47 protein-coding genes and 1 tRNA gene (1 of these 48 running past the window's edge) are annotated in these 57671 nt (G+C 40.8%); 30 read left to right on the top strand and 18 right to left on the bottom strand.

The genetic code is table 11. The features are described 5' to 3' along the window. Window positions 1-186: 186 nt before the first annotated feature. The gene (locus V7K79_RS22790) at window positions 187-2109 is read right to left on the bottom strand and encodes an Hsp70 family protein (protein ID WP_335050680.1); all 1923 of its coding nucleotides are present in this window, start codon (window positions 2107-2109) and stop codon (window positions 187-189) included. 14 nt (window positions 2110-2123) lie between these two features. Beyond that, entirely contained in the window at window positions 2124-3032 is a 909-nt protein-coding gene (locus V7K79_RS22795; protein ID WP_335050682.1) for a hypothetical protein, read from the bottom strand. 155 nt (window positions 3033-3187) lie between these two features. Between V7K79_RS22795 and V7K79_RS22800 the strand changes: the two genes are divergently transcribed. The 3 genes from V7K79_RS22800 to V7K79_RS22810 all read left to right on the top strand — a co-directional run bounded on the left by V7K79_RS22800 (window position 3188) and on the right by V7K79_RS22810 (window position 9302). After that, on the top strand, window positions 3188-3979 hold the full coding sequence (locus tag V7K79_RS22800) for an SAM hydrolase/SAM-dependent halogenase family protein (RefSeq protein WP_335050684.1): 792 nt from the start codon (window positions 3188-3190) through the stop codon (window positions 3977-3979). Between the two features lie 941 nt (window positions 3980-4920). Next, a complete protein-coding gene (locus V7K79_RS22805; RefSeq protein ID WP_335050686.1) occupies window positions 4921-7926 on the top strand; it encodes a sensor domain-containing diguanylate cyclase in 3006 nt (1001 codons plus the stop codon). A 653-nt stretch (window positions 7927-8579) separates the two neighbouring features. Further along, on the top strand, window positions 8580-9302 hold the full coding sequence (locus V7K79_RS22810) for a carbonic anhydrase (RefSeq protein ID WP_335050688.1): 723 nt from the start codon (window positions 8580-8582) through the stop codon (window positions 9300-9302). Window positions 9303-9713: 411 nt separating this feature from the next. On the opposite strand, the gene mreD is transcribed toward V7K79_RS22810, so the two are convergent. The 3 genes from mreD to V7K79_RS22825 all read right to left on the bottom strand — a co-directional run bounded on the left by mreD (window position 9714) and on the right by V7K79_RS22825 (window position 12260). After that, window positions 9714-10331 (bottom strand): rod shape-determining protein MreD, encoded by a 618-nt coding sequence (mreD, locus tag V7K79_RS22815; RefSeq protein ID WP_335050690.1) that lies wholly within the window; start codon window positions 10329-10331, stop codon window positions 9714-9716. A 25-nt stretch (window positions 10332-10356) separates the two neighbouring features. Next, window positions 10357-11151, bottom strand: coding sequence for a rod shape-determining protein MreC (gene mreC / locus V7K79_RS22820; RefSeq protein ID WP_335050691.1), 795 nt, complete (start codon window positions 11149-11151; stop codon window positions 10357-10359). 101 nt (window positions 11152-11252) lie between these two features. Beyond that, window positions 11253-12260, bottom strand: coding sequence for a rod shape-determining protein (locus V7K79_RS22825; RefSeq protein ID WP_335050898.1), 1008 nt, complete (start codon window positions 12258-12260; stop codon window positions 11253-11255). Window positions 12261-12634: 374 nt separating this feature from the next. Here V7K79_RS22825 and V7K79_RS22830 point away from each other — a divergent pair, with 374 nt between their 5' ends. Continuing rightward, entirely contained in the window at window positions 12635-12997 is a 363-nt protein-coding gene (locus V7K79_RS22830; protein WP_335050693.1) for a single-stranded DNA-binding protein, read from the top strand. Window positions 12998-13077: 80 nt separating this feature from the next. On the opposite strand, the gene V7K79_RS22835 is transcribed toward V7K79_RS22830, so the two are convergent. Continuing rightward, window positions 13078-13821 (bottom strand): SIMPL domain-containing protein, encoded by a 744-nt coding sequence (locus V7K79_RS22835; protein WP_335050695.1) that lies wholly within the window; start codon window positions 13819-13821, stop codon window positions 13078-13080. A gap of 62 nt (window positions 13822-13883) precedes the next feature. Between V7K79_RS22835 and V7K79_RS22840 the strand changes: the two genes are divergently transcribed. From V7K79_RS22840 to V7K79_RS22870, 7 genes are all read left to right on the top strand, one after another. Further along, window positions 13884-14024: a hypothetical protein gene (locus V7K79_RS22840; RefSeq protein ID WP_335050697.1), complete on the top strand. Its 141-nt coding sequence runs from the start codon at window positions 13884-13886 to the stop codon at window positions 14022-14024. A 139-nt stretch (window positions 14025-14163) separates the two neighbouring features. Then, entirely contained in the window at window positions 14164-15642 is a 1479-nt protein-coding gene (locus tag V7K79_RS22845) for a cation:proton antiporter (RefSeq protein ID WP_335050699.1), read from the top strand. A 640-nt stretch (window positions 15643-16282) separates the two neighbouring features. Beyond that, window positions 16283-18160, top strand: coding sequence for an N-acetylmuramoyl-L-alanine amidase (locus V7K79_RS22850; RefSeq protein ID WP_335050701.1), 1878 nt, complete (start codon window positions 16283-16285; stop codon window positions 18158-18160). Between the two features lie 606 nt (window positions 18161-18766). Further along, on the top strand, window positions 18767-20668 hold the full coding sequence (locus V7K79_RS22855) for an N-acetylmuramoyl-L-alanine amidase (protein ID WP_335050703.1): 1902 nt from the start codon (window positions 18767-18769) through the stop codon (window positions 20666-20668). Window positions 20669-20797: 129 nt separating this feature from the next. Continuing rightward, a complete protein-coding gene (gene murI / locus V7K79_RS22860) occupies window positions 20798-21664 on the top strand; it encodes a glutamate racemase (RefSeq protein WP_335050704.1) in 867 nt (288 codons plus the stop codon). Between the two features lie 227 nt (window positions 21665-21891). Beyond that, entirely contained in the window at window positions 21892-23073 is a 1182-nt protein-coding gene (locus V7K79_RS22865) for a DNA methyltransferase (RefSeq protein WP_335050706.1), read from the top strand. Window positions 23074-23127: 54 nt separating this feature from the next. Next, on the top strand, window positions 23128-24039 hold the full coding sequence (locus V7K79_RS22870; protein WP_335050708.1) for a Bpu10I family restriction endonuclease: 912 nt from the start codon (window positions 23128-23130) through the stop codon (window positions 24037-24039). Window positions 24040-24138: 99 nt separating this feature from the next. Here the strand turns inward: V7K79_RS22870 and V7K79_RS22875 are convergent, their stop codons facing one another. Next, window positions 24139-24291, bottom strand: a complete 153-nt coding sequence (locus tag V7K79_RS22875; RefSeq protein WP_335050907.1) for a hypothetical protein — start codon at window positions 24289-24291, stop codon at window positions 24139-24141. 965 nt (window positions 24292-25256) lie between these two features. Here V7K79_RS22875 and sds point away from each other — a divergent pair. After that, window positions 25257-26228: a solanesyl diphosphate synthase gene (sds, locus tag V7K79_RS22880; RefSeq protein WP_335050710.1), complete on the top strand. Its 972-nt coding sequence runs from the start codon at window positions 25257-25259 to the stop codon at window positions 26226-26228. A 552-nt stretch (window positions 26229-26780) separates the two neighbouring features. Here sds and V7K79_RS22885 read toward each other — a convergent pair. Further along, window positions 26781-27254 carry a hypothetical protein gene (locus V7K79_RS22885; RefSeq protein WP_322682951.1) on the bottom strand — a complete coding sequence of 158 codons (474 nt, stop codon included), beginning with the start codon at window positions 27252-27254 and terminating at the stop codon, window positions 26781-26783. Window positions 27255-27458: 204 nt separating this feature from the next. Between V7K79_RS22885 and hetZ the strand changes: the two genes are divergently transcribed. The 4 genes from hetZ (at window position 27459) to V7K79_RS22905 (ending at window position 32912) form a co-directional block, all read left to right on the top strand. Continuing rightward, a complete protein-coding gene (gene hetZ / locus V7K79_RS22890; RefSeq protein ID WP_292861722.1) occupies window positions 27459-28664 on the top strand; it encodes a heterocyst differentiation protein HetZ in 1206 nt (401 codons plus the stop codon). Then, window positions 28657-29634, top strand: coding sequence for a PatU (locus V7K79_RS22895; protein WP_335050712.1), 978 nt, complete (start codon window positions 28657-28659; stop codon window positions 29632-29634). Before hetZ ends, V7K79_RS22895 begins: the two co-directional genes overlap by 8 nt. 346 nt (window positions 29635-29980) lie before the next feature. Further along, entirely contained in the window at window positions 29981-32293 is a 2313-nt protein-coding gene (locus tag V7K79_RS22900) for a transglutaminase TgpA family protein (RefSeq protein ID WP_335050714.1), read from the top strand. A 199-nt stretch (window positions 32294-32492) separates the two neighbouring features. Then, entirely contained in the window at window positions 32493-32912 is a 420-nt protein-coding gene (locus V7K79_RS22905) for a hypothetical protein (protein ID WP_335050716.1), read from the top strand. On the opposite strand, the gene V7K79_RS22910 is transcribed toward V7K79_RS22905, so the two are convergent. Continuing rightward, entirely contained in the window at window positions 32887-36036 is a 3150-nt protein-coding gene (locus V7K79_RS22910) for an N-6 DNA methylase (protein ID WP_335050718.1), read from the bottom strand. The genes V7K79_RS22905 and V7K79_RS22910 overlap by 26 nt on opposite strands. A 238-nt stretch (window positions 36037-36274) precedes the next feature. On the opposite strand from V7K79_RS22910, the gene V7K79_RS22915 reads away from it, so the two are divergent. From V7K79_RS22915 to V7K79_RS22925, 3 genes are all read left to right on the top strand, one after another. Continuing rightward, a complete protein-coding gene (locus V7K79_RS22915; RefSeq protein ID WP_335050720.1) occupies window positions 36275-36514 on the top strand; it encodes a helix-turn-helix domain-containing protein in 240 nt (79 codons plus the stop codon). 93 nt (window positions 36515-36607) lie between these two features. Continuing rightward, window positions 36608-36814, top strand: a complete 207-nt coding sequence (locus V7K79_RS22920; protein ID WP_335050722.1) for a hypothetical protein — start codon at window positions 36608-36610, stop codon at window positions 36812-36814. Between the two features lie 107 nt (window positions 36815-36921). After that, entirely contained in the window at window positions 36922-38256 is a 1335-nt protein-coding gene (locus tag V7K79_RS22925; protein WP_335050723.1) for a hypothetical protein, read from the top strand. Window positions 38257-38536: 280 nt separating this feature from the next. Here V7K79_RS22925 and V7K79_RS22930 read toward each other — a convergent pair whose 3' ends face one another. From V7K79_RS22930 to V7K79_RS22945, 4 genes are all read right to left on the bottom strand, one after another. Next, window positions 38537-38974: a response regulator gene (locus tag V7K79_RS22930; protein ID WP_335050725.1), complete on the bottom strand. Its 438-nt coding sequence runs from the start codon at window positions 38972-38974 to the stop codon at window positions 38537-38539. A 102-nt stretch (window positions 38975-39076) separates the two neighbouring features. Next, the gene (locus tag V7K79_RS22935) at window positions 39077-39511 is read right to left on the bottom strand and encodes a response regulator (protein ID WP_335050726.1); all 435 of its coding nucleotides are present in this window, start codon (window positions 39509-39511) and stop codon (window positions 39077-39079) included. A gap of 625 nt (window positions 39512-40136) precedes the next feature. Further along, window positions 40137-41525 carry a DUF3370 domain-containing protein gene (locus tag V7K79_RS22940; RefSeq protein ID WP_335050727.1) on the bottom strand — a complete coding sequence of 463 codons (1389 nt, stop codon included), beginning with the start codon at window positions 41523-41525 and terminating at the stop codon, window positions 40137-40139. Between the two features lie 31 nt (window positions 41526-41556). Continuing rightward, window positions 41557-42078, bottom strand: coding sequence for a pyroglutamyl-peptidase I family protein (locus V7K79_RS22945; protein ID WP_335050728.1), 522 nt, complete (start codon window positions 42076-42078; stop codon window positions 41557-41559). A gap of 58 nt (window positions 42079-42136) precedes the next feature. On the opposite strand from V7K79_RS22945, the gene hisH reads away from it, so the two are divergent. After that, window positions 42137-42772 carry an imidazole glycerol phosphate synthase subunit HisH gene (gene hisH, locus V7K79_RS22950; protein WP_335050729.1) on the top strand — a complete coding sequence of 212 codons (636 nt, stop codon included), beginning with the start codon at window positions 42137-42139 and terminating at the stop codon, window positions 42770-42772. 115 nt (window positions 42773-42887) lie between these two features. Then, the gene (gene rsmD, locus V7K79_RS22955; RefSeq protein ID WP_335050732.1) at window positions 42888-43433 is read left to right on the top strand and encodes a 16S rRNA (guanine(966)-N(2))-methyltransferase RsmD; all 546 of its coding nucleotides are present in this window, start codon (window positions 42888-42890) and stop codon (window positions 43431-43433) included. 103 nt (window positions 43434-43536) lie between these two features. Here the strand turns inward: rsmD and petG are convergent, their stop codons facing one another. After that, the gene (petG, locus tag V7K79_RS22960; protein WP_335050734.1) at window positions 43537-43650 is read right to left on the bottom strand and encodes a cytochrome b6-f complex subunit V; all 114 of its coding nucleotides are present in this window, start codon (window positions 43648-43650) and stop codon (window positions 43537-43539) included. Between the two features lie 210 nt (window positions 43651-43860). Here petG and V7K79_RS22965 point away from each other — a divergent pair, with 210 nt between their 5' ends. From V7K79_RS22965 to V7K79_RS22995, 7 genes are all read left to right on the top strand, one after another. Then, a complete protein-coding gene (locus V7K79_RS22965; RefSeq protein WP_335050736.1) occupies window positions 43861-44235 on the top strand; it encodes a cytochrome c in 375 nt (124 codons plus the stop codon). An 876-nt stretch (window positions 44236-45111) separates the two neighbouring features. Continuing rightward, window positions 45112-45876 carry a peptidylprolyl isomerase gene (locus V7K79_RS22970; RefSeq protein ID WP_335050738.1) on the top strand — a complete coding sequence of 255 codons (765 nt, stop codon included), beginning with the start codon at window positions 45112-45114 and terminating at the stop codon, window positions 45874-45876. A 562-nt stretch (window positions 45877-46438) separates the two neighbouring features. After that, the gene (gene rsmA / locus V7K79_RS22975) at window positions 46439-47281 is read left to right on the top strand and encodes a 16S rRNA (adenine(1518)-N(6)/adenine(1519)-N(6))-dimethyltransferase RsmA (RefSeq protein WP_335050740.1); all 843 of its coding nucleotides are present in this window, start codon (window positions 46439-46441) and stop codon (window positions 47279-47281) included. A gap of 104 nt (window positions 47282-47385) precedes the next feature. Beyond that, window positions 47386-48339 (top strand): 4-(cytidine 5'-diphospho)-2-C-methyl-D-erythritol kinase, encoded by a 954-nt coding sequence (ispE, locus tag V7K79_RS22980; protein ID WP_335050742.1) that lies wholly within the window; start codon window positions 47386-47388, stop codon window positions 48337-48339. A 150-nt stretch (window positions 48340-48489) separates the two neighbouring features. Continuing rightward, window positions 48490-48819 (top strand): DUF3082 domain-containing protein, encoded by a 330-nt coding sequence (locus tag V7K79_RS22985; RefSeq protein ID WP_335050745.1) that lies wholly within the window; start codon window positions 48490-48492, stop codon window positions 48817-48819. Window positions 48820-49219: 400 nt separating this feature from the next. Further along, window positions 49220-49825 carry a sporulation/spore germination protein gene (locus V7K79_RS22990; protein WP_335050748.1) on the top strand — a complete coding sequence of 202 codons (606 nt, stop codon included), beginning with the start codon at window positions 49220-49222 and terminating at the stop codon, window positions 49823-49825. A gap of 170 nt (window positions 49826-49995) precedes the next feature. Further along, a tRNA-Gly gene (locus tag V7K79_RS22995) sits at window positions 49996-50067 on the top strand. A 263-nt stretch (window positions 50068-50330) separates the two neighbouring features. Here the strand turns inward: V7K79_RS22995 and V7K79_RS23000 are convergent. Then, complete coding sequence (locus V7K79_RS23000; protein WP_335050750.1) at window positions 50331-52076, bottom strand: hypothetical protein; 1746 nt, start codon at window positions 52074-52076, stop codon at window positions 50331-50333. 648 nt (window positions 52077-52724) lie between these two features. On the opposite strand from V7K79_RS23000, the gene V7K79_RS23005 reads away from it, so the two are divergent. Beyond that, window positions 52725-53951, top strand: a complete 1227-nt coding sequence (locus tag V7K79_RS23005) for a succinate--CoA ligase subunit beta (protein WP_335050751.1) — start codon at window positions 52725-52727, stop codon at window positions 53949-53951. A gap of 295 nt (window positions 53952-54246) precedes the next feature. Next, a complete protein-coding gene (locus V7K79_RS23010) occupies window positions 54247-55143 on the top strand; it encodes a succinate--CoA ligase subunit alpha (protein WP_335050753.1) in 897 nt (298 codons plus the stop codon). 283 nt (window positions 55144-55426) lie between these two features. Here the strand turns inward: V7K79_RS23010 and V7K79_RS23015 are convergent, their stop codons facing one another. From V7K79_RS23015 to V7K79_RS23025, 3 genes are all read right to left on the bottom strand, one after another. Then, entirely contained in the window at window positions 55427-56515 is a 1089-nt protein-coding gene (locus V7K79_RS23015; protein ID WP_335050755.1) for a sensor histidine kinase, read from the bottom strand. A gap of 5 nt (window positions 56516-56520) precedes the next feature. Then, window positions 56521-57231: a response regulator transcription factor gene (locus tag V7K79_RS23020; protein WP_335050757.1), complete on the bottom strand. Its 711-nt coding sequence runs from the start codon at window positions 57229-57231 to the stop codon at window positions 56521-56523. 212 nt (window positions 57232-57443) lie between these two features. Next, window positions 57444-57671, bottom strand: partial view of a LabA-like NYN domain-containing protein gene (locus V7K79_RS23025; RefSeq protein ID WP_335050759.1) — the 3' end only. Its footprint extends 471 nt past the window's final position; the window shows 228 of its 699 coding nt (coding positions 472-699); its start codon lies beyond the right edge, outside the window; the stop codon is at window positions 57444-57446.

The following is a 57671-nucleotide window of genomic DNA, read 5'->3' on the forward strand; positions in this document are numbered from 1 at the left end:
AGTTGGCAGTATACCTGGAAATAAGGGTGGAAACGTTTCTTTGATTGGTGCTTTAAGCCTTGATGGACTGGTTGCAGCGATGACTGTACCAGGAATGCTAGCACTCTGACTATCACCACCATTTTAAAATACTTAGGCGATGCAATAATAATTTCTAAAAACTATATTTCCTAACACACATTTTTGCTATTGGATCAGAATTATGCAAGATTGAACCTTGGTAGAAAGGCTTGTTTTAAGCCCTTGCTCAACTTTGCTAATCAGTTTGTCAAAAGCTTCTTGATCTGCTGTCAATTGTTCTTGAATAACTTTCTCTAACTCAGGCTTTATTTGAGTACATATATCCTCAATTTTTCTGTCATTCAAAAAACTAGAACGCATCCAACTAGGTACATCCACATTTGTCTTAATTACTTCTTGAACACTTTTGCGATTTAGCTCCATTCCTGCCGCCATCACTGAAGCGCCATACACTAGTGCAATCGGCCAGGTTAAATGTCCAGTTAGTATGAGAGTAATAATACTAGCCACAGCGCCTCCACCAATTACTACATTGACGATAAACGCCACTGTCTCAGCCAAGATAGCATCTCCAATTCGTAGCTCTGGGTTAACAAAATTTGGGTCAATACTATCCTCGAACCTTAAGCTGCTTCTAGGTATCTGAAACTTTCGACATATTGGATCGGTTTGTGCGGCTAAATCAGGTTGGATTTTATTGCTAAACCAAGAAGCGCATTGATGATTAATTATCTGCACAGCGCGATCGCTTTTGAGCCACTGTTCTGCTCGACCGATCAAAGCTGTTTCCAAATCGGCTAAAGTCCGTATTTTGTTTTTTTGCCAATCTTTTAAAGATGGTTTAACTGCGTTGACAATCAAGCTATCCGCTAAAGGTTTAGTTAGTGATTCGATTAACTCCGGGATATGCCTTTCAATCAAACCTTTAAGCTTGTTTGAGGTAAATAGTTTGTTAACTTCTTCTTTAAAAGCAGCAGCACGCAAATCCCATCGTCCGACTCGTGCTAAACCCATTGCAATGCACCGTTCTGGTTCTGGATCGGGGCGAAGCAGCGTTTCTGGTTCGGGAAACATTTCCTGACAAAGAACGTGCGTGAACTTCATGCGAGATGCACCACCAGTCATCAGCATAAGTTTCGGCATGATTCCAAGTTCTTTCAACTTTTGTTTTGCCTCGGTTAAAGAGTCACGAAATGATTTAATCCAACTATTAAGCTCTAATTCAGGTAAGGGTTGGTTTAAGATTTCCTCCATCAGCAATTTATTGACTTGAGGAATAAAAAAAATCTGTTCGTTGATTGACTCGAAGCCACGTGCAAAGGATTCAGGATCGCTGTATAGCTGTTCATTAGAAAAGTAATCTTCTTTAGCTTTGCGACAAGCAAGTTCACAACGAGCTTGGTGATGCGGATATTCTTTAAATACTTTTTCCAGTAATACTTTTTGTTCGTGGTTAGCGAGAGTCCGGGCAAAAATAGCCTTGTCAATCAAAGATGCACCCAAAGTATTACTCCCGAAATCTATTGGGATCTCTTCTAAGCTCTTAACCAGAGTAAAATCTGTGGTTGAAGAACCAATATCGACAATTAGCACCGAGCCAACAAGTTTGTCATACTCCAGCTTCCCGGCTTCTTTGGCTTGCATGAAAGCAGCCCGCGATTCCGGTACAACATTGAGTCGGGAAATACCAGCTTCTTGAAGTAGCTTTTGGTATTCTAAGCGATCGCTAAGTGACCATCCTGAAGGACAACCAATGTAAAAATAGCTACCTTCTTTGCCTTCAACTTGTTTACTTTCTTGCAAAAGGCGGTAGTAGGTTGCCACAAAAGTGCTAATTGTTTCCCGATATTTGGGATCGTTGTTGGGTTTTTGCTTGAAAGAAATTGTCAGTTGAGTAACGCCAGCTTGAATTAATGCTTGTTCGCCGACAAGATAACCGAGTTTGGGATGCCAACCAAGAGCTGTAATTTGGTTCTTCTTATTGTTAACCTCCAACATCTGGGGAGGTTCGATGCTTTCCACTACAGCTTTAGCTACAGCCGTTTCACCGTGTCCCAAATCAAAACCGATTGTTTCTAAAATTTCCATATCCTTATTATCTATTATTCTCTAGCAGAGGAATATGCTGGCTCAATTACCCTACCGCGTCTAATCAAGCGATCGCCTTTCAACAAAGCCGGAGTTAGAGTTACATGATCTTTGGTATCGGGGTCGATACTTGGTTCAAAGTCAAAAAACTCGCGATCGCTGTGCGGGTCATTTGGTCGGTAAATTTGAGTGTTAATTCCCTGAGACATTAAAATTTGTGGCAGAAGTTTCGCCAGTTCATGAGCCATTTGCGGTTTATCAAGTTTTGATGCGCCCATTAGCCTTTGCAGAAAACTTAATAGCTCTGGCAATTCTTCTATTGCTAGGTCGCCTTCATGTTTATTTGATTCTTCTACTCTAGCTACTGCTAGGTCGATAGTGTTGAGAGCATCGCTAAGGCAATCTAGAAATACATTGCTATCAACTCGGAGAATCGGTTGAGGTAATTCCAATAGCCCTTCAGATATAGAATTATTTTGCTGGTTGTTTAATTCCAGTTGAAGTACAATTTCTAGTCCTATAAGTAGAGAAGTTAATAAGATAGCCATCCAAGCACCTGGGGTAGTTTTAGTTAAAGAAAATAAGGAGCTTAAGATGCCGATATAAACTAGCCCCTGTAGTAGTTTCAGGATTAATTTGCTCGAAAAAAGTTTTGTACTTGGGTTAGTAATTTGTCTTTGCTCTGTTGGAGCCGCTTGAAGATAATTAGCTGCTGCCAGAGTGGCGATAGACTGCCGCAGCGTATCCAGGAAAAAGGAAGCCAGACGAACTTGAGCCAAATTAAGCTTTTCAATATAAATTCTTTCGAGATTGTCGAGTCGGTTTTGCACCAGTTTAACTATTTGCTCAATGCCGATTGTATTATCAATATCTGTCTGGAGTTGGTTGCGTTCTTCGCTAAAAAGTGAGGTGATTGTTTTCATTGCGTTGATTAAGACTTTAAGGTTATTAATTAGGAGTGAAATCAATATTCATTTTTTCATTTCACCCTGTAATCAGATAATGACGGAATAATTCATAATTACTAATTATGAATTAGGTTGATTGCAAATTACTACTCATCAAAAGGAGGAGCAGAATGTTTATCTCCGTCATTGCAGACTACGGTACAGGAGATCCGGCATTTACTGAAGTCACACAACGTCTGCTGATAACTTTTCCCCATGCCCAAATTCATTTGCTTTCGGTTCCAGCATTCAGTACCTTGGCAACGGGATTCTGGATTGCCCAACTGGGACTCAACCCAGGGCCTAGCGATCGCCTAATTTATCACAACTGTGCGCCTCGTCAGGACGATCCTGAAGCTCGTCGAGACAATGAAGGTGAAGGATTAACTTATGCCCTTTTATCTAATGGTGTAAAAGTAGTGGGTGTGAATGCAGGCTATACCCTCTCCTTTATCAAAGATTATACAAAGGAGTTACGAGCAATCAACGTTTCTCGTGGTGGATCGCAGTTTCGCTCACGGGATGTGTTTCCTCCAGCTGCGGCTGCCATTGTAAATGAAGATTTTAGCATTCTGGGAGATAGCTTGAAGAGTGAGCAAATCCCAGATGTTCCACCAGATCGCATTGCCTGGATTGATGGTTACGGCAACATCAAAACAACTATCGCGGCCCATACACTTAATTTGGAGCCTCAAAGCAAGATCGTGATCCGGATTGGAGATGTGGTCAGCGATGCAGTGTATTCTGATGGTAGTTTCAAAGTATCTGAAGGAACTTTGGCCTTTGCTCCTGGTAGTTCCGGTTGGTCAAGAGGCGATTCTGGAGAACCATTGCGCTTCCTAGAGCTATTTCTGCGAGGAGGGAGTGCTTGGGAGCGCTTTGGTCGTCCCCGTGTGAATCAGCAAGTAACTCAAATTGCCTAAAATTACTTATACCAATTTGAAAAAAGAATGCGACAGATACTACAAATGAGATATTAGCTATTTTGAGCGGCATTAATCCCAGCTTGATTGCAGAGAGTGATCTTATACCAGTTATCTAAAATCCCCATCTTCATGTTACCGCATCATTATTTTGGAATAGAGTCTATGAGTTTACCTCCAGAAATTTTAGAGGAAAAATCATAAACTCTTAAATCAAATCCACTTTCTCACCCCTTACCTACGGTGTATACACAAGTCTTAAAAACCTAGCTTGATAAAACTTTTTTAGTTTTCGTTCCCAGTCTCAGACTGGGAATGCATTTATTGAGTCTCTAATATCAAGTCCGGCCAATTAGTTATGATTCCCGAATCTATGCAGAAACCGGAAAACCTTCTTTCCCCCTGCAAGAACTGCGGTCTTAATGATAAGTCTTTCACCGGACACGATATAACTGGAGGCAGCAGCACCTAATAGCCATTCCCATGCAGAGTACAGGAATGAGATAAACGACAGAACAATGGAAAATCAAACTTTTTTTGACTTGTGTGTACATTGTAGGTTAGAAATACGTGCTTTTGGCAATTTGGCATCCAAAGTTTTTCTGTTGCAGTTTTAATTTATATATCAACAGGGTTACAGGAACATTGAGAAAATTCTACAAGGGATCAATTCCCGTCTCAAAATCCTACCCAATAGCCAGTTGTTGATGTTCACGCTCTCCGAACCACCTTGAGGTGGATGCAGCGCAAGCGTCACCGCTTCACCACAACTGGCTAGAAATCAAACAGAAAATATATAGTATAAATGCACTGACACAGATTTAAGTCGAGGATGGCAGTATTTGAGTCATATTGAGCTGGAAATGTTAATATCATTCAAGACATTCATACTCCAACTCTTGACCCTTGTTACAAAAAGCTATTAACGAACTTGCAGAGCATTGCTAAAGAATATATCAGTTGCAGACTTGATTGCATTTGACCGATTACAAACTCCAATTTGGATTTATGATATTCAAAACTTGCAGATGTGGTGGGCGAATCAATCCGCACTGCATATTTGGAATGCTCCAAATCGAGAAGAATTGCTTAATCGCGACTTCAGTGATATTTCCCAGTTTACTCACACTCGAATCCAAAGTTATTTGCAAGAATTTCAGCAAGAGAAAACCATCACTGAAAACTGGACATTTTACCCACAAGGAAAACCTGTTTCTCTTCGCTGCATCTTTTCTGGAATTCAAATTGAACAAGGGCGAATGGCGATGCTGGTTGAAGGCTCAACACAAGTCATCAATCAGATCGATCAAGAAACACTCAGATCAATTGAAGCCCTACGTCATACCACAGCGATCGTCTCACTTTACACGATGGATGGTGTGCCTTTGATGCAAAACCCGGCAGCCCTTCGCTGTTATCGAGATACCCTACATCCTAACTCGTCAGCTGAGAATATTTTCCTAAGTCACTTTGTCGACAAGAGTGTAGGGCAACAGGCTATGGAAGCGATTAATTTAGGTGAGATATTCAATATAGAGGCTCAGGTGTTCACCACTGAGGGAATTCAATGGCATGAGATAGATATACGATGCACCCGCGATCCTGTAACAGGTAACTCTATTATCCTTGTCAACGAAAAGGATATTACCAAGCAACAAGCAGCGCTACAGGAACACCAGCGTGCAGAGTCAGAATTGCGCAGGCGGGAAACTTTGCTGCGTTCCATGACTGACACTTCTTTGCTGGGATTCTTTGTTGTTGACAATCACACCGACGAAATCCTTTATTTCAATCACCACTTCTGTAAAATTTGGGGCATCGAACATTTAGAAGACCAAATGCGTCTGGGTGCTTTAAAAAATAATGAGATTATTCCTGAGTGTATATCTTCAATTGTTGATGTATGGGCATTTACTGAATCCTTTAAACTGTTGCAGTCTGAAGAAAATCGTAGCACGATTGAAGATGAAATTTTATTTGTTGATGGGCGAACGATTCGCCGCTTTTCCAGTCAAATTCGGGATATTCAGGATCGATACTTTGGGCGGTTATACATTTTTGAAGACATCACCTCACGCAAACAAATCGAAGCCGCACTCAAAACCAGTGAAGAAAGATGGCAGTATGCCTTGGAAGGAAATGGGGACGGAGTTTGGGATTTGAATGCTGAAACTAACGAAGTTTTTTTCTCCCGGCGATGGAAAGAAATGTTAGGGTTTGCAGAGCATGAAATTGGAAATACCCTCAGTGAATGGGAAGAACGGGTGTACATAGATGATAAAGCGAGGGTTATCGAAGAGATTATCAAGCATTTGTACGGTGAAACCCAGCAATATGTCAGTGAATATCGGATTAAGTGCAAAGATGGAACCTACAAGTGGATTTTAGATCGGGGGCAAATTTCGAGTCGCGCAGCCAATGGTTTTCCCCTACGGATGCTAGGAACTCATACTGATATTACTGAACGCAAGCGTATAGAAGAAGCACTGCGAGAAAGTGAACAACGCTATCGTTCTGTAATTACAGTGATGGCAGAAGGTATTGTCCTACAGCAATCAGATGGGCGGATTACCGCCTGTAATGACAGTGCCGAAAGAATTTTAGGGTTAACAGTCGATCAAATGATCGGGCGAACTTTCATTGATCCGCGATGGCGAGCGATTCATGAAGATGGTACTTCTTTTCCAGAGGAAACTCACCCTGCCTTTGTCACCTTACGCACCGGACAACCCCAATTTCATATAATTATGGGAGTTCACAAACCTGATAGCAGCTTGACTTGGATTTCAATCAATTCTCAGCCACTGTTTGAATCCGATGAATCCAAACCATCTGCGGTGGTGACATCATTTACAGATATCACAGACCGCAAACAGGCACAAATTGCCCTGCAACAGCAAACAGAACGGGAACGCATGGTCTATGCGATCGCTCAACATATCCGCAAGTCTTTGGACTTGGATGAAATATTGAACACAACTGTTACTGAAGTTCGACGTTTTCTGCAAACTGATCGTGTGATTATCTACCGCTTTAACCCTGATTGGAGTGGTGTGGTTGTTACTGAGTCTGTAGCAGAAGGTTGGCGAACGATTTTGAATATGGAAATTACAGACAGCTATTTTGTCAAAACACAGGGACAGTCTTATCAACAAAGTACGCTCAAAGTTACTCCAGACATCTACACTGCCGGATTGGACCCTTGTCATGTAGAGTTATTGGAAAAATTGCAAGTTAGAGCCAAGCTAGTTGTACCAATTTTACAAGGCGATCGCCTTTGGGGACTTTTGGTTGCTCATGATTGTAGCGCCCCGTGTGAGTGGCAACTTTGGGAGAGCGAACTGCTTGAGCAATTGGCAACACAGGTAGCGATCGCTATTCAACAATCAGAACTTTATCAACAATTGCAGCGTGCCAACCAGCAACTTGAAAATATGGTGATGGTAGATGAATTAACTCAAATCGCCAATCGTCGATGTTTTGATAATCGGCTTAATTCTGTCTGGCAATATCTTTTACGAGAACAAGGTTTTGTCTCACTACTTTTATGCGACATTGATTATTTTAAACAATATAACGATACTTATGGTCATGCCACCGGAGATGATTGTTTGCGCTTTATTGCCAGAGCTTTCAAACAAAGTGTCAAACGTTCTAGAGATTTAGTTGCTCGTTATGGCGGAGAAGAGTTTGTTGTCATCTTGCCTAATACTGCTATTGATGGGGCTTTTCACGTTGCCCAAGAAATTCATAAAGCTTTAGAACAGCTAAATATTCCCCATGCGGCCTCGGCTGTGAAACATCACGTCACCTTGAGTATTGGAATTGCCACAGTGATTCCAACACCCAATATAGTTCCTTTAGATTTGATTGAAGCAGCAGATCAAGCCCTTTATCAAGCTAAAGCAAACGGACGTAATTGTTCTTGTATAAATAGACTGTCTTAGCTCGACTTTATCCATTTTTTACTAACGCGATACTCCTGCGGAATCGTTGCACGAACGTTTAAACTGAAACCTTTATGAGATAATAGTTTTACTTTTTTAACTTCATCGATAATTTGTGACGTAGAAAAAGTATTTACCAAAAAGCTAGGGTTTTTGCCGGATAAAGAAAACCTAGTTCTTGGTTTTGGATAAAGTCGAGCTTAGGTAGCTAGAGATATTGTTTGAATGCTGACTAATAGGTTGAAAAATAATATCCCTATATTTATAGAATGTTTGAAGTGACTTAAATACACAATCTAAGTCTCAAAGCTAGGTACAAAAACTCTCTTACTTCTGTTAGCACCGTAAAGTATAGCCTATTTTGACTCATGAATTCTGAATTTGGCTGTGTCAAAAACTTTTATACAGAAAGGCTTTTAACAAACTATGATTTGATTGATTATTGAAATTTATAAAAGGAGCGATAAAGCCGCTTTCACGACTATACTTCTATCGCTTGTTCAACTGCTTTCATCGCTAATGCAGACTGGATTCTAACAACTCTAAATCGCGTGAATATTAAATGACTCTTAAACCGTGTCATCAGGTACTCTTACATCTTACTTAAGTCTGATATCTTCTAGAGAACAGCTTTTTTGTTGTCAGGTAGATTGATGAGTCGAATTAATGGATTTATCGGGCGACGTAATTTATTAAAATTCGCCAGTGTTCTAGGTATTGCAGCTACTACTTTTGATCATAGCTTTTGGAATCCAGAGCAAACTGCTGTTGCTGATATTCACTTAGTTAACCCTAATTCAATCAGTCCGAATGAAGCCATCAGACGCTTGCTTGATGGTAATCAAAGATTTATCCATCAAAAACCTCAATATCCCGATCAATCACTAGAACGCTTACGATTAGTTGCTAAAGCTCAGTATCCCTTTGCCGCCATATTGGGCTGTGCAGATTCTAGAGTACCAGCGGAAATTGTCTTTGATCAAGGACTTGGAGATTTATTTGTCGTAAGAGTTGCTGGTAATGTTGTTAGTGACACGATTATAGGTAGTCTGGAATACTCTACAGTAGTATTGGGTTCGCAGTTGATTATGGTTTTGGGTCATAGAAGATGCGGTGCAGTAGCAGAAGCAATCAAAAACGAACCACTTCCAGGAAGAATTGGTTTGATTATTGAGGGTATCAAACCATCTGTAGAAAGGGTAAAGTTCAAAACGGGTGATAATATGCAAGATGCAGTTATAGCCAACATTCAGTATCAAACTGAAAAATTGCAAGAAAGCTCAACTATTTTAGCTAAATTGCTTCGTGAAGGTAAACTAAAAATTGTTGGTGCTTGTTACGATATTGACACTGGTAAAGTCAACATTATTACTTGAAGATCTCACAATTTTTAAGTGTATACTTCTTAGTTCGATGTTGATCTATGCTGATGCCAACTCACGAAAATTTAGAAAAAACTTAAAGCTTGTAATAAATAAACCCAGCAGGAACTATATAACAAGACCGCCTGCCAGGAAGGTATAATATATTTTAGCCATGTTTGATTGGTTAACGCTTATTTATAAAAAATAATTGCGTATCCCTAAATACAATAACTAAATGCTTCGGAAAACACAGTTAAGAAAAGTTACTAAATAGGTTAATTTCCAATTAAAACCCAATACGCTGGGGTTAAGAATTATTCTCTGTAGTTTGAATTCATAAAGATTTAGGTTACAGGGTACAAAAGGTAATTTTCTTTACTGTCACCTGTAACCCTTCCCCTTGTTAACTTCTAACTTCCTTTACTATTGCTCCAACAATTTTATCCGTTGCCACCAAAGATTTAGGGGATAATAGACCACAGGTGCCCACAGACTACTCAGAATGGCAGAGGCAAGAGCGACACGCTGATAATATGTCCAAATATCTGTCACCTTGCGCTCATTGCCCAGCAAAGTTAATTGCAACCCAAAGATAGTTTCTGCCAAAACTGCCATAACAAAGACAATTACAGCAATCGAAATAAAATCTTCTTCAATAAAACGCTGTTTCTGGAGCAGACCAGTTAAAACTCCCACTATCCCTAAACTGATGGCATGAGTAGGATTAGGTGATGTCATTGAATCTTGAAGTAGCCCTAGAACTATACCTGCCAATGCTCCGGCAAACACCGTGCGCTTTATACTCCAAGCTACCACCCAAATTAACAGCCAGTTAGGGCCAATTCCTAACAATTCCATACCGGGGAATCGGGTTGGTAATAATAGCAAACATAACAGTACAGAACTAGCTGTCACTATCCAACTAAATAACTGACGTATACCGGGATGCCAACGAGCAAGTGGCTGGATTCGGAATTTCGATTTTCGCTCTAACGATTTTGGCTTTTTCTGCCTGCTACCACCAAATGCAGGAATCTTCATTTTTCTATGGATTTTTTCAAAGAATTTACTTAGACTTTTGCGGCACTTGATTTGCCGACTCTTGGTTTTCTGGCTTGGGATAAACAGCTACCCAATCGAGAGAGCGGATTGGCGGAAAAAGCTCAATTTTCGCCACTGATGCCGGAAGTTTCTTTAAATCCAGTGATTTAATTCGTCCTACTGCCAAACCGGAAGGAAATTTCTGACTATAAGTAGATGTGGAAACTAAATCTCCTACTTTGACATTTGGAACTTTTTCATAAAACTCCAATACAGCTTCGGCAGAAGAATCTCCTCGCAAAACGCCTTTAGCTGCTGTGCGGCTAATCGATACACCCACTTGACTCTTAAGGTCACTGATTAACAACACGCGGCTAGTATTGGCAGTTACACTCTCCACCAAACCCACCAATCCGCCTTCTGCTTTGACTATGAAGCCTTCCTGAATCCCTGCATTTGCACCACGATTCAGCGTAACTTGTTGCCACCACTGGTCAGCACTACGTCCTACTACCCGTGCTGGAATTGGGCGTGATGCCAACGGCTCTTTTTCCACATAGCCTAATAAATCTTGTAACTTTGTCTTTTGACTTTCCAAATCTACTATACGGGTTTGCAATTCCATTATCCGGGCATCTCTAAGACGTTCTTCTGAAGTTGGTCCTGACTGCAACATCTCTAATGGACGGGTAATTGCCTGGTATGTTTCAAGCACTAGTTCACCTTGAGTCTGTCGCAATATCCAAGCACTACCAACTATTAAACCTAACAAGCCAATTTGCAACCCTTTACGATCCCACCAACGCCGTACTGTCACCATATATACCTATACGTACTTATATAAATTAAGTTCTATTTGGATGCTATGTATATAAAACCCAAATAGAACTCAAATAGAACTTAAGTCTGATATTTTTTTTGCTACATATTGCGAGAGCTTTCGGTAACAACTCGTTCCAACTGTTTAAAGTTTTCTAACACACGACCTGTTCCCAGCACAACACAGCTCAAAGGATCGGCAGCAATGTGGGTAATAATCCCTGTTTCATGGCTAATGAGGGTATCTATGCCTTTGAGCAAAGCACCGCCTCCAGCTAACATAATACCTCTGTCAATAATGTCTGCTGCAAGTTCTGGCGGTGTGCGTTCGAGTGTCCGCTTCACAGCTTCTATAATTACTGATAGCGGTTCCATCATACTTTCACGGATTTCTGGCGCTTTGATTGTTACAGTTCGCGGTAGACCAGAAAGCAGGTGTAAGCCTCGGACTTCCATCATGGCGTCATTATCATCATTAGTTGGATAGGCAGAACCCATCCGAATCTTGATTTCCTCGGCAGTACGTTCACCAATGACTAAATTATGAACTTTTTTAATATACTGAACGATCGCATCAGTTAGTTCATCTCCAGCAATGCGTACTGATTCGCTGATTACCGTACCTTGAAGACTCAGCACTGCAACTTCTGTTGTCCCACCACCAATATCGATGATCATGTTGCCAGTTGCTTCGGCAACAGGTAATCCTGCACCAATAGCCGCAGCTACAGGTTCATCGATTAAATAAACTTTTCTTGCTCCTGCTTGGTGAGCTGCATCCATGACAGCTCGCCTTTCTACTCCTGTTACACCACTGGGAATACCAATGACAATCCGGGGTAAAATCAAAGATTTACCTTCATTTACACGCTGAATAAAGCTTTTGAGCATCAGCTCGGCTATCTCAAAGTCAGCGATTACACCATCCCGCAAAGGACGCAGAGCAATCACATTTCCCGGTGTGCGACCGAGCATTTTTTTGGCTTCTTCTCCTACTGCTAGTGCTACCTTTTCGTTGACATCGATCGCAACTACAGAAGGTTCTTGTAGTACAATACCTTTACCAGATACATAAACCAGGGTGTTTGCGGTACCGAGGTCGATACCCATATCCCATGAAGTGCGAAAGTTTCTAAAAATACCCACGCGTCTGTAAGCCCCCTATGTGCGATACTTTTTGACTACAACGGTAAGAGTTAATCGCGCTTGATTCGATTATGTTTGTATCCTAAATTGAGTAAACTAGACAATATTTTTATATGATTACCAGGAATATTTAGTATGTCTCAAGCGCCGTACTTTTTGATATTCTCTGGTTAAATTAGTATACTCCTATACTTTTATGTGTTTACTCCAAATAGTGTGTATAAATTTTCAAGTCAATTATATTGTTAACTGTTTAACACATTATTTTCAAGTCTTTCACAATTCGCTATGATGAAAGTCGAAATTGCTAAGTACGTTTGTACTGAAGAGGAACGCAGATGAGTATTAATATTGTCACCCTTGTTGGTCGTGTAGGTGGCGACCCTGATATAAAATATTTTGAATCTGGTAAGGTTGTATGTAAATTAACACTAGCTGTCAATCGACGTTCGCGCAACAATGAGAAACCTGACTGGTTCACACTGGAGTTATGGGATAAGACGGCTGAGGTAGCAGGTAATTATGTCCGTAAGGGAAGCTTAATCGGCATAAAAGGTTCCTTAAAATTTGACACATGGAGCGATCGCCAAACAGGAGCAAACCGTTCTACACCAGTTATTAGAGTAGAGCAACTAGATTTATTAGGCTCTAAGCGAGATGCAGAAGGCGGTACAGAAGATATATCTTCAGAACATTTTTAATTAGGCATTGGGGATTGAGCATTGGACATTGATTATTAGTCCCTTGCCTTTACAAATGACAAAGGACTAATGACAAATGACTAATAACTAATTTGCAACGTCACCGATGCTTCTACTTCTTGTTCACCACCAACAATCGGGGTGGAAGCATCAGCTGATTTCGCAGCCTCAGCCCGTAAAAACATTGGTGGTGGTGGAGGCGCACTAGCATTATTAACTTGAATGCTGACTATTTCTTTGGATTTAAAACCCAAAGCACTGAAAACGGCATCAGCTTGCTGCTGTGCGTCTTGAGTAGCTTCTTTTAATGCTTGCTTTTGAGCAGCAGCGATCGCTTGATCATTCGCAACAAAACTAATGCCGTTAATTTGTGTTGCACCGGCTTTGACTGCATCATCCAATAATGTCCCAGCTTGCTCAACAGCAGTTCTAAAACTTACAGTGTTACTGGCAGCATAGCCTGTAATTCGCTGCACATTGTTGGTATAGCTGTAAACTGGGTTGAGCCGGATACCAGTGGTTTGTAATTTTTCAACATTTTTGCTCTTGAGAAACGCAACCACCGCAGATGACTTCTGAGCGGCTTCTTGTTGTACCTCTTGGGCTGTTTTCCCCTGAATCTCCACTCCTAAACTGACTTGTGCCAGAGTTGTTGGAATTGTTTCGACTCCGCGGCCACTAACACTAAGGGTTCGCGACAATTTATCTTTTTCTTGTGCAAATGCAGGTAGTACAAAGGTTGTACATAAAAGCATTGCTAAAGGCAGTATTTTCCACAGGTTTCCAGACGGAAACTGAGAACCGGGTAAAGCGGCTCTAGTCATAATATTTGCACTCCTCAAAGTATCCACAGATGGTTTGAATAAACGTATGTAGCAATCTTCCGGTGGTCGTTGAGAGTCAACCACCAGAAGTTTTTCACAACTCAAGTGCGATCGCCAGATACAATTTCTATGTTCTTACTTTGACACAGCGATCGTCAAAAGCGGAAATGGTTACATTTTTGGATACTAAAAAAATCCACTAATACTGCACAGCATAAATGAAACGTTTACACTGTATTCATTTTGAATTTTGAATTTTGAATTTTGAATTCAGATTATGTCTTTATATGATGTTTTTCAGAAACGCGTCAAAATCAAAGAGAAGGATTTTCAGAGAACCTAATGCATTTGTTAGAACCAATCAACTTCTCTTTTCCTCTGCTGGCTAGCGCAACACAAGCCGCAGACAGTTCAATGGTAGTCGAAGCAGTGCTACTAAGCTTAGTAGTCATTTATCTCGCCAGCAAAGTTGGTGGAGAGCTATCAAACCAAGTGGGTTTGCCGCCTGTTTTAGGCGAACTCGTTGGCGGTGTGGTAGTTGGCATCTCTGTTTTCCATCTTTTAGTCTTTCCAGAAGGCGGCACAGACAGTTCTAATTCTTTGATTGTGTCCTTCCTTCAAACCACTGCTGGTTTGACGCCTGAAGCCGCTCCAGCCGTATTTGCAGCTCAGTCCGAGGTCATTTCCGTTTTGGCAGAATTGGGTGTGATCATTCTGCTGTTTGAAATCGGCTTGGAGTCGAATTTAAAAGATTTAATGGCAGTTGGTATCCAAGCCACCGTCGTCGCAGTTGTGGGAGTAACAGTACCCTTTGCTGCGGGGACTGTGGGACTGATGACTTTGTTTGGGATTAGTGCTATACCTGCAATTTTTGCAGGGGCGGCTTTGACTGCTACTAGTATTGGGATGACATCCAAAGTGCTGTCAGAACTGGGGCGACTCAATTCTAAAGAAGGGCAGATTATTTTGGGTGCTGCGGTAATTGACGATGTACTAGGAATCATCGTTTTAGCGGTAGTTGCCAGTTTAGCTAAAGACGGCGTAGTGGATGTCAGCAAAGTCATTTACTTGATTCTCAGCGCCACAGGTTTTATTTTGGGAGCAATCCTACTAGGCAATGTTTTTAATAAGTCTTTTGTAGCGATCGCCGATCAACTCAAAACACGTGGTGGACTAGTAATCCCAGCATTCATTTTCGCCTTTGCGATGGCATACCTGGCTGCCGTCATTCATTTAGAAGCAATTCTGGGAGCTTTTGCAGCTGGTTTAGTTCTAGAAGAAACAGATAAGCGTAAAGAACTGCAAAGGCAAGTATCTCCCATTGCCGATATATTAGTGCCAATTTTCTTTGTGACTGTTGGCGCAAAAACCGATTTGGGAGTATTAAACCCAGCAATTCCCGACAATCGTGAAGGTCTAATTATGGCAACTTTCCTGATTATAGTAGCCATTCTCGGTAAAGTAATCACAGGCTTAAGCGTGTTTGGTCAACCGGGAATCAACCGTTTAGCGATCGGTGTGGGGATGATTCCTAGAGGCGAGGTTGGGTTAGTGTTTGCTGGTGTCGGTGCTGCCAGTGGCGCTCTCTCGAAACCATTAGGAGCAGCAATTATCATGATGGTTATCTTGACAACCTTTTTAGCTCCTCCTTTGTTACGATTTGTATTTCCAGATCCAAAAACCGTGGACGGAAGCTCAGAGCAACTAATTTTAGACGGTTCCTCTGGGACTTCGTTGGTAATTGAACCACCTCAATCAAGGGTGCCAGCATCAAATGACAGCAGCAATTTGGGAGTAACTCCAGATTCTGGCGATCGTTAATTATTGGGAATGGGGAATGGGGCACTGGGCATTGGACATTGCTCTTTCTCTCCTCTGCTCCCTGCTCCCTGCTCCCCTGCTCCCCTGCTCCCCTGCTCCCCTGCTCCCCTGCTCCCCTGCTCCCCTGCTCCCCTGCTCCCAATTATGCAGTGGAAACTTCTATTCTCAAATCTCCGTCCCGTGTGATTGTAGAATAATCATTTGTTTATATATTTCTACCAGCATTCAGAATGTTACTTAATTTCTAGTTTCCCTTGGCTTGTGAGCCTTTATCTGAATATTTTCCAGATAATTGGGTAGTAACACCCATAAATTTTGCTAGATCGTTTGACAGTAATGGGAATTATTTACTCAGTGCATTGATGGCAACAAGGAACAAACACTTATCACTAAACAGCTATCAATTATCAGTTTTCTAGCTTTATTGGGAGTCAGAGTTCTCTACCTGTAAAAGTGGAAAGTTTCGCATGGGGATTTAAACTGAATTTTAAACCTGATAACTGATTTAGGTGTGTCCAAATTCCAGCTTAAAAATCAAAAAAGAGATTCAAAGGTCAAGTTTTGGTGGTGATGATGTGATGATTTACCAATGAGTTGAAATATTGACGGCTCCCATGAATGTGAATTAGGAGAAAGGACTGTGAAATTACACTGGTTACTACCCAGCACTATTGGAACTATCTTCATGCTAGCGTCGCCAGCAATGGCCGCCAGACTTGAATCTTGGCGCTTTGATGCCAATCAAAACAGGCTGGAAATTAATACTGTAGGAGCAGTTCAACCCCAAGCACAACTAATTTTTAACCCAACTCGGCTGGTAATTGATTTGCCGGGAACTACATTTGATCGTCCGCAGTTAACTCAACAGGTGGGTAATGGAATTCGCTCAATCCGTGTTGGACAGTTTGATGGAGATACAACACGCATAGTTGTTGAACTGACTCCTGGTTACACTTTAGACCCCAAACGAGTGCAATTTGTTGGTACAACTGGCGATCGCTGGACGGTGCAATTACCGAAGCCAGCAGTCGAAAAAGTAGCTTCATCTCCTAGAAATGCTTACAGTGTAGTTACCCCAGACTCTCAACCTCAACCTAATATTTCAAGGGTTGCCACCACTACACGAGGGGCAACTCAAATTGAGAACTTACAAGTAACAGGCGATGGGTTGTTCATTCGTACCAGTGGTGGTAATCCTCCAATTCAAGTAATTCCCAGCCGCGATCGCGCTACCATCTTCATTGATATCTCTGGTGCATCTTTATCACCACGTCTGAGGCAGCAGAGAAATATACCCGTTAACAAACATGGTATTAGCCGCGTCGAATTCACCTCATTGCCAACCCAACCTCCCGGTGTCCGTTTAACTTTGCGGGTAGATAAAAATAGCCCAGATTGGCGAGTAACTAATAGTAACGATGGTGGTTTGATAGTTCTACCTAGTCGCCTTGTCAGATTGCCTAGAAGTAATAATTTAGACAATCAATCAGAAGCCCTTTCCTTTCCCAGTAGAGCATCTGTCAATAACTTGCCAGCAACAATTGAGTCTGTGCAACTTACCGATAATGGCAAACAACTGCTAATTCGAGGCAATCAACCTTTATCTGCTACGGGAATCTGGGATAGATCCTCAGGTATCTTCCGCGTCACAATTACCAATGCCAAGTTAGCTACCAGAGTTATAGGGCCTACTTTTACTGCCAATAGCCCGATTCTTCGAGTACGTCTGCAACCCCAAGCATCTAATACAGTGGTTGTTTTAGTTCAACCAGCAGGCGGAGTGCAACTTGGGCAACCCCAGCAAATTGGCGACCAGCTTTTGGTACCAATACAAGGTTCTCGGCGAGTTGTCAGCCTCCCCGGAAGACCTCCTTATGCTTTACCTGGGCTACCACCACCAAACCGTGGCCCATTCCCAGACCTAAACAATCCAAATCCTCGACCCCAAATACAACCACAGCGCCGAGTTACTAATGGGCGGGTGGTAGTCATTATTGACCCAGGACATGGTGGTAAAGACTCAGGAGCGCTTGGCATTGGGGGGGCACGTGAAAAAGATGTTATCTTGCCTATTGGTAAAAGGCTGGGTGAGATTTTGCAGCAACATGGTGTACAAGTGATTCTGACGCGGGATTCTGACTATTTTGTTACCCTTCCGGGACGGGTGCAATTAGCAGAGCGGGCGAATGCTGATGTGTTTGTGAGCATCCACGCTAATTCCGCAGGTGCAAGTCGCCCCGATGTTAATGGCTTAGAAGTCTATTATTACGATAGCGGTCTGGATCTAGCTCGCATTGTCCGCAGTAGCATTCTTCAAAGTATTAGTACTCTCAAAGACCGGGGAGTGCGGCGAGCCAGATTTTATGTCCTCAGAAAAAGTTCTATGCCCTCGATTCTCGTAGAAACTGGTTATATGACTGGTCGCCAGGATATGGCTAGGCTGAGAACTTCAGCTTATCAAAATCAAATGGCAGAAGCGATCGCTCGTGGTGTTCTTCAGTATCTCAAAAGAAGATAAGTAATACCAATTCAAAATTCACGCATTAAGAAAGCCAGATATCACAAAGGTTTAAAAGTATGTATCTGTCGCATTCTTTTGTTAAATTGGTATAATTTAGCCTAAATTTCTAAATTGTTAAGTAAGTATATCTAATCTTTACCATTTTTATCCAATTTAGTAGTAAAACAATTTAAGTATTCTTGCGGCGGAATAAGAGTAGCTTCTTTGTTATTGTCATTTGATACTTTGCAAGTCAACAAATTTTGGATTTTGGATTTGCATCACCTACAACAGGTGTTAGTGTAGCAAGACCTAGTACAACACGGCGTAAATAAACCACTCATTTCAAATCAATGAAGCGCTTATACTGTATTAATTTTGAATTCCGCCTTGCGGTACTAGTCTGGCAGAAAACTAAAATTGGGAATCAAAAATTTAAAATTGGCAGTCAAATTTATATAGGCTAATCACATGGCAAAATCAGAGGAGCGTGCTATATTTTACGCCATTAGCTGTGTCTGAAATAACAGCGCAAAACTCAAGTGTGCGCGGTGACGGTGTGAGGATTAGCCAATATGTTGAGATGTTGACGGCTCCCATAAATGTGAATCAGGAGAAAAGACTGTGAAATTACGCTGGTTACTATCCAGTACTATTGGAACCATCTTCATGCTATCGTCGCCGGCAATGGCCGCGAGACTTGAATCTTGGCGTTTTGATGCTAATCAAAACAGGCTGGAATTTAATACTCAAGGGGATGTTCAACCCCAAGCACAATTAATTTTTAACCCGACTCGTTTAGTAATTGATTTACCAGGAACCTCATTTGGTCGCCCACAGCTAACCCAACAAGTGGGCGGTGCAATTCGTTCCATCCGTGTTGGGCAGTTTGACGAACAAACAACGCGTATAGTGGTTGAACTGACTCCTGGTTATAGTTTAGACCCCAAACGAGTGCAATTTGTGGGTAGAAGTGGCGATCGCTGGACAGTGCAATTACCGACGCCACAAGCCGACAATCTCCCCGCAAGAAACACTGAGGGGCAACCAGAACAAGCTATAGCCACTGATACTACACCCAGAACATCTACACCAACATTCCCCCCAAGGAATATTTACAATGTGGTAACAAACGGCTCTGTAAATCCACTTAACAACGGAACGCTTGTCGCCAGAGTTACTCAAATTGAGAAATTACAAGTCACAGGTGATGGTTTTTTCATTGCTACAAGTGGTGGCAATCCTCAGATTCAGGTAAATCGTAGCAACGATCAAAAAGCAATTAACATCGACATTGCTGGCGCAACTTTATCACCAAGTTTAGAGCAGCGGAATTTGTCGATTAATCGCTATGGTGTCAGCCGTATCCAGTTCACTCAACTGCAAACCAGCCCATCAGTTGTTCGCCTGACTTTACAAGTAGATGAAAATAGTCCAAATTGGCGAGCAACCACTAGCAGTGTTGGTGGTTTTGTAGTTCTACCCAGTCGTGGGGTTGCCCAGCTACCTGGAAGTAACAATCCACGTCCTATAGCACCAAGTAACACACCTGCTAGCATTCAGTCTGTACAACTGGCTAATAATGGTACACAATTGCTGATTCGAGCCGACCAAACTTTATCTGCTACAGGAGGCTGGGATAGAACCTCTGGTCTGTTCCGCATCACTATCAACAATGCTAAGTTAGCTCCCAAAGTCACAGGCCCGACTTTCAATCCTAATAGCCCGATTTTGCGGGTACGCCTGCAACCACAAGAATCCAACACTGTTGTCGTCTTGGTTCAACCAGCAGCCGGAGTACAAATTGGGGAACTCAACCAAGTTGGCGACCAGCTTTTAGCTTTAGAATTACGACGCTCTGTTAGCAGTATCACACCACCCATTACTTTACCTCCTCTGCCATCACCAGACCAAGGTCAATTACCAAATCCCATAGATAATCCCCGTCCAATCTCCCAGCCACAGCCACGCCCCTCGGCTCCCAGAGGGAAATTGCTAGTAGTTATTGACCCAGGACATGGTGGAAAAGACTCAGGTGCTCCTGGTCTAGGGGGACTTTTGGAAAAGAATGTAATTCTGCCTATTGGGAAAAGGGTAGGAGCAATTTTAGAGCAAAATGGCGTACAAGCAGTGCTAACGCGGGATGCCGACTTTTTTGTAGAACTTCAGGGACGGGTAGATATTGCCAAGCGGGTTAATGCGACTTTGTTTGTCAGCATTCACGCTAATTCCGTTGATAATCGTCCTGATGTCAATGGATTAGAAGTATATTATTTCGATAGTGGTTACAACCTGGCTGAAGTAGTTCGTAAAACCATCCTCCAGGACATCGGTACTATTAAAGACCGGGGAACCCGTAAAGCCAGATTCTATGTTCTGAGAAAAAGCTCCATGCCTTCGATTTTGGTAGAAACAGGCTATATGACTGGTTATGAGGATAATCCCAGATTAGGAACACCAGAATATCAAAATCGGATGGCAGAAGCGATCGCTCGTGGCATTCTAAAATACTTACAGCAGAGGTAATATAGTACAAATTACTAATTAAAGAGGTGGTATTTAAACTTCTTTGACGCGCAGAATTTAGTAGTCAAATTAGAGATTGTCTGCTAAATTCTGTATTTTAAATCCCAAAACCTAAATATATATCTGCCTGTGTATTCATCTTCCATTTTTGAAGGGAATCTTGACGATTTTTCCGATCGAGAACCCAAACGTGCCCCAATTGGCATCTTTGATAGTGGTGTGGGTGGGCTAACAGTACTGCGACAAATATATCGGCAACTCCCGAATGAATCAATTGTTTACTTTGGCGATACAGCTAGACTTCCTTACGGAATTCGTTCACAAGCAGAAATTTTACGATTTACACGTGAAATCATTACCTGGCTACAACAGCAGCAGGTAAAAATGGTAATTATGGCTTGTAACACCAGTTCCGCCTTAGCCCTAGAAACCGTGCGTCAAGAATTTAGCATACCCATTTTAGGAGTCATCCTACCGGGTGCAAAAGCTGCGGTACAGCAAGGAAAGCGGATTGGCGTAATTGCCACTCCAGCTACAGCTAAGAGTAATGCTTATAAGCACGCTATACTCGAAATTGCTCCCGATGTTCAAGTCTGGCAAGTTGGATGCCCGGAGTTTGTGCCACTGATTGAGCAAAACCGCATTCACGATCCTTACACTGCGGAAGTTGCACGAGCCTACTTAGAACCTTTATTAGAGCAGGAAATTGACACCTTAGTTCACGGCTGTACTCATTATCCCCACCTTACACCAGTACTGCGATCGCTCCTCCCCTCTCAAGTTCAGTTGATCGATCCGGCTGTTCATGTTGTAGCAGCTTGTGCCCAAGAGCTAGACTTACTAGGCTTAAGAAATACTCACCTACCACTACCAACTCGCTTCGCCGTCAGCGGTTGTCCGAAACAGTTTTCTCAATCAGGAGTGCAGTGGCTAGGCTATACCCCATTGGTTGAAGAGGTTTCCTTCACTGATATCGCTATTTCCCAACTCCAATAAAACTATGTGAAGTAAATGAGAAGTTAAACCTTGTCTACATTGAAAACCGTAGTTTTTTGTCATGAGAGTAAAGCACAAAACTCAAGCATGGCTGATTAATATGCTCTCCTTAAAACTCCAGCTTTCAAAATGGACGCGGTTTAGCCCAACTACAAAGCCACTAAAGAAGAATGTTAAACTACACTGAGGCTTACGAGAATAAGTTAAGAAGTAAGGAAGATTGGTAATTGAAGGAATTTGACAAATCCATTCCACAAGAAAATCTTGACATTGTTGACAAAACCAGATCTAACTTATTTGCTTGGCGTGGTCAGTTTTCGCCACAGCTTATTGAAGTTATATTAAGCTCATATTGTCTATCTAACTCAGTTATTCTTGATCCTTTTGCGGGTAGTGGAACTGTTTTGCTAGAGGCTGGTATTCTTGCGTTTGAGTCATATGGTTTTGAAATTAACCCAGCAGCCTGCATTCTTAGCAAAACCTATGAATTCATAAATCATTCTCAAAGAAAGGAGGTTATCAAAATTATTAGGACTTTAATAGATAGGGAATTCCCTTTTAGAATTTTTGAAAATGGTAGCCAAGTACCAGATTTGGTAGAGAAGTTAAGAATGCTCAGGAATGAGTTAGATGAGGAAGCAACAAGAATATTCGATGCTTTGATAATTCTTCTTGATGTTGGAAATAATAAAATTACTAATGAATTTATACAGTCTAAATTTGCTGCTTTAGCAAGTGTAATTGAAAAACTTCCTTACTCAAAAAAGGAAATTAAAGTAGGTCTATCTGATGCTCGTTCTCTTCCATTGAAAAACGATCAGATAGATTTTGTTGTTACCTCCCCACCTTACATAAATGTATTTAACTATCATCAAAACTATCGCAGTTCTGCTGAGATATTAGGATGGGATTTATTAAAGATAGCAAAGTCAGAAATTGGATCTAACCGAGCAAATAGAGGAAACCGCTTTTACACAGTAGTACAATACTGTCTAGATATGGCTGATACTCTAAGGGAGCTTTCAAGAGTAACTAAAAATGAGGCTCGAATTGTGTTTGTTATAGGACATGAATCCAATGTTCTTGGAGTGCCTTTTTACAATGCTGACATTATTGAAAAAATTGGACTAAGAGCAAATTTATTTCATCGAGTTTTGAGACAAAAGAGGGAATTCAAAAATAAATTTGGCAAAATTATTAGAGAAGATATAATTAACTTTATCAACTTAAACAATGAGTTTTATAAGGAAACAATTGAGCAAATTGCAAGAGAAGTAGCATTGGATGTACTGAAAAGTGGTCTTTCGTTAGTATCATCGAAAAATATTGAATTTTTAGAAGATGCAATTGACAAAGTTCAAGATATTGAAAGAACACGAACTTTAGATAAAATATTCCATATTTATTAACCTCATCAACCTGCTCAATTAGTCAGGCTTAAATATTCATAGTCAGTTCAACCTATGCCTGAAGTTTCTCGCCCTCATTACACGAAACTAACTGCATGTCTCAATAACAGTCGCCTACCTGAAGCTGATAAAGAACGGGTAGAAGAAGCTGTTAAAAAGTATCATGAGTGGATTGCTGAGTTAGAAGCAATTGAGCGTGGTCAAACAGATACAGTAGAGAAGTTAGTCGAAGCTACTAACAAATATAAACGTTTTATTGAACTTGACCTAATATTTGATAGTTCAGATAACTTTTTGTATAGACAGAAGGGGCAGCTAAAGCTAGATAATACTATCCTGGAAGAATTTTTGCCACAACTAGTTTTCGGTAGTTTGCAAGGAATAGATGATTCTTTCGAGTTAGGTCCAAGAAGTACGTTCTCTGGACTTAGTTTTCTATCTTCTCTTGGAAATCTCGGTCAAGGTGGTGAACCAAGCATTAGAACTAAAAATCAGGATTTTATACTTGGGAAAAGGTTATATTTAAAGTCATCATTTGATCCAGAGTTTCAAGACTATAAGTTGATTAAATCACATCTTGGATATGTTTGTGCGGAATGCAAAACAAATTTAGATAAGGCTATGTTTCAAGAAGCAGTAGCAACAAGTAGAGATTTAAAGATAGCTGTTCCTGGATCTTTATATTTTCTGATTTGTGAATTTCTTGATATGGCACCAATTTCAATAATTTCAACTCAAATTGATGATGTTTTGATAGTGCGAAAAACCAAACGCATGTCTTCTAATATTCGACAAGAGTATCGAACACCAAAGGAAAGGCAACTTCACAGACAGGAATATGTAGACTTTTTGGATTCTTCTAAGTATTACCCTGACGTATTTCAAAGGATGATTGATAAGATTCAAGTTTTAATTGACGATACAAGTCCATCAATGGAAAATGTTTTAGACCAGGGGCATTTCTAGGCAAGGGTCAAAATTCCTTTGTTCTGGAGTAACCTCAGATGTAATCGGTATTAGGAGTTAAAAGTTTTGAATTAATAACTTCTAACTCACTACTCCCAACTATTGACTATTAACTGATATCTCCTGCTTGTGTTTTCCTTCAGATGATGAAGGGAAACTTGTAGGAACAGTCTTTGTACCCGTTCGCTTCGCCAGTGCTAATAATAGGTAGACTGTGAACAAATATCCAGAGGCTAAAATAAAAATCATCATAAGTATATTTCCGTAAATCATTGTTCTACTAGCACTGTTCTAAACGAATATAAAATTCCATAAAATTAGTAGAACCTCAGCCAAGTAAGTGCATTCTCAATGGCTGGAGTTTTCTATGGTAAAACTACCTATAGAGATAAAATCCTCTACGGACAAAGAATTTATAATTTAACGCGACTTCTAGCAGACCATAGATCCCACAGCAGTTAGCTTGCCGTTTAACAATCTAAACTACGATTCTCAGCGGTCTACTCGATCTGCTTTATTTTTGCTCAAACTGCTGTGAAAATAGCAATGCTTGCGCTCAACGTGCGCTGAGGACGTGTAGCGGCTTCCCATAGGGATATCACACAGATCCAAACCAGGAGTTTCGCGTATCGTAGGAAAAATTAAAGAACTTATTCCCTTAACTAACCGACGAATATTTATTTTATACTCACAACCCTCACTCAGTAAAATCAACTAGTAGCTGACTTAACTTTTAGAGTGTAAATATCTTACAAAATTTAAAATTCCTATACTTTAGCGTAACACAACGACCCTGAATTTTGAGCTTATTCGGCTGCTAAATTTCAAATTTTTTCAAGAGCTACACCTCAATCTAGAGAAATTTCGCCTTACTCTAGGCAACAAAATTAAATTGCTTTATTTTTGTCAATAAGTAATCTTGCTTAAATTATCTTTATAACTATGGCAAGAAAGGTGAAATGAGAAACTACTTAACACAATTTAATCTGATATTCATCCCGTGTACTGAGAACTCATGTTTTAAGTTAGTTTAAAGTTTGAGTAGCCACAAATTAAGCAATATTGCTTATTGACAAAAACCTTAGTAACATTAATTATCACCCATAGACTCATAAAAATGGGATTACCTGATGAAAACTTTGCGCTGGCACTGGGTTATCTTAAAATGAGTATAGGATATGTAAACTTTCGTAACCTAAGTCAGAGTCCGCCCATCCATGACCCCAGCCACCTCCCTGTTTACCCCTGTGGAAGCAGACCTGCGACTACTAGCAGATAATCTAAAACAGCTAGTTGGAAATCGCCACCCCATTCTGTTTGCAGCAGCCGAACATTTATTCGGAGCTGGGGGAAAGCGTATCAGACCAGCAATTGTCCTGCTAATATCGCGGGCAACAATGTTAGAACAAGATATTACGCCGCGTCATCGTCGCCTTGCTGAGATTACAGAAATGATTCACACAGCAAGCTTAGTACATGACGATGTGATAGATGAATCAGACGTGCGGCGAGGCGTTCCCACCGTTCATAGTTTGTTCGGGAACCGCATTGCCATCTTAGCCGGAGATTTTCTCTTTGCTCAATCGTCCTGGTATTTAGCAAACTTGGACAATTTGGAGGTAGTAAAACTGCTCTCAGAAGTCATTATGGATTTGGCTACTGGGGAGATTAAGCAGGGACTAAATCGTTTTGATGCTGGTATCTCTATTGAAACGTACATTGAGAAGAGTTATTACAAAACAGCTTCGTTAATCGCCAACAGTTCTAAAGCTGCTGGGTTACTCAGTGAAGTTTCGCGAGAAACTGTTGAGCATCTGTATAGCTACGGTCGTCATTTTGGTATAGCATTTCAAATTGTTGATGACATTTTAGATTTCACCAGTACAATAGATACCTTGGGTAAACCAGTAGGGTCTGATCTCAAAAGCGGTAATCTGACTGCACCCGTTTTATTTGCTTTAGCCCAAAAACCATCCTTGGAAGTACTGATTGAACGAGAGTTTGCTCAAGAAGGAGATTTAGAGCAAGCACTAACACTGATTCAAGATAGTCAAGGTATACAGCAGGCGCGAGAGTTAGCTGCTCACCATGCTAAGTTAGCAATTGAACATCTTGCAGTTCTCCCATCCTCAGAATCCCATCAGGCATTGATTAACATCGCTGAGTACACACTGAGTCGTCTCTATTAAATTAGTCATCAGTTCTCAGGTAGAAAGTGGGGATTTAGATGTAGGTGTGTTGTGGCTTTCGTAACCCACCGAAAACCTGAAATGTTTTGTTATACAACGCTTTAACACACTAAGGTAGCTTTATGTTCAATTTAATCCACTTATTTAGCAAGTATAAAGTGGGGTTTTGATTTGGAAGTTCTTAGGGATTTCTAAAAAATAAATTACTACTTATGGGGTGGAAAGCATTTTACTAAGCACTCACTACTAAAGACTTGCCTGCTTGTGGTTACTGGGAACTTCACAATAAAGAATGGGATATTTTTTGATGTGAAAGTTCTTAAGTATGAAACTTTGCTTCATTGGAAAACTAAAACTTAAAAACGAAAAAATGTTCACTGAGAACTATTTTTTAATCAATTTTAGGTTTAAGGAAAGTTGAGCCAGTCGTATGATGTAACGGAAAGAAAAAATTTCTTTTTTCACTGATTTAGAAAACTTTTTTAAAGGAATTTGAAATTTAAAAATTTGGATGTGGGATTGTATCTAAAAAACTCCACATCCAAATTTTTTCTATGCAATATCAGGGGGTATCTGTTTAGGCGATCGCTTCTGTCGTAACTGTTTCTGCATGAGTTTTTCTAGTTCAGTACGTCGAACTTCGACGGTATGAGTGGTCTTACCCGGCGTCTCCAAAAAAACGATACTATCTACGGGTTCTAATGCCACTAATTGGAACAAAATATGGGTGACAGGAGTAATTTTAGCTAGCATTTGAGGGTCAAGCCCATCAGGGGAAATTAGAGAGACATCCTGTATGGTAGGGAAAGCGTAAATCACACGTTTTTCCAATCCTGGGTTAGCACGATTGCTCAATGTAGTTAGAACCCAGCTTGACTCCGAATTTTGGAGAATATAGTACTGGGAGTAGCGTAATTTTTGAGCGATCGCTCTAAGGGCAGGAGCAATTGCTGCAACAAGATGTGGTGTCATACCATCGCGGGGTGCATTGTCAATCAGCAATTGAATTTGCGCTTCTAAATCCATAATGACTTGTATACGGCTTTTGGGTAATGGCAATAACATCTATCATGTGTGAACAATCCCATCAGAATTGGGAATAATAAAATCAGCCACATCCTTAATATAGGATTGGCCTACGTTTAGCTTATACGTAAAACCAAACCAGCCAATACCCACTGTCTTACAGGTTGTATTTAAGTAAGTTAGGGTCTTTTAAAAACCGAGACTATGAATTCAGCCGCAACCGCAACTATTCCATCTGCAACTATTCTGGGAGAAAATTCTACAGGCGTGGAGGCGATCTTTCAACTCCTATCCAAGGAGTTTCAGCAGTCAACCAAAGCTTCGGAACAGAATTGCCATGATGTCGCAACACGTATTACCACCGAAGTCTACCGGATTTGTCATGAGAGTAAACGTATCCAAGCTTCTGGATCTGTAGAAAGCTCGGCGATGACCTTAGCTCGGCATCGGCTGCAACAATGTCTCAGGTACTATCAATTGGGTTCAAATCGAGGCAGAGTCGAATTACACAGTACTTTGAGTGCAATTATTTATCGGTATATTAATCCTCCTCAGAGACAATTGAGTTATCAAGGGCGGCTGACGATAATTGAAGATTTCCTCCAAAGTTTTTATTTAGAGGCGTTGAACGCTTTCCGGCGAGAAAATCAACTTGGTGCTACTTATCGCCCTCAGACGCTCTTGGAATTGTCCGAGTATATGGCATTTACCGAGCGCTACGGCAAGCGACGCATTCCCTTACCAGGTCGCCAACAACAGTTAATTATCCTGCGGGCACAAACTTTTTCCCAACAGCAGCCTCCAGAAACCAGTGTAGATATAGAACAAGCCGCAGAAGGTAGCAATAATGAAGGTGACGGTTCTTGGGAAGAACCAGCAATTCACCAATTGCGCTCCACAATGGCAACGCAAGCCGAACCCGAACCTGAAGAAGACACCTTGCGTTCCGTTGTCGTTACAGAATTAATGAATTATCTCGAACAACGACAACAATCTGACTGCGCTGATTACTTTTCTCTCCGCCTCCAGGATTTATCAGCACAGGAAATTGAGTCGATTTTAGGTTTAACTCCTCGTCAGAGAGATTATTTGCAGCAGCGCTTTAAGTATCATTTGATTCGGTTCGCCCTGTTGCACCGTTGGGAATTAGTTCACGAGTGGCTGGAAGCTTCTTTGCATACAAATTTGGGCTTAACTCCTCAGCAATGGCAAGTATACACAGCACAGCTGGACAACAAGCAACGGTCTTTATTAGAGTTGAAGCAACAAGGACAAGCTGATGAAAAAATAGCAAAAACTTTAGGGCTATCAATGGCACAACTGCAAAAACGATGGTTTAAAATTCTTGAGCAAGCTTGGGAAATTCGTAACTCATTAGTTTCCGGATCGGGTGCATCTACTCATGAATAGTGACTCAGAATCCTTACAACACCAGTGTCTCGATTTGTTATTGACAGATGATGTCAAAAATAACGAGCAATCGGTAGAATGTGAGGAAAATGACGGGGTAAAAAACCTCCTCAAGGAAGCCACTGCTTCAAAAAGCAGTCAGCCAAAATTGGGAGAAACGCCCCAGACCTTTCAACTGGGAGAAATTCCTACTGTGCAAGATCGTTTTCAAGCTGTCCTTAAGCATCGGTTACAAATCCAAGCCCAAGAACATCCACCGTTGTTTCCTTGGGAAGCAGAATTAATTGAATATCCTGATTTTGTTGATGAGCCGTCAATGACACTCGTTCCTAGCTGGGGATGGATGGTACAACAGTCAAAGTTGACCTTACCGACTCGCTTACCGGAAAGAGTTTTCCAGCAATTGCTAGAACAATGTCAGGCTTTAGTGACATCTTCAGTGCCGTTGGGGGCAAAATTAGTTCAAGTGGTGGAGAACTTTTTTCCCAATGAGTCTCAAGCACTAAATGATATCGCTGGATTGGTGCTAAGAAGCACCTATCGGTCTGTCAGTACTCTGGAGACAATGCCCGCTATTCAGAGCGATTACTCAGAATTACAACCGCGTCAACAGATGGCTTTGTCGTTGCTAGCAGCTAAACAACTACTAGAAAATCTGACTCTACCACTTTCAGCAATTAGTCCGGTGGTAGAAAGACAATGGCTAACCAGTGTTGGTACTTTAAATATCAGAGTAGAGTACCAGCCTCTAGGTAAACTTACGAAGTTACTTGTTCAAGCTGAGTTACCTGTTAAAGGAACTTTGACGCTGCGGGGAAGCGGCACTTTAGCAATGACAACATCTTCGACTTCGGGATACTTAAATGTAGAGTTAGGCTGCGAGCAACTTAACCCAACTTATACGCTGGAAGTTGAATTTCCAGAAATAGACGAACAGTCGTTGTTGTTTGTGATTAATCCCACGATTTAGTTGAGATTGCCACCGCTAGCACACTATGTCAATCAACGCCGATATATATTTAAGAGGATTTTCCTGGTTTTGAAGCTTATCCCATTTTTCAATAAACGGTCACTAGGGTGTCTACGAGAAGCAGTTATTACAAAGACACAGGGACACGGGGATATGGGGACATGGAGATATTGAGAAAGTATTTGATTTCTCGATTTACCGCGTCACCCATTTTTCGTGTATCTCCATAACCTCTTATCTATGATTTTTTAACACAGTGCTAAGGTAACAAATTATGTCCCCTGCATTGTGTTTGTTGCATCTACATCATTGCTTCTATTAGACTCAAATGTTTAACTTATCCAGGATGAATCGGTTTTGGCGTATCCCTGTAGGTAATTTCTGGCGGCAAAATCCGCAGGGATCGCCTTTGATTGAAGTGGAAGATTCAATTTTATTGCGGGTGCTGGTGCTAGCGTTGGTTATTTTGGGAATTGTGGCGACGGATATTGCCGCCGAGACTTCATTCAGTTTTTGGGCATTACCCCTAAGTTTAGTGGGTGCGGTTTGGAGTTATTATCGTCGCCGCGATCGCAATGTTGCAATTAAATTCTGCATCGCCATCGGAATGTTAGTAGCACTGGGTGCTTTCTTTGGGCGATTAGTAGGAGAATTGAATGATACGCGGTTGGGTTTGGCAGAGTTATTAATTCAACTCCAGGTGTTACACAGCTTTGATACACCCCGCAGGAAAAATTTGGGCTATTCGATTGTGATCGGACTGATTTTATTGGGTGTGGCAGCAACTCTAAGTCAGACTTTCGCATTTGCACCTGTGTTGCTGTTCTTTTTAGCGATCGCTCTGCCAACTCTAGTACTAGATTACCGCTCACGCTTGGGTTTGCAGCCATTAAAGATAAAGAATGAAAAATTAAATCAGCGGAATTCCTCAAGTCTTAATTTTAAATTTTTAATTCTAACTTTTTTACTAATTGTTGGTCTGGGGCTAGCAATTTTTGCTGTTTTACCGAGATTTCCCGGCTATCAATTACGAAATTTTCCTGTAAGTTCTGCTATTCAAGTAAAAAATAATTTCACCGGACGTAGTATCATAAATCCCGGTTATATCCGCCAAGGTAAAGGTGATAATCAAGGCAGTGGTAGCGGTGGTACGGGACAAAATAAAACTGGTCAACCAGGTAAAATAGATAATAATTTTTATTACGGTTTTAATAGCCAAATAAATCAGAACCTGCGGGGCGAAATGAAACCCAAGGTTGTCATGCGAGTGCGATCGCAAGCTGAGGGTTTTTGGCGAGTATTAGGATTTGACCGTTATACAGGTAAGGGATGGGAAGTTTCTCGCAATGAAGATGTGACGACTGTTAGGCGATCGCCTTGGTCTTACCAAATTTTTCTTTCTCCATCTGTGCTGACTGGTAGAACCCAACAGGTAGTACAAACTTATACAGTGGTGTCGGATTTACCTAACCTGATTCCAGCGATGACTTATCCCAAAGAAGTTTACTTTCCAGCACCAGTACTCGCTGTTGATAAAGAAGACGGATTGCGATCGCCTGTAGAATTATCACAAGGTCTTACCTACACAGTAGTTTCCGAAGTGCCATACCGCGATCGCACTTCCTTAGGTGAAGCTTCTACTAAATATCCCCCACAAATTAAAAAGCATTATCTGCAAATTCCTCCCGAAATTGCCGAAAAAGTTCGACGACGTACCGAAGAAATTCTCGCTAACTATAATCAAGAAAAAGTCACAAAGTCTGCTAAAAGCCTGGATTCACCTTATGAAAAGGCTCTCTACTTAGCTCAGTATTTAAAGCAACGCTACTCTATTCCCCAAAATCCGTTGGAATTACCTTATTTGAGTGAAAAAGAAGATTTGGTAGAAACTTTTTTGTTTAAGCAAAAGGGAGGCTATCCAGACCACTTTTCAACAGTTCTCACGGTGATGTTGCGTTCCATTGGTATCCCAGCGCGGTTGGTAGCAGGGTTTAGCGCGGGAGAATTTAATCCATTTACAGGGCTATATGTTGTTCGTAATACTGATGCTTATGCGATGACGGAAGTGTATTTTCCGAAATATGGTTGGTTTGCCTTTGACCCTATTCCCAATCATCCTCTGATTCCGCCATCCATTGAAGATACTCAGACTTTTAGTGTATTGCGCCAATTGTGGCATTGGGTTGCTGGCTGGCTACCTTCTCCGGTGACAGGTTTGTTGAATAATGTATTTGAGACAATATTTAAGTGGGTGATTAGAGCGATCGCTTGGTTTTTAGCTTTATTCTCTCAAGGTTGGTTTGGTGTATTAACTGGCTTAATTGTGGGGATTACATCGGCTTTCTTCGCTTGGCTGGGTTGGGGTCAGTGGCGAGAGTGGCGCAACCGTAGATGGTTGAAGAAATTGCCAGCGATGGAGAGCCTTTATCAACAAATGCTGCAATGGACAACTCAAAAAGGTTTAGGCAAACATCCAGCACAAACACCTTTAGAGTATGCCAGAGTCTCATATCAGCATCATGCTTTAGCAACTGCTGAGGTTATAGATGAAATTTGTCAAGCTTATGTTGGCTGGCGTTATGGCGGTCATACACCTAACTTGCAGCGATTGCGACAAAGATGGCAAGGTCTTAAAAAGGCTGCTAAGACTACTAAATAATTCAAATCATAGCAGAGGGTAAAATTTTCAGGTTAGGGACTAGCGATTTAATAATGTACCAGTATTTTTTGAATTTTTAGCTTGATTTTTAGTAGTTACGCTTTTTCTAACTGGTATTTTATTTTCGTGCTAGTCCCTTATCTCTCTTTTAAGAGAATATCCACTTATTTAAACAGATACAATTAAACAAATAATTTAGATGCCAAAGAAGAAGTTTGAAGATATTCCCTTTCCTCCTGTAGTCAGCATGGATACGGATACTCCAATTTCTATAGACCAAATTTCAAAGATTTTGAGGGAGTGCCAAAAGGGAGCTAGTATCTGCATTCGTAGTACAGAGGGACATACTAATCGAGGCGGGTACTTCTTTCATGTATTACCTACAGACAGCGATTTTAGCAAATGCGAGTTATACAACTTTGAAAAAACTTTGGTTGCTAGATTATCTGTTGAACAGATAACTCTCTTCATAAATCATTGTTCAGGCTTGGAGTTCAACGAGTGGGTATTTCAATTCTGCCAATCAGTTGTTAATTTCCGGCTTGATCTGGCTGAACCTGAATCTGCTGAACTTGACTCTACAGAGTCAGATCCTACGGAGTTTGATTTGTTTGAATAAGCCGCTTTGGTTTTTTGCCTGTTCGCTTTAATATCAATTTTCCTTTTTTATACTCAAATTCTCTCCAAGCATATTTATCTGTAAATAAGTAAACTTTGCTCACTGTTAGCTGACTGAGAACTAAATTTTGTTTTTTCTGTGTTGAAACAGCAGAGCTTAACAAGAAGCAAACCTCACCGGACTGCCAACCAACTCGTTCATTTTCGTAGAGGACAACAACAACCTCAGTAGCTCCAGAAAGCCCAGGTAAAAATAAATGAGCCAAAGTATCCAGACCTGCTTTGATTACTGCATTCTTAAAGGCAAGATAGTCTGTAATCGTGCGGTGAACTAGATCCGACTCAGGTGGTTCATATTTAAAGCCCTCTTGCCATATCCGTAGAAGCTTACCATAATTGCCCTCCTCCTCGTTATATCTGCCGTCTTTACAGTTGACAGCGTATCTAAGGTCAAAGCCTTGCAATCCACTACCTAAGTCTTTAGGGGGACAATTTAGCCAGTACCAGTCGCGCAGTAAAGCAAGTGAAGATGCATGGAAAGCATACGCATGATGAATGAAGGGCGCTCGATCCCAAGTGACATTTTCAGAGTCATACCTCCAGTCCCAAGCAAAAACAATCAAAAAGTCGGTTAGAGGATGAATGTCTTTCCTTAAAGTATCAAAGTTAGCAGACTTTTCTTCAGCAATGGTTTGAAGGCATTTAACCTCAACCCGAAGACCACGAGAGCCTGAAGATGTGCGAACTTCTAAATCAGGGAAACGGTTAGCAACAACATAACTCCAGAAAATATCTTCAATCTCGTGATCTTCAAGAATGCGAGTTGCCAAACGCACTAATTCATATTCAATAATTAGACTCACGCGATTGCGTACATCAGTAAGGTTTCTCTCATTTTCTGGAATTTTCTCCCCAGCGTATATGCCAAGTCTACGCCTAACATCAGTTTCATTCAGTCTTTTAACAACCTCTGGCAAGAAGAAGTCGGTTAACCAAGACAATGTATCTAGAGGGTTGGACTCCGCTTTTAGAAAGATTCTTAGGCTTTCAGGAGTGAACACCATTTGTTTATTCTCAATGGGCATAAAAGATATTGTCTTTGGGCTTCCGATAAAAGAAGAAACCAGTTCTTGTACTGACGATGTGAGCGTTAATTGAGAGCGGTTTAGAAAGCTTTTAATATCCGATTTAAGGTTCTCGACTTTTTGATGCTGACTCAAATACCGGAGATGAATTTCCTCCTGAATATTTTTAGGTGGAAGCGGAATCATTACTTGCAAGAGTTCTTTTGAGTTAATTCTTGGACGACCAATACCCGCTACCAAATGCATAATTTGCCCATAAACAAAGTCAGACCTAAGGAAAACACTTAGTATAAGAGGGTCAATCAGATATGTACCATCAGTCTCTTGCTTGACGGTAAAAACAGAGCATTCCGATGATACAAAACCTGGCTCTGCAAAGCTCATTAATACAACCTTTCGCAGGTTGGGACGCATTTTTGCAAAAACAATATCACCAGGTTGGTACATTTTAACTGAGCTTTTCAATGAGTCAGTAGGAGTTGGGTCTTGTTCAAACCGTCCAGTATTTGATTCAATATTTGCTAACCCTGTATATCGAATAATTGCGCCAGAGAGTTCCTTGCATGGAGTAATAGAGACATTCCTTTCTGTGCAAATCTCAGCTAAACGCTTTAATGGATAAATACAACTAGCAATTAATTCTTGGCTTTTTTTCCTAGATGGGTGATGATACTGGAAATCAATACGATATCCATTGTTTTGTTTAATAAAGTTAGAATAAATATCAGTAACATAAATGTTTTCTGACTCATCGGCTTGATCTTCTTTAAGGTATTTATGCCAAGCCTTCAATATTGATGGAAGATCGCTATTGAGATAACTTTTACCATTATCTTCATAACGAACATCTTCATCCCCACTTATTTTACGTCCGACTTTATCTGCTTTAGCAAAAAAGACTGATAGGTTGCTAGCATTTAATATTTTTTTAGACATTATTAAAATGGATGTATTCACCGTAGCATAAGGCATGAATGCGGTTTCAGGTAGACTAATAACAGCCTTTATATCAAACTTTTTGATAATAAATTTTCTTACATCAGTTGCATGAAATAAGTTCAAAACGCCTTCGTCAATAATTATGGCAAGTGTACCTTTTTCACGTAAAAGAGCATGGCAACGCTCAATAAAAAGAATTCCACGCCGACGAGATGATTTGCCTGATCCTAATTCAAATGTTTCTAAAATATCAGGCTCAGTAAAATCGCTACCAAATGGTGGATTAGTGATTATCGTATCAAAACATGAAAAGAATTGTTTGGCTTCCTCACCAAGAGTCCCCCCTGAAGGAAGAAACACTGTACGAATGTTTTTTGCTCCCTGAAGAAGCATATTAATTCCTGAAACCCAAGACAGCCGTTGATCAATCTCAATACTTGTAAGGGATGAATAATTTATTTGATGCCTTGCAATGCTAGAGAGAAATCCACCTGTCCCGGATGCTGGATCGCATACATCACCTTTAATATAAGGCTGGCAAGCAGAGACAATAAAATCAACAATATGAGGCGGTGTGAAAAATTGTTGATGATCGCCTTTGTCAAAAGTATTGCGAACAACTTCTTCGTAAGCCAATCCCTTCATATCAAATTGTGTAGATACAAAGTTGAAAGATTGAAGGGCTAAGACACATTTCACGATTGTACTATCAGAACAATTAAGCTCACTAAACTGTTTTGGAATAACGTTGCTGTGTTGATGTGCAAGATGCTGATAGTATTTTCGGACGACGCAGGGATTTACAGGAAGCTCGGAAGGAGAGAAGGGTATGGATGCTCCATTGTTGTGAGTTTTATCAGACATAATCTTGGCGAAGACCAGTTTAGTGATTTCGTCAAAGCGGTTGATGATGTTGCTCTGGCTATCATTGTCACGGAGAATATCATGAAGTCTAGATACCAGTAGGCGAATGCTTCTCAAGTCAAACAGGTCTGACGACATGAAACTTGTCTTCTCTGAAAATAGCTCAAGCTGCTTGGGCAAGCCAGTTTTAACAGAGGTAACGCTATGCAGAGCTTTGCTCGACAAGAATTTAGACATAACAAAACATTATAGAATCTGATTATGAGTCGAAATTGTCCAAACTATTAGCAAGCTCTTTAGAGTAATTGCTGGGATCGAAGTAGATTAGAAGTTTGAAAGATACCTTACAGGTTTTTATCATATCTTGTCGCAATCCTACTTACATTTATTGTTGTCTACTGTCTGTAGACAAACATCAAACATCCGTAGACAACTTACATTAAAATCATGATTTAGAGTTAAGCCCACGACAGTAATGCAAGTTAAGCGAGTAGTGGAAGTGGTACAGGACTTCCCAGATATTGGAAAGCGGATAAAGCAGGCGAGGGAAAGAGATGAACGGTCTGTCTCGCAAATCTGTCGGGAGGCTGGCATTAGTTGCGCCTACTGGTATCAATTAAAAGCTGAAAATTTGAGAGCACCTGCGACAGAAGGAATCATTCGTAAGATTGAAGCAGTCCTAAGTGTTGACTTAGGGGTAAAATTTAATGGATAAATAATAGTTAGAAATGGTAATCCTTCCGTTTTGGCCTACTAAAAGCAATCGAGAAAGCGAAATATTGCTAAATTGCAGTCAAAAGTAGAAAAGTTGACAATATTCAACATTAAAGCCCACGAACAACGTCGGATTCGCGCCAGTAACTCCAAGGTATCGCGGGGAGGTAGGTCATACCATAACTGCGATCGCTGTCTAAACACTACACCAATCTGTTACGCTAGTTCGCGCCGATTTCGCCAAGGATTTAATCCCAATAACCTGCCTGTGCCAGATGTCGGCTGTAGTATCCCTGCATGATAAAACCTATTCTGTTAAGTGTGCATTTCCATAAATCTAGCAATAGCTAGATGCTGAAATTCTCTCAAAGGCTATAATTTACATCTGTTGCACCGAGAGATTAACTTGTGGATGTCATATTAGAACGATCGCACGAATTAAAACAAGCCTTAGTGGATTTTGTCCTTGATGCTGAAGGCGAACTGGCACAGGCACTGGAAACTTATGCAGCAGAACAGTTGCGTCGTGGAAGTGGTGATAGTACGCAGCAGGACTTAACCATCGATAGCTTTTTGACAGCCGAAAAAGTTGGTAATAAGTCACCATTAGAGTTGTTTATCGAAAGCCATCCAGATTTAGCAGAAAGCGATCGCAGCCTGATAAACAGTTGGCATCATAGTTTTATTGGCTTATTTGCTATCACTAATATTTTACCTGATGGCTTTGAATTGACGAACTGGTTGACAGATAAACGCTACATTGTCAAGCCAAACAATACTCAAACATTACAGGCAATATCTCGGTTGAAAGTCGGAGAAATCTTACTAACTCGCATTTCTCCCGTTACCGATAGCTACTGGATGTTTTCTGGCCCCTACACAATAATGGGTAAATTAGGTAAACCAAAACTTGCCGTAGCAATTGGTAATTTTAAAGAAAACTATAAAAGTAATCTTTACAGCGATGCTCCAGACTTGCTAAAAGAAGCTTGGCAGTCAGTAGAAAAATATCATCAGCAGTTTGTGGACTTTTTTGGCACTGATGAAATCACACTACCTGGATACCAGCTTAATAAAAAAGTAGCGGAATTTCAAGAAGTAATTACTGAAAAAACCTTTGCAGCCGCAGGAATTGATACTTCTAAATCTCTTGCGGAAGTGGCAGAAGCAGCTGGAATTGGCGATGAAGAAATAAAAGCAGCCGCAGAAGAATTTGGTGCAGATTCCAACGTAGTCTCTGAGATGTTTAACAGCAAAAGCAGCAAGAGCAAAATGGTTATGCCAAAGGTTGATTTACCTGCTGAACTCAAGAAAGCAGAACAGGTAACGGCTCTTTCTCATCCCCGTTGGGGACAAATGTTTTTACCAACATATAGTAAAGTACAAGCAATCTTATCGGCAGAGGACTGGCAAAGTGTGCAAGGGGCAGAAAAACTAATTCGCTACTACCTTGAAGATAAAAGTATTAATGCTTTTATTTGGCATCGATTAGCGCAACAGTATCCAACTCAATTAGAAAATGTCTTGCAAACATTTTTGCAGCGTCCACAGTTTAAGCTTGAAAGTGACTTGGATGCACTTTTACAAGAATTCTACAAACCTATTGAGCCAGACTTGCCAGACATTGCCAGTGTACCCATACATTTGCATAACTTATTTCAGGAAGCTTTAGGAGAAGTTAACAAATCTAAGCCCAAGGGTAAGGGGCAACAAAAGCCAGCAAAGGGTTTTCAACGAGGTTAACAAATATAAGTAGGTGGGCGTAAATATTTATCGTTGAGATAAGGCAGGAGGCAAGAGGCAGGAGGCAGGAGAGAAGAGGGTTTTAGCCTCGTTCATTTTTGTTAACATAGGTTGGTTTTATTTTGCCGACTTACTTATCCAACATTTTACCCTACTCACTTAGGGTTATATCGTTTCCTTTCTTAAAGTCCTTTATAGGAGTGTATTGTTAGCTGTGCGCTCCCACGATGTATTGCCTGAAATCAGTCTCAAAAGCCAGATGAAGGTCGGCTAGTTATATTTAAGGATCGATAGATAACAGGTGAACAATCTCGTCTATAATTTCCTCTGGACTTTCAAGCTTGACTAGAAATCGATCAAAACCAGCATCCAAAGCTTTATGGCTTGAGACTTCCCGCGTATAAGAAGTGATAGCGATCGCAGGCAACTCTCTTATAGATGGGCAAGAATGCACTCGAATTTGCTCAATTAACCAATTTCCATCACGATTGGGCAACTTCATATTAGACAGCAGAATATCGGGATGAAGCGATTCGACCAAATCAAGGGCTGTTTCTGCGTCGCTTAAAGCCATTACCTCTGCACCTGCTGCTTCCAAAATGAAGGTGAGCAAATCTGCAATATCTGGCTCATCTTCTACCAGTAAGATAGTGGTTCCAATAAGCTTCTGGAGCGAATTTAACTCAGTTTCTTGATTAATTTTCTGATCCGTTACCATGCCGTCCTTTTATTGCCTGCTATAGTATGCTATTTCTATTGCAACGCATGGAGCGGAATAAGTATTCACCCTAAATACACAAACTTGAGGTGAAAAGTCTTATCAATATGAAGACATTAATTCACCGAGTAATATTGAGCGCCCTGTTAGGTGAGCGATCGCCTTAATCAACTCATCTATGTCCACAGGCTTTAATAACCATTGGTCAAACCTTGCTTGCGACTTTGGAAATCGAGCATCTGACTCTCCGAGTCCCGTAACTGCGATAACGGGAGTGAATTTATCAAGCCTATCTTCTATTTGCCTGATCTGACGTAGCAGCGAATAACCATCTTCACCAGGCATGGCAATGTCACTAAGTACTAAATCTGGGCAAAGTTCGACAAAGGTTGCTAAGGCTTGATGTACCGTGAAAGTTGAATGAACTTCAATCCCATACAATTCAAGCAAACAAGTCATCCAGACACAGGAATCGAGATCATCATCGACCACTAGTACTCGCAATCCTTCCAGTGTGGAAGTGTTGGGAATGGGCATACCAGGAGCCTTACTCTAAGTGAATGTCACAGTATCTAATGAGAATTTAAAAATTAGTGCATTTTTCATAAAAAAATAAGATTTCCATAATTTTACTTAACATTGTGCAACATAGTTCTCATAATTGAACGGCTCAAACAGATGGCATGAAGAAGAGGGGGAATGGGCAAAGGGAAAAGGGGAAAAGGAACCCCATACTTCAAAGCAGGGGTTTCAAGTATGGACGCTGATTTTTATCGTACTGCGTGTCTCAAAAATCTTCTTTTTTGCTCTCCATCTTTAAAAAGAGGGGCTTTATACCCGTAGGGAAAAGTTTTTAATTTTTTCCCTTTACCCCAAACCCAAGACCCCTTTTCCCCTTATCAGTAAGAATCTAGAGGTATATGCGATATGGTTTCCTTAATAGTGGAAGTCCAGAGCTTTGCAATTATAATTACAAGTATTTAGCTAGACCCCAATCTATCGTTATCATCGAATCATAAAAAACTTAAAATAATTTTAATATATTTAAATTTCTTAATATTGTCTTTAATATTTCTGAGTTTTGGTGATGGTATTTTTGTAGTATCGACAAAGTAGACTAATATTTTTTGGTAATAAAAGAAAATTTAGTACCCATGACTCCTTACCGAGGTTCAGCTTGAGTTGAGACTGTTAATACTTGCGGTGGTGTAGCATCCGGGGGATAGAGAAAATCTACTTCTACTAAAGAGCGATCGCCTGGTTTCATCTTTAATAAGACTAACGGTTCTCCTAATTGACCTCTCTTTTGCACTAAATGCACAAACTGAGTTTGTGGCTGATTTCGCTCATCTTTGTAACGTAGCCGTACCGTTCCCCGAAAGAATACTTGAGGATCTGGTGTACTTAGAAAGCGTAACCCTGGTTTGACTAACCGATCTTCTTTGAGGGGTGTTTGTATTGATACACTAACAGTTTGAAGACTTTGAGTATTGTTGTATAACGGCAACTTGAGATTATATTGAATTCCATAGTTGCCATGAGCGCGATATGCGGTGTCAGGATAGCGCACCAGCATGGGCGCACTTTGAATTTGACCAGTTCCTAATGTACCGCCATGCAGGGTATTCAAAGCGTAGGAAAACACTTGACCAGGCTGGGGAATAGTTAGATACCTAGCTTTAGGATTATCTACTAATAAGGCTCTCCATTGCGAACCTCCAACCACTCCCGCAACTCGCCCATAAATTCTTGGCTTGCCAGTTTCCTCTAAGGGAGTAGGAGTTTTATCTCGTGGCCCAGCCAAATCAGCATTATCTAGTAGATTCTGCCATTCTTCTAAAGTAGGCGATCGCTCACTGCCATCAGGATTGAGTTGTGCAAACATCGCTAGGCTAGCTGCATAGACAGTACCATCACTTTGCAATCGAATTAATGTAGACCGACCATTCAGGGGTGGTGTCAATCCCTGCACCGGAATTGGTAAATTGAGTAACATCCGACTTTGCTTTGGTGGAATCTCAATTTGAGCAGGGAAAATCTCTTGTCGCACTCCCCTAAGTACATCAGACATGACGCGATCGCCTGGGCCAGCAAAAATTTTACCTAAAGGATTTTGGCTAAAAGATGGTAGCTGAATAAATGGTGCATCCGGTTGACTTAAATAACTCGCCGCCTGCAAAATATTTACCTTCACTGGTTCCGAACCAGGGTTATGTAAAATTATCCCTAAATAGAGCGATGTCTCCGACGGGCTACGCCTACGCAAATTCTCTGGTGGTTCAGCTTTCGCAATATGATGAGCAAAAATATCAAATCGTCCCCGAAAAGGAAAATTTAAATGCGCTGTTGGCACTTTTTTTCCATCTGGTGGAAAGGTAGAAAGTAAAATTCCTTCTTTCAACACCAATTCTGGACTATTGCTATTAAAGGTTGGCACTGTATCCAACTTCCCTGATAAAGGACGTACTTCTTGTGTTTGCACGACTTCTTCAGGTAGTGGTGTGGCAAGAGTTAATTGGGCTATTGGGAAAATTAGTAATAATGGCAACATATACTTAGATATTTATTTCACCATACAGACATTAACAACTTGATGAAAGTGCCAGTTTGTTAATAATTAATACGAAATCGGCAAGAATCCCCATCAAATTTTCTTGATTGAGAACCGGAACGTGGACAAAAATACAACGTGCTGTGAGTTGATTTTGGCTTAAGTAGTCCAACACTGAATAGTAAAGACCTTCACAGACAAATTTCCCACAGTCGTGGCTAATTTGAATTGCCGTTGCTCCCGCCACTAATTTTTCTAAATCAACCTGTGTCTGTAAAACAATTTCTTTGTAGCTAGCAACTGCTTCCACACTTAATTGTGTACGCCTTGCAGCCATGCCACAACAGATGATGTAATCAGGTTGGATTGCCTTGATTTTTTCCATTACCTGAGTACAGGCAAGTTGCACATCTACGGGTAACTGGCGTAAAAAAGTTAAGTCATGTGGGATAAACTCAAGTTTGGTTACTTCAAGTAATAAATCATCAGAAGAATTTGACTGTTGATCTTTTAGCCAAATGTCAAAAGAAGTTAATAGAATTCTTTTCTTCATAACAAATATTATTTAGAATAGAAAAACCCTCCATAATAAATTTACAAGGAGCAGGTAAATGCCGGTAATTGCGGTCGTAGATTACGAGATGGGAAATTTGCACTCAGTCTGCAAAGGCTTGGAAAAAGCTGGAGCAACTCCTAAAGTTACTTATTCTCCAAAGGAGTTAGAACGGGCAGATGCAATAGTCTTACCGGGAGTAGGAGCATTCGATCCAGCAGTTCAACACCTGCGATCGCGTGGTTTGGAACAACCAATAAAAGAAGCGATCGCATCTGGAAAACCTTTTTTAGGAATTTGTTTAGGATTGCAAATTCTCTTTGAATCAAGTGCAGAAGGTACTCAACCAGGACTAGGAATTATTCAAGGAAAAGTGCGGCGGTTTCGCCCAGAACCTGATATCACTATTCCTCACATGGGTTGGAATCAACTGGAAATCACTCAACCAAAAAGTATTTTGTGGGAGCATTTACCGTCCGATCCTTGGGTATATTTTGTCCATTCCTACTATGTTGACCCAATAGATCCGCTAATCCGTGCAGCAACAATCACTCACGGTACTCAAACTGTGACAGCTGCGATCGCTCATGAAAACCTCATGGCAGTCCAATTTCACCCTGAAAAATCCTCTAATATCGGATTGCAAATACTGTCTAATTTTGTTGCTCAAGTCCGCGAAAAAATTCCTGCCTGATAATATTTTTGTCCTTCGTCATTTGTCCTTTATCCTTTGTGAGTAAATCAAAATCACCACTGACCATTAAACATTGACTAATGACCAATGACTAATGACTAATGACTAACGACCAATGAGCCTGAGAATTTACGGGAATCGCCAGCTAAAAACTTTACCAGGAAAAGAAACTAGACCGACTAGTGCGCGAGTAAGAGAGGCAGTCTTTAATATTTGGCAGGGAGAAATTGCAGGTTGTTGCTGGCTAGATTTATGCGCTGGTACTGGTTCAATGGGCGCAGAGGCTTTATGTAGAGGAGCCAGCCTAGTAATGGGAATTGAACAATCAAGCCGAGCCTGTGCCACCATTCAACAAAATTGGCAGCAAGTAGCTAATGCCGACCAAGAATTTCGGGTATTGCGGGGAGATATTACACACCAGTTAAAGATTTTATCAGGTAAGCAATTCGATAGAATCTACTTCGATCCACCTTATATCAGTGGATTATATCAGCCAGTATTAGAGGCGATCGCTGATTATCAACTTTTAGATCCTAGCGGTGAAATCGCAGTTGAACACGCTTTACAAGGTTGGATACCGCCAGAGATTCCCGCTTGGGAAATTTGCCGCCAGAAAGTTTATGGCAACACATCACTTACTTTCTACAGAATTATGGAATGAAAAGAATGGGGAGTAGGGAAGAAAAATTGCTTCCTTGTCCTCCTTGTCCCCCTTCCCTCATCCCACTCAGCACTCAGTTCAACACTCAGCACTGAACATTTCCTCATCCTCCCAACTGATTGGGGCGCTTGTATTGCTTATATGCAGCGTAAAAAAGTCCGGAAAGAGTGACGAAAACTAAACCAAGGACAATACCTGATAGCAGGGGTTCAACCACTATAAATCTCCTCTTTGAAATTATTAAATATTCGTTGGCTGTTTTTGATTTTACCAAATTTTGTATGAATCTTGCGCCTTACAGCCTTTTAGAGTCCGACTGCCCACAAGAAAATAGTCTTCTGTGCTTGCAGACACAATCAAGAACTTTTAAGCTATGTGTAGGAAATGAAAACTTTTTAGCACACCTAGACTTATCACAGCAAACCTTTTGGATAACCAGATTACCAAACCTGAAATTTTGATTCAGCGGATCGTTTTATTGATGCTGGCTATACTGCTAGCAGTCCCTTTGGGCTATTTTGGTGTCCAGTTGGTTCAAGCCTCCGATCCATACGTCAAGAGTGTTCTATCCCTAACAGGAAATTCAGTTCAAGGACACGCGATATTCCAAATTAACTGTGCTGGTTGTCATGGCTTAGAAGCAGACGGGCGAGTGGGGCCGAGTTTGCAAGCTGTTTCAAAGCACAAGTCTCAGTATGGGCTAATTCACCAAGTGATCAGTGGCGAAACACCACCAATGCCAAAATTCCAACCTAATGCTCAAGAAATGGCGGATCTTTTGAACTATTTAGAGTCGTTATAGACCTAAGAATTTTTGGTTATATGATACACAATTACCCTTATCTGAAAATGCAGTACAAAATGTATATCTTTTTACACTTATAAACAGATCCCTTAGATGCTCGATAGCGAATGTGAGTGCGTCTTGTAGAGAAGCTTTCGCAACGTAGGAGTGTTGCCCTTGGCACATCATGCCTGCTCTACTTGAGAAAATTATAAACGCTTAGATGCGAGATGCTGTGCGTAGCTTGCTTTCCTATAGGGATATGCAGACTCATAGAAGTCCTTAGCGTCTACCCTTATCTACCAAACACTCTTTTGAGGTTGAGAGAAGAACCGCGATACCAATACCACTGTGCCTCTACACATAATAATAGAAACCTCAAAACACCCTAGTACCGCATGGCGGAAGTCAAAAATACTATAGAATAAGCTCTTTAGGGATTTTAAATGGTTGCTCGTCTTACAAAGTTCTGATGCCTGCGGCGGGCTGCGCCGCTCAGACTTTGCGCTATTTACGCCGTGGCGTACTAGTACATAGCGGCGGAAATAAACATACCATTCTAAATGAAGGAAAAGCCCAAAATACAATTATGCGTGACTTTTAACTTTTGCGCAGCAGTAATAGCTCAGTCTGATAAACTTTGTCTTCTAAAGTCGTAGTGGCGAGAACTGTCTTTTGTTTTTATCTTCACATCTGCTAGTATTTGCGTAGAATCTTTGATAAAAACTCATATAAACTGTATATTTTTAAGTATCTTAGCAAGTAACTAGCTAATTGTTGCGAAAGTGAGGTTATTATACCTAACTCTGTAGAATTAAGGTAAAAGTTCCTAGACAATCGGCTAAGGTATAGCTTCTTTAACAGACTAAATATTCTTAAAATGACCGAAAGCCAATGACTGAAGCGATCCAAATCGGTAATCGTACAATTACAGCTAGTGAACTGATTTCTTTACTGGCAAATTACCAAATGCTGCCGCAGTTGCAGCGGGAATTAATCATTGATGAGGCGATAGAGCAAAACTCACGCTCCGCCAAGGTAGTAATAGAGTGTACCCCTGAAGAAGTAGCCCAAGCTAAACAGCAGTTTTATGCTGAAAAACAGTTTAAAAATGAAGAAGACATCCAGGCTTGGATGGCACATCAAGGGCTGACTCCCGATCAACTAGAAGTTATTACCACTCGTAAACTGAAAATTGAAAAATTCAAGCAAGCCACTTGGGGCAATAAACTCGAATCTTACTTTTTTCAGTCCAAAACAAAACTGGACAAAGTAATTTATTCCTTACTGCGAACTCAGGATGTAGGAATTGCCCAAGAACTCTACTTCAGGATTCAGGCAAAAGAAAACTCTTTTGCTGATTTGGCGCGGGAATACTCACTCGGGCCAGAAGCCCAAACTGGTGGCTTAGTAGGCCCGATTGAAGTGAATGCACTACATCCGATAATGGTGCAAATGCTCTCTAGCACTCAACCAGGTCAGATATTGCCCCCTACCCGTATCGCTGAATGGTTTGTGATTTTGCGGTTAGAAAAATTTGTTCCAGCACAACTGGATGAATTTATGAAAATGCGTCTGTTGAATGAACTCTTTGAAAACTGGCTACAAGAACAGCAAAAGCAAATCATGTCTGCACCACAAGGGGAGAAGGATACGTGAGACAGGCAGGCGATAAACCTTCAACCTAAGTATGGGACTCATCTACCATACTTAGCTTATTTGCGATACTCAAGCCGATATTATCACTTGTGTTTCGTCCACAGGTGCTTGCCACTACTGCTTCAATCTACGACGTAACACTCCCCTACCGATTAACCTAAGTAAGTCGGTGCAATAAAACCAAACTATGTGAAGAAAATTTCACTAGGCTAAAACCCTCTTCACTCCTGCCTCCTGCCTTCTCTCAACGATAAATTTTCCCACCTAGCTACTTAATACGATTAATCCCACAGCTTCAGTACATTCATTTTCGGCGTGATAACGCTTGACTAGTAAGCTATTACGCACTTGTTATAGAGCGTTACAGTGAGTCTAGCGCTAGAGAGGAACTTAATTTTGTTAAACCTTGATTCCATTGTGGGGTAGGCCTTCCCTGCCTAGAAAGGACGGACAAGATGTCCATCCCACAAGAATAAAAAAAAAGTTGCACATCGCGTGAACTTCAAAATTTATAATGAGTTTTTGAGAAAAAGCTAAAAACTAGACTAGGCAATAAATACAGATGATCCGACCGCGTAAGGTCTTTGCTCAACATTGGCTCAAAAGTGAAAAGGTACTCGACGCAATTATTAAAGCAGCAGAGTGTACACAAAGCGATCGCTCCCTCAAAGGCGATCGCGTCCTGGAAATTGGGCCTGGTACTGGCATTCTGACTCGTCGTTTATTACCCCTAGTGCAATCTCTGGTTGCAGTTGAAATAGACCGCGACTTATGCCAACTGTTGTCAAAGCAGCTTGGTAAGACTGAAAATTTTTTACTACTGCAAGGCGATTTTCTCACTCTAGATTTACCATCTTATCTGGCAGCCTTTCCCAATTTCCAACAGCCAAATAAGGTAGTAGCCAATATTCCCTACAACATTACAGGGCCAATCATTGAGAAACTACTGGGTACGATCGCTAACCCTAACCCCGAACCATTTGACTCAATAGTGTTGCTAGTACAAAAAGAAGTAGCAGAAAGGTTATATGCTAAACCAGGATCAAAAGCCTTTGGGGCGTTGAGTGTGCGGGTACAATATTTGGCTGAGTGTGAGTTAATCTGCACAGTCCCAGCGGCCGCATTCCATCCACCGCCAAAAGTCGATTCAGCAGTGGTGCGATTGCGCCCCCGAAAAATAGGGATACCAGCACTTAATCCCCGACAGTTAGAAAATTTCTTAAAGTTGGGGTTTGGTGCCAAACGCAAAATGTTACGAAATAATTTGCAATCAGTTATAGAACGCGATCGCTTGAGCCACTTACTGGAACAATTAAAAATAAATCCCCAAGCTAGAGCTGAAGACCTCAGCGTTCAGCAATGGGTAATTTTAGCAAATGAATTAGGAGTGGGGAGTAAACAGTAGCGAACAAGGCAGATTTTTCCGATTCCCCATACTTGATTCCCCATTCTCCATTCTCCATTACCCCTTATCCCCAGAGGGGGCCCCACCTTCCCCACTTCCAGAAAATGCATTCTTATAGCCTAATTGCCCCTGCGAAAATCAACTTGTATCTGGAAATTATTGGCGATCGCCCTGATGGATATCACGAGTTAGCCATGATACTTCAAAGTATTGGTCTTGCAGACCAAATTGATCTGCATTCCATTAGTACTGATTCCATTAGGGTTTACTGCAACCACCCACAAGTACCTACAGATAAAAGTAATCTGGCATACCGAGCAGCAGAATTAATGGTGAGGCAATTTCCCCAAGCCTTTGCTAAATATGGAGGCGTGGAAATTACCATTAATAAGCAGATTCCTGTCGCTGCTGGGTTGGCTGGGGGTTCGACGAATGCAGCAGCTGTGCTGATAGGGATAGATTTATTGTGGAAGTTGGGATTAACTCAGTCAGAATTAGAAGAGTTGGCAGGCACACTTGGTTCAGATGTACCATTTTGTGTGGCGGGTGGAACTGCGATCGCAACAGGTAGAGGTGAGCAACTTTCTCCGTTGCCAAGTTTGAATAGTATTTATATAGTGTTAGCAAAATACCGCAGTTTGGAAGTTTCCACCGCTTGGGCATACAAAACCTATCGAGAGCAGTTTGGTGATTCTTATATTAAAGATAGCGACAAATTGATAGCGCGTGCTAACGCAGTTCGTTCAGGAGCAATAGTAAAAGCTGTTCAAGATAAAGATGCCAGAGAAATTGCCCGAAAACTGCACAATGATTTAGAACGAGTTGTATTGCCAGACTATCCCCAAGTCTTGCAACTGCGGGAAGTGTTTGCAAATCAAGAAGGTGTTTTAGGAACAATGATGTCTGGTTCTGGGCCAACAGTATTTGCTCTTTTTGAGTCTCAACAGCAGGCAGAACAAGTGAAGTTACAAGTTAAACAAGCAATTCTTGATCAAGACTTAGAATTATTTGTGACTCGGACAATTACACATGGTATTCAGGTGGCATCTTCAACTTAAATAAATCTTTATCGTTAAATTAAGTTTTTTAGTTGTATAGTTCAAATTGCTAGTAAAGAGGCAAAGATGCAATTTAAATGACGATTAACTGAGGATAATAATTATTCCTAATGCTTCAATCCAATATCTAATATCTAAAATCCAAATATTATGAATGACCAAAATCTAACGCCGCAAATAGATGCCAAAAAACAAGTAACAGCTAGTCCGTTACGCTGTTTTACTGGGGCGGTAATTTCTGGAGGGATGGGATTTGCAGCGTATTCGCTGATGATTGCGATCGCGACAAATTTTGCTAGTAAACCGATCCATTCAATCAATCCATTGGTGGTGAAGATTTCTTCTGCTGTCCGCACTCTGGTTGTTGGTGTAGTTGCTTTAGGTAGCGGTATTTTTGCTATAGTAGCAATTGGTTTGTTGGCTTTGGGAGTGCAATTATTAGTGCAGCAAGTGACGAAGCAAAAAAGTAGTGAAAACTAGTAATTTGCTTTTAATCTAGTAATCTACAAGCACAAGTTTTTCTAAAGCAGTATGATTTAACCCTACTGTGCAAGGAGTTTATCTTACTCTTGCCAAATTTATTTAACACGAATAGCAAGTGCAGATGCAGTGCTACTGGTTGCTGTAATTTTCTGGTTTACTGCATTTCTACTTGTTTTAGTCAAGCTTTTTAGGATTGACGTAGACGCTTCTTCGACTTGTCGTTAGACATCGCTCCTTAAATAGCAGATGTTGTAATTTTGGTATATAGTATTAAATTTGACTTTAATAGAGTTTGGGTTGACACTTTATAGACTGGCTCAATATTTACAAATATATGCGGAATTAATACCAGGAATACTGAAATTGATAACAGCAACATTATTTTTAAGCAAAAGTTATGAACACAATCAACAGATATTGTTTACCGCTTATTTTTGTGACAATGGTTGTGAGCCTTAGTAGTTGTAGTTCTAACCCCACCACGAGTAATATTGACAAGGCAACGTCATACCCTACGACAGCACCGACGAATAGCGTATCTTCTCAAACTCCCAGCCAAGTTCCTAGCGTAGCTCAGTTAAGAGAAAAATCTTCTAATCAAGAATCTCCTAAAGAAAATACGCCTTCCCCATCAACTTCTAAAGTCGCTATTAGCAAAACTACTAGCGTAACGCTATACACAAGTGATACTCAATGTCAAAAACTAATTCCAGAAAAGGTTTCAGTACCAGCAGATGAACCAGTGACAAATGTCGTAAGTAAAATATTAGAAAAACGAGATACAAGCGACTTTAGCTTGTCTGGGTATCGTGTCAACATCAAAAATGGTATTGCTACAGTTGATTTACGCATATCTCCTGAGTCAAAGCGGCAAATAACTTCTCTTTCTAGTTGTGAACAGTTTGCTCTGTTTGGCAGTCTCCGCAAAACCTTAACGAGTAATCCTCAATGGAATATTAAAGAGGTTCGCTTTACCGAGCGAGGCGAGGACATTGTTCTTTAATTAAATATTGTAGTAAGTGGCGTTATCAGCTAGCTAAAAAATTTCCTCATCTGAACAGTCACAGGACTCATACATCAGCAATTGTCAAAATGGTGTATGTTCTAGCCAATTGAAAACAGCTGTAAATAGTGATATGCTTGATTTTAGCCACAGGTTTATGGTAGCAATTTGCGGGTGTAATTCAGTGGTAGAATGTCATCTTCCCATGGTGAACGTCGTGGGTTCGAGTCCCATCGCCCGCTTTAAAATCTGTAATTTTTCACTATCAACGGCAATATCACTCAATTGTTGGGTAACTGGTTGGGTTTATTGTGAAATCGTTGTTTAAAATCTGTTATCTTCACCCACTGTGCGATCGCTATTTTTCTTAAATAATAAAAACCCTGAGATAATCTTTACTATGTCAGGGTTTTAGGTATTTGAAATGCTGTGGTAATATTTTGTTAAATTGACAAATAATTAGTTAATGTACAATTTATCCTTTATACTTCAATAGCTATTCTACTTACTTGCCTAAAGTCCGCGTATAAATTACCTGACCTTGGGAATCATAAAGAAAAAGGGACAGATTAGCATTATCACCAATTACAGCTAGGGCTTCTCGTAAGATTTGCAAGTGATTGGTAACGTCAATAGCAGTATTCGAGTTCTCAGAATAAGGATTAGCTAAGTTATTTTGCCTTATTTGGTCATACTGTGGGGTTAACCGGACAATAATTCTTGTATTGTCCATGCTAAAGGTGCAAATTAGAATTCCATTAATACAGGTCTTATTCAAATCAGTGCGGGTTTGTTGCAAACTACTAACAGCTTGAAGTTTTTCTTGTGCTTGTTTGAGCGCAGTTGAATAGGGTTCGATGAGAGATTGAGCTTGAGTGTAGTACAAACTATCTTGGGGAACTTTTTTAGCAGTTTGCAAAGCTTGATCCCAATATATCGCTGCTGGTTGCCATTGGTTTTGTTGTTGATAAACTTTAGCTTGTTTGGCGGTGCTAAGAGCCTGTTGATAGGTTTTAACAGCTAATTGTTCTTTAGTAGCGCGATCGCGTACTAATACTAACTTAGGTTTATAATCTACCAACAGCTTTTGGGCTTCTTGGTATCCAACGCTATTCGGGGGGATGGTATTCAAGGCATTAATTACTACCAGCCAAGTAGACTGCGCCTTTTGCCAGTCATTCAAGGATTTAGCAATAGCTTCCTGCTTTGAGGCTGTAACGGCTACAGCTTTTGCCGCAGCTAGTTTTTTCAGCCATTTTTCCTCAATAAATATCTGTTGATTTACAGTGTGCAAACGGACACGATAATTCAGTAATTTACCCTGCACCAACCCATAGAGTTCACTACTGGAACTTATACTTTCTAGTGGCGCTATAGCCTGTCGCCATAAGTGTTGCCTACTTTGTAATTCCTCTAGGCTAGATGCAGGTGTTTGAACTTTTTGTGTCGCCAAAGATGCCGTTTGCAAAGCTTTGACCACCTGATTGATTCTTTCTGCTCGCCCAGACAAACTTGCTTTTAGTTCTTTTGACACTTGGTAACGAGGCGACCAACTAGGAATTACATTTAGGTCTGTACTGGCTGCTGTAAGTTGTTGTTGTACAGCTATTAATTCTTTTTCAGACTTGGCGCGGCGCATCAACTGCGGAGATTTTGTTTTTAATTGCTCGGCGTTTTGTATTTCTTTACACTCAGACATCACGCAAGGGCGAGTCAATAAGTAAGCACCACCGCCTAAAACCAAAATTCCCACCAACGCCGCACCCAGTAGGATAGGTTTGACCTGGAATCGTCTCTTTGAAGCCGATAAATTTGGCACATCTGGAAACGGGTCAAACAGTTCTTCTTCTTCAATCTCATTGATTGAGGGAGAATATGTCACAGATGAGGGGGATATTACTTCTTCATCTTTTCCTACTTCCTCATCTTCTGCTGCAACCCATCGCTCTGTGTGTTTCAATGTCAAGAAACATTTAGTATAAGGGAGTTGTTCGCCAAAAACTCTCAGGAAACATTGCACCTGCTGCTCTTTGTGGGGTGCTAGAGATTGAAGTACTTCCTCAATGACTGCAAAAATTAGTTGAGCGTCAACTATTACATCTGAGGCGTGTTGCGTTAAAATCATTAGCCCGCCTTTATTGACGACGCACTTAACCTCGAAGACTTCAGCCGTTGAGACTTCTACAAGTAATTGTTCTTGCAAAGTTTTGGCTAAAAGCTGTAAATCTTCCTGCTGGACTGCTACTCTCATAGAGCTTTGCTGCTGAACTTCTATATTGTTTTGATTATCTTTAGGGGGATGAAATGAACTTTTTAGGTTTATTGAATGCAAATGCACAGTTTAACCAACTACAGCCTGAGAATCTGAACGACCAACTTTCTAACACAAATTCTGATTTTTCACCAAAAATTAAAAAAGTAATTATTGTTCGTGGCGCTACATTTTTACAGAGCTAGATGCAAAATAAAATAATCTGTCTTTAGACAGAAATTACAAATACAAAATGGGAATAATAAGAAATTTGAGTATTTTCACTGCATTGTTTTGCGACAATTAAATTCACAATAGCTACTGCTTTGCAAAATCTAGTTGCAGAGAAATTGTTACCAAATTATCTAGAGGTTAAGAAAACCATGTTATGTCAGAGGGTTTTGACAGAAATACTATTTATCTTCTATGCTGGAAAACTTACTGATAAAATTAATTACCTATTGTGGCTCTGCTACAAACAAGTTGGCTATCGAAATTAATATGCTGAATTTGCTGAATTCGATAAAATCGATCCGTAAAAAATAAGTTTTTATAGCTGCAAAAAGGTTAATTCTGCAATAAAGGTGCTGCAAAATATTAAGACAGGACTAACCAAAAGCTTGGAAAGTGTCAATACAAGGTGTATCAATGGATTTATTAGAGTACCAAGTTAAAGAATGGTTTGCAAATATAGGCATTCCAGTATTGCCTTCCCAACGAATTGACCATCCTACAGATTTAAAACGGCTAAAAATTCGCTTTCCAATTGTACTAAAATCTCAAGTCCACGGAGCAGAACGGGCAAAAGCTGGTGGAGTCAGGTTTGCCCAAACGACTATCGATGCGATAGCAGCTGCTCAAAATATTTTTAGTTTACCAATATGGGGCGAATTGCCGGAAGTTGTGCTGGCAGAATCTCAATACGACGCCAACCAAGAATTTTATCTAGCGGTGGTTTTAGATACTGCTGTCTGCCGACCGGTACTTTTAGGTTGCAAAGAAGCAGACATCGATTGGGAATCGGCTGGGGAAAAAATGCACTATGTTGTTGTAGAACAAGAATTCTCACCATTTTATGCGCGACGATTGGCTTTAAAAATGGGTTTGCAAGGAACGCTGATGCAGTCGGTAAGCAGCGTTGTGGAGAAGATGTACGAGTTATTTGTCCAAAAAGACCTGGATTTAGTTGAAATTAATCCCTTGGCAGTCAGTACTACTAGTCAAGTTATGGCTCTTAATGGTAAAGTCAGGGTCAACGAACGGGCGATCAAGCGTCATCCCGATTTGGTGGAGATGGCAGCAAAAATTATCAGTAGTCATACCAGTACTGAAATCAACGGTATTTTGGGCGATTGGGATGGTGTGCAAATGCATGGAAAAATTGGGATTTTAGGTAATGGTACTGGTTCAGTGATGGCAACTTTAGATTTAGTTGCGAATGCTGGTGGCAATCCAGGTGTTTGTTTGAATCTACGTCATGCTTTCCTTACAGATACTACACCAACTACCTTCCGCGATCGCCTAGAAACAGGTTTGAAAATACTGGAGGCTGATAAAAGCATTCAAGTAATACTAATTAACTTTCTGGGTAGCATTCCGCAAACCGAGGAAGTGGCTGAAGTTATAGCCAGAGTTGTGCAGCCAGACAACAACGAACTTCAATCACAGGTTGTAGGTTCTAATGGTAATAAAGTTCGGCGAGAGCTTAATTTTCCATCCATAGTTGTCCGCCTTGCTGGTTCTGAATTTAATATTGCGAGAAAATATTTAGCAACACTAAAAACCCATAGCGACGCGCTCCTCGTGGTAGAAAATTTAGATGAGGCAGTGGCGGCAGCAATTCGTCTTGCTAAACCAACGGTTAATAAAAGATAGTGAATGTCATTTTGTGCCAATTCAAAAATCAAAAATTATTAATTTTTACCATCGGGTATAAATTTTTGAATTTGATGCTCAAATCAAGTACAGCTTTGCTTCCTGGGACTAAATTATATAGTGAATTCAAACTGAATATTCCTAGTTAGAAGCGGGTTTTCTGACTTTTGGAACACTCAGCTTCAAGATTATTTTTTGGAATTTCAGTAAAAATTGAATCAATAGGACACTATAAATGTGTCTTTCTATGATCAGTGGTTGAAGGCACTGGTTGCCAAACTTAAGGTAATTTTTTATGAACATAACGCCAGAAAGTAAAGTGTTAATTCAAGGCTTTTGTGAATTTATATCAGGCAATCATGTTGCTCAAATGAAAGCTTATGGCACGAATTTAGTGGCTGGTGTCAATCCTGGATGCGGCGGACAGGAACTGCATGGACTGCCAGTATTTGATTTGGTAGAGGAGGTAATAAAAGAATTTGGGGCAATTGACACGACAATTATTTGTGTAGATCCTTATGATGTGTTAGATGCGGCATTAGAAGCGATCGCATCTAAAATTCGCCAGATTATTATTATTACTGCTGGTGTACCGCCTTTAGATATGGTGCAATTACTCCGCAAAGCCGAAGCTTGTGAAACCTTAGTAATCGGGCCAAATAGTCCGGGGATCATTGTACCGGGAAAAATTCTTTTAGGAACTCAACCCAGCGAATTTTATACCCCTGGAACAGTGGGGATTGTTAGTCGTAGCAGCACCCTCACCTACGAAATTGCCTACGAATTAACAAAAGCAGGTTTAGGGCAGTCGATTAGTGTCAGTATTGGTAGTGATGCGATCGTCGGTTCCTCATTTCTGCAATGGCTGCAAATTCTTGATGAAGATGAAACCACAGAAGCGATCGTTTTAGTCGGTCAACCTGGTGGTGGTAGTGAAGAAGCAGCAGCGCGGTACATTGCTGAGGCAATTGATAAACCAGTAATTGCCTACATTGCAGGTAGACTTGCACCAACAGGAAAAACTTGGCGTCAAACTGGGACTTTAGCAACGGTTATCGGACGCGATCCCAACTTTGGTACAGCCCAAAGTAAATTAGCTGCTTTAAAAGAAGCAAAAGTGACAGTAGCCGAACGCCCTTCTCAAATTCCAGAATTATTGCGAAAGGAAACTAAACTAATTACTAATTCGTAATTCAATTCTTAACTACGAATTACAAATTATTTTAATTGGTCAGTCTTGGGAACGATTTTGAGGGAATAGGTAAGCGATCGCAGCGTAACCTGAAGCACTGAGTAAACTAACCAAAAAAGCAGCCAAAATAAAAGTAGACATAATGTTACACTCTATGCATTTCTAAAATCCTGGCATTCATCAACAAACCAAGATTTTGGATACTTTCAAATTAGCAATTGGGTATGACACAGCCGTGACTACGTTGTGTCAATCCCTCGGACTCAAGGTTTTATAGCTCAGCTCAAGCCAAAGGCAGAAAAAAGCGAAACGTACTGCCACCTCCCAATTCGCTTTCTATCTGAATTTGACCGCCTTGTAGTTCAATCAAACGGCGGGAAATAGTTAGACCAATACCAGTACCTCCTGAATGGCGATCGCGCGATTGGTCAGCTCGCCAGAAGCGCTCAAACACATGAGGCAAATTTTCTGGAGCGATACCAATACCTGTATCACTAACTGCAATCCAGAGTTGAGATGCTTCAGTCCCAGCATTAATGGTAATTGAACCTTCGTTAGTGTAACGCACTGCATTACCTAGTAAATTAACTAGCACCTGTTCTGTGCGGTCAATATCTGCCAATACAGGAGGTAGCACAGATGGACATTGCAAGAGCAGAACTGGCCCATCTTCTAATAGTTGGTCAGAAAATTTCTCCACTAATGACTCTAACAACGGACGCAAATTTACCCGTTGGATATTAATTGGTAGATAACCTGCTTCTGCTTTGGATAGTTCTTGTAAATCGTTCACTAAGCGCTCTAAGCGTCGAGTTTCTTTAGCTAAACGCCGATAGATTTCAGGAGACGCTTCAATTTCCCCATCAGCCAGTTCTTCCAAATAACCGCGCACCACAGTTAATGGTGTTCGTAATTCATGGGTCATATCTCCAATCACTTCTCGTCGCCGCGCTTCTACACCTTCTAAACTGGCTGCCATTCGGTTGAAACTGGTACTCAGTCCACTAAGTTCTGGAATGTCAGACACAGGTAGCCGTGCATCCATCTGACCAGCAGCAAATTTTTGGGTAATTTGTTCCATCTCGGTCAATCGCTGCATAATCCGTCTGGATACCCAGTAACTCAATCCTCCGGCGGCGGTAGTGCCGACTAAGACTGACAAAAGAGTGCTTCGCTGCCAAGCAAGTTCAAATCCTGTCACCAATTCAGCACGGACATCGATTAAGTCGAACCCCTGATTTTCTAATCCTTCCAAATGTAAGACAAATAAGCGGGGGGAAGAGATTTTGCTAATGCTTACCAGACTAGCTACCCCCACGATCATTACTACTAAGTGGGAGAAAAACAGGCGCCCTCTCAGCCCCATCTTCATAACATTTACGCTACCAAAGGATCTTCAAATTTATAGCCCACCCCAACAACAGTTTTAATAAAAGTAGGATTTGCCGGATCGGGTTCAATCTTTTTTCGCAACCGAGCTACATGAGTATCTACAACTCGTTCATCGCCAAAGAAATTATCTCCCCAAAGTTTATCAATTAGTTGAGTGCGGTTCCAAACTCGACCAGGATTACTGACAAAGGTGGTTAGCAAGTTAAATTCTAGAGTAGTTAAGTCCAAAATTTCAACTTCTTGAGAATTCATCTGGCGACTAGCAGTGCGCTGGTCTACATCGACAATAAAGTGTTGGGTACGATTGATTTGATGTTGTCCCCCTTGGCGGAGGCTACGCCGTAATAGTGCCCGCACCCTAGCTACCAACTCTCTGGGGCTAAAGGGTTTGACCATATAATCATCAGCACCAGTAGATAGACCGATGACGCGATCAATTTCTTCACCCTTAGCAGTGAGCATTAAAATGTAAGGATCTTTGACACCTGGTTTCTGGCGAATTCGGGCACAAACTTCTAACCCATCCAAACCAGGAATCATTAAATCTAGAATGATTAAATCAGGTGGTTGCTCTTGAAACATCCGCAAAGCATTCATGCCATCGCGGCTAGTGCGACAAAAAAATCCTTCTTTTTCTAAAGAGAGTTCGATTAAATGAGCAATTTCTGCTTCATCTTCAACTATTAAAATATCCATCTGATATCGTGTCCGATTAAAGACTTATCATTAAGACCGCAGGGGGCAGGGGGAAAGAGGGTTTTCTGGTTTCTACATAGATTACCGGAATTATAACTAATTAACCGGACATGATATGAAATATAAGATCGAGCAAAATGGGCAGAGCAAAAACACAAAGACACAGAGATATTTTATGCCTCCCTGTGTCTCCACTCTTTGCCTCTTTTTAATTAGAGGTTTGAGTTTGACGCTGTGCGATAACTATAGCCAAGATTAGAATCTTTTTGAATGTGTGCTTTAATACTATCGAGGTCAATGAAACAGTCTGCAACATCAATCAAACTTTCACTAGTGGTTGTTTGCAGACTGACTACTTCCACTCGAACCCCCATTCTGCTGACAGCGTTTACAGCATAAGCTAAATCTCCATCGCCACTGACTAAAACAGCTGTATCGTA

This window comes from Nostoc sp. (genome assembly GCF_036917575.1).
Taxonomy (GTDB): Bacteria; Cyanobacteriota; Cyanobacteriia; order Cyanobacteriales; family Nostocaceae; genus Nostoc.

Bases quoted from the DNA above. Each gene is read 5' to 3' on its own strand.
- V7K79_RS22790 (WP_335050680.1), bottom strand. From the start codon at position 2,109: ATGGAAATTTTAGAAACAATCGGTTTTGATTTGGGACACGGTGAAACG.
- V7K79_RS22795 (WP_335050682.1), bottom strand. From the start codon at position 3,032: ATGAAAACAATCACCTCACTTTTTAGCGAAGAACGCAACCAACTCCAG.
- V7K79_RS22800 (WP_335050684.1), top strand. From the start codon at position 3,188: ATGTTTATCTCCGTCATTGCAGACTACGGTACAGGAGATCCGGCATTT.
- V7K79_RS22810 (WP_335050688.1), top strand. From the start codon at position 8,580: ATGAGTCGAATTAATGGATTTATCGGGCGACGTAATTTATTAAAATTC.
- mreD (WP_335050690.1), bottom strand. From the start codon at position 10,331: ATGAAGATTCCTGCATTTGGTGGTAGCAGGCAGAAAAAGCCAAAATCG.
- mreC (WP_335050691.1), bottom strand. From the start codon at position 11,151: ATGGTGACAGTACGGCGTTGGTGGGATCGTAAAGGGTTGCAAATTGGC.
- V7K79_RS22825 (WP_335050898.1), bottom strand. From the start codon at position 12,260: ATGGGTATCGACCTCGGTACCGCAAACACCCTGGTTTATGTATCTGGT.
- V7K79_RS22830 (WP_335050693.1), top strand. From the start codon at position 12,635: ATGAGTATTAATATTGTCACCCTTGTTGGTCGTGTAGGTGGCGACCCT.
- V7K79_RS22835 (WP_335050695.1), bottom strand. From the start codon at position 13,821: ATGACTAGAGCCGCTTTACCCGGTTCTCAGTTTCCGTCTGGAAACCTG.
- V7K79_RS22845 (WP_335050699.1), top strand. From the start codon at position 14,164: ATGCATTTGTTAGAACCAATCAACTTCTCTTTTCCTCTGCTGGCTAGC.
- V7K79_RS22870 (WP_335050708.1), top strand. From the start codon at position 23,128: ATGCCTGAAGTTTCTCGCCCTCATTACACGAAACTAACTGCATGTCTC.
- V7K79_RS22875 (WP_335050907.1), bottom strand. From the start codon at position 24,291: ATGATGATTTTTATTTTAGCCTCTGGATATTTGTTCACAGTCTACCTA.
- sds (WP_335050710.1), top strand. From the start codon at position 25,257: ATGACCCCAGCCACCTCCCTGTTTACCCCTGTGGAAGCAGACCTGCGA.
- V7K79_RS22885 (WP_322682951.1), bottom strand. From the start codon at position 27,254: ATGGATTTAGAAGCGCAAATTCAATTGCTGATTGACAATGCACCCCGC.
- hetZ (WP_292861722.1), top strand. From the start codon at position 27,459: ATGAATTCAGCCGCAACCGCAACTATTCCATCTGCAACTATTCTGGGA.
- V7K79_RS22895 (WP_335050712.1), top strand. From the start codon at position 28,657: ATGAATAGTGACTCAGAATCCTTACAACACCAGTGTCTCGATTTGTTA.
- V7K79_RS22900 (WP_335050714.1), top strand. From the start codon at position 29,981: ATGAATCGGTTTTGGCGTATCCCTGTAGGTAATTTCTGGCGGCAAAAT.
- V7K79_RS22905 (WP_335050716.1), top strand. From the start codon at position 32,493: ATGCCAAAGAAGAAGTTTGAAGATATTCCCTTTCCTCCTGTAGTCAGC.
- V7K79_RS22910 (WP_335050718.1), bottom strand. From the start codon at position 36,036: ATGTCTAAATTCTTGTCGAGCAAAGCTCTGCATAGCGTTACCTCTGTT.
- V7K79_RS22915 (WP_335050720.1), top strand. From the start codon at position 36,275: ATGCAAGTTAAGCGAGTAGTGGAAGTGGTACAGGACTTCCCAGATATT.
- V7K79_RS22930 (WP_335050725.1), bottom strand. From the start codon at position 38,974: ATGGTAACGGATCAGAAAATTAATCAAGAAACTGAGTTAAATTCGCTC.
- V7K79_RS22935 (WP_335050726.1), bottom strand. From the start codon at position 39,511: ATGCCCATTCCCAACACTTCCACACTGGAAGGATTGCGAGTACTAGTG.
- V7K79_RS22940 (WP_335050727.1), bottom strand. From the start codon at position 41,525: ATGTTGCCATTATTACTAATTTTCCCAATAGCCCAATTAACTCTTGCC.
- V7K79_RS22945 (WP_335050728.1), bottom strand. From the start codon at position 42,078: ATGAAGAAAAGAATTCTATTAACTTCTTTTGACATTTGGCTAAAAGAT.
- hisH (WP_335050729.1), top strand. From the start codon at position 42,137: ATGCCGGTAATTGCGGTCGTAGATTACGAGATGGGAAATTTGCACTCA.
- rsmD (WP_335050732.1), top strand. From the start codon at position 42,888: ATGAGCCTGAGAATTTACGGGAATCGCCAGCTAAAAACTTTACCAGGA.
- V7K79_RS22970 (WP_335050738.1), top strand. From the start codon at position 45,112: ATGACTGAAGCGATCCAAATCGGTAATCGTACAATTACAGCTAGTGAA.
- rsmA (WP_335050740.1), top strand. From the start codon at position 46,439: ATGATCCGACCGCGTAAGGTCTTTGCTCAACATTGGCTCAAAAGTGAA.
- ispE (WP_335050742.1), top strand. From the start codon at position 47,386: ATGCATTCTTATAGCCTAATTGCCCCTGCGAAAATCAACTTGTATCTG.
- V7K79_RS22985 (WP_335050745.1), top strand. From the start codon at position 48,490: ATGAATGACCAAAATCTAACGCCGCAAATAGATGCCAAAAAACAAGTA.
- V7K79_RS22990 (WP_335050748.1), top strand. From the start codon at position 49,220: ATGAACACAATCAACAGATATTGTTTACCGCTTATTTTTGTGACAATG.
- V7K79_RS23000 (WP_335050750.1), bottom strand. From the start codon at position 52,076: ATGAGAGTAGCAGTCCAGCAGGAAGATTTACAGCTTTTAGCCAAAACT.
- V7K79_RS23005 (WP_335050751.1), top strand. From the start codon at position 52,725: ATGGATTTATTAGAGTACCAAGTTAAAGAATGGTTTGCAAATATAGGC.
- V7K79_RS23010 (WP_335050753.1), top strand. From the start codon at position 54,247: ATGAACATAACGCCAGAAAGTAAAGTGTTAATTCAAGGCTTTTGTGAA.
- V7K79_RS23015 (WP_335050755.1), bottom strand. From the start codon at position 56,515: ATGAAGATGGGGCTGAGAGGGCGCCTGTTTTTCTCCCACTTAGTAGTA.
- V7K79_RS23020 (WP_335050757.1), bottom strand. From the start codon at position 57,231: ATGGATATTTTAATAGTTGAAGATGAAGCAGAAATTGCTCATTTAATC.